General features: G+C 63.3%; 45 protein-coding genes, 2 tRNA genes and 3 pseudogenes (1 of these 50 cut by a window edge). 24 read left to right on the forward strand and 26 right to left on the reverse strand.

Features of this window, described 5'->3' with window-relative positions; genetic code table 11:
• From BVH01_RS01795 to BVH01_RS01810, 4 genes are all read left to right on the forward strand, one after another.
• Window positions 1-1,043, forward strand: partial view of a bifunctional protein-serine/threonine kinase/phosphatase gene (locus tag BVH01_RS01795; RefSeq protein ID WP_075928691.1) — the 3' portion only. The gene continues 709 nt to the left of window position 1, outside the view; the window shows 1,043 of its 1,752 coding nt (coding positions 710-1,752); the start codon falls outside the window, past its left edge; it ends in the stop codon at window positions 1,041-1,043.
• A gap of 214 nt (window positions 1,044-1,257) precedes the next feature.
• Window positions 1,258-2,016 carry a TerC family protein gene (locus BVH01_RS01800; protein ID WP_075929116.1) on the forward strand — a complete coding sequence of 253 codons (759 nt, stop codon included), beginning with the start codon at window positions 1,258-1,260 and terminating at the stop codon, window positions 2,014-2,016.
• A gap of 276 nt (window positions 2,017-2,292) precedes the next feature.
• Entirely contained in the window at window positions 2,293-4,383 is a 2,091-nt protein-coding gene (locus tag BVH01_RS01805) for a bifunctional diguanylate cyclase/phosphodiesterase (RefSeq protein WP_075928692.1), read from the forward strand.
• Between the two features lie 223 nt (window positions 4,384-4,606).
• On the forward strand, window positions 4,607-5,365 hold the full coding sequence (locus tag BVH01_RS01810) for a type IV pili methyl-accepting chemotaxis transducer N-terminal domain-containing protein (RefSeq protein WP_256562682.1): 759 nt from the start codon (window positions 4,607-4,609) through the stop codon (window positions 5,363-5,365).
• 47 nt (window positions 5,366-5,412) lie between these two features.
• On the opposite strand, the gene BVH01_RS01815 is transcribed toward BVH01_RS01810, so the two are convergent.
• Window positions 5,413-6,360, reverse strand: a complete 948-nt coding sequence (locus BVH01_RS01815; RefSeq protein ID WP_075928693.1) for an AraC family transcriptional regulator — start codon at window positions 6,358-6,360, stop codon at window positions 5,413-5,415.
• 171 nt (window positions 6,361-6,531) lie between these two features.
• Between BVH01_RS01815 and BVH01_RS01820 the strand changes: the two genes are divergently transcribed.
• The 3 genes from BVH01_RS01820 to BVH01_RS01830 all read left to right on the forward strand — a co-directional run bounded on the left by BVH01_RS01820 (window position 6,532) and on the right by BVH01_RS01830 (window position 8,389).
• Window positions 6,532-6,960, forward strand: coding sequence for a hypothetical protein (locus BVH01_RS01820; protein WP_075928694.1), 429 nt, complete (start codon window positions 6,532-6,534; stop codon window positions 6,958-6,960).
• A 126-nt stretch (window positions 6,961-7,086) separates the two neighbouring features.
• A complete protein-coding gene (locus tag BVH01_RS01825; RefSeq protein WP_075928695.1) occupies window positions 7,087-7,728 on the forward strand; it encodes a hypothetical protein in 642 nt (213 codons plus the stop codon).
• Window positions 7,721-8,389, forward strand: a complete 669-nt coding sequence (locus BVH01_RS01830; RefSeq protein WP_075928696.1) for a hypothetical protein — start codon at window positions 7,721-7,723, stop codon at window positions 8,387-8,389. The genes BVH01_RS01825 and BVH01_RS01830 overlap by 8 nt, the downstream gene beginning before the upstream one ends.
• Here the strand turns inward: BVH01_RS01830 and BVH01_RS01835 are convergent.
• Both BVH01_RS01835 and mapR read right to left on the reverse strand, forming a co-directional pair.
• Window positions 8,350-9,402 (reverse strand): DUF1176 domain-containing protein, encoded by a 1,053-nt coding sequence (locus tag BVH01_RS01835; protein ID WP_075928697.1) that lies wholly within the window; start codon window positions 9,400-9,402, stop codon window positions 8,350-8,352. The genes BVH01_RS01830 and BVH01_RS01835 overlap by 40 nt on opposite strands.
• Window positions 9,403-9,681: 279 nt before the next feature.
• On the reverse strand, window positions 9,682-11,091 hold the full coding sequence (gene mapR / locus BVH01_RS01840) for a GntR family transcriptional regulator MpaR (protein WP_075929118.1): 1,410 nt from the start codon (window positions 11,089-11,091) through the stop codon (window positions 9,682-9,684).
• 282 nt (window positions 11,092-11,373) lie between these two features.
• Between mapR and BVH01_RS01845 the strand changes: the two genes are divergently transcribed.
• From BVH01_RS01845 to cyoB, 3 genes are read left to right on the forward strand one after another with little or no spacing between them, the layout of a single operon-like run.
• Entirely contained in the window at window positions 11,374-13,044 is a 1,671-nt protein-coding gene (locus BVH01_RS01845) for a nitrite/sulfite reductase (protein ID WP_075928698.1), read from the forward strand.
• Window positions 13,041-13,541, forward strand: a complete 501-nt coding sequence (locus BVH01_RS01850) for a DUF934 domain-containing protein (protein WP_075928699.1) — start codon at window positions 13,041-13,043, stop codon at window positions 13,539-13,541. The genes BVH01_RS01845 and BVH01_RS01850 overlap by 4 nt, the downstream gene beginning before the upstream one ends.
• Window positions 13,542-13,593: 52 nt before the next feature.
• Window positions 13,594-15,549, forward strand: a complete 1,956-nt coding sequence (cyoB, locus tag BVH01_RS01855) for a cytochrome o ubiquinol oxidase subunit I (RefSeq protein ID WP_075928700.1) — start codon at window positions 13,594-13,596, stop codon at window positions 15,547-15,549.
• A 110-nt stretch (window positions 15,550-15,659) separates the two neighbouring features.
• On the opposite strand, the gene BVH01_RS01860 is transcribed toward cyoB, so the two are convergent.
• Both BVH01_RS01860 and BVH01_RS01865 read right to left on the reverse strand, forming a co-directional pair.
• Window positions 15,660-17,903, reverse strand: a complete 2,244-nt coding sequence (locus tag BVH01_RS01860; protein WP_075928701.1) for a TonB-dependent siderophore receptor — start codon at window positions 17,901-17,903, stop codon at window positions 15,660-15,662.
• A gap of 157 nt (window positions 17,904-18,060) precedes the next feature.
• Complete coding sequence (locus BVH01_RS01865; RefSeq protein WP_075928702.1) at window positions 18,061-18,939, reverse strand: alpha/beta fold hydrolase; 879 nt, start codon at window positions 18,937-18,939, stop codon at window positions 18,061-18,063.
• A gap of 109 nt (window positions 18,940-19,048) precedes the next feature.
• Here BVH01_RS01865 and BVH01_RS01870 point away from each other — a divergent pair, with 109 nt between their 5' ends.
• From BVH01_RS01870 to BVH01_RS24205, 6 genes are all read left to right on the forward strand, one after another.
• The gene (locus BVH01_RS01870) at window positions 19,049-19,963 is read left to right on the forward strand and encodes a LysR family transcriptional regulator (RefSeq protein ID WP_075928703.1); all 915 of its coding nucleotides are present in this window, start codon (window positions 19,049-19,051) and stop codon (window positions 19,961-19,963) included.
• Window positions 19,964-20,053: 90 nt separating this feature from the next.
• On the forward strand, window positions 20,054-20,812 hold the full coding sequence (locus BVH01_RS01875; protein WP_075928704.1) for an ABC transporter substrate-binding protein: 759 nt from the start codon (window positions 20,054-20,056) through the stop codon (window positions 20,810-20,812).
• A 154-nt stretch (window positions 20,813-20,966) separates the two neighbouring features.
• Window positions 20,967-23,420, forward strand: coding sequence for a PAS domain-containing protein (locus BVH01_RS01880; protein WP_075928705.1), 2,454 nt, complete (start codon window positions 20,967-20,969; stop codon window positions 23,418-23,420).
• Window positions 23,421-23,830: 410 nt separating this feature from the next.
• Window positions 23,831-24,013 (forward strand): hypothetical protein, encoded by a 183-nt coding sequence (locus BVH01_RS01885; RefSeq protein WP_075928706.1) that lies wholly within the window; start codon window positions 23,831-23,833, stop codon window positions 24,011-24,013.
• 653 nt (window positions 24,014-24,666) lie between these two features.
• Window positions 24,667-25,674 carry a hypothetical protein gene (locus BVH01_RS01890; RefSeq protein ID WP_075928707.1) on the forward strand — a complete coding sequence of 336 codons (1,008 nt, stop codon included), beginning with the start codon at window positions 24,667-24,669 and terminating at the stop codon, window positions 25,672-25,674.
• A gap of 125 nt (window positions 25,675-25,799) precedes the next feature.
• Window positions 25,800-26,333, forward strand: coding sequence for a hypothetical protein (locus BVH01_RS24205; protein WP_139317759.1), 534 nt, complete (start codon window positions 25,800-25,802; stop codon window positions 26,331-26,333).
• Window positions 26,334-26,418: 85 nt separating this feature from the next.
• Here the strand turns inward: BVH01_RS24205 and BVH01_RS01900 are convergent, their stop codons facing one another.
• The 4 genes from BVH01_RS01900 to BVH01_RS01915 all read right to left on the reverse strand — a co-directional run bounded on the left by BVH01_RS01900 (window position 26,419) and on the right by BVH01_RS01915 (window position 30,758).
• Window positions 26,419-26,904, reverse strand: a complete 486-nt coding sequence (locus BVH01_RS01900; RefSeq protein ID WP_075928708.1) for a hypothetical protein — start codon at window positions 26,902-26,904, stop codon at window positions 26,419-26,421.
• Window positions 26,905-27,025: 121 nt separating this feature from the next.
• Entirely contained in the window at window positions 27,026-28,252 is a 1,227-nt protein-coding gene (locus tag BVH01_RS01905; RefSeq protein WP_075928709.1) for a cytochrome c, read from the reverse strand.
• Window positions 28,249-30,012 carry a GMC family oxidoreductase gene (locus BVH01_RS01910; RefSeq protein ID WP_075928710.1) on the reverse strand — a complete coding sequence of 588 codons (1,764 nt, stop codon included), beginning with the start codon at window positions 30,010-30,012 and terminating at the stop codon, window positions 28,249-28,251. The genes BVH01_RS01905 and BVH01_RS01910 overlap by 4 nt, the downstream gene beginning before the upstream one ends.
• Window positions 30,013-30,017: 5 nt before the next feature.
• Entirely contained in the window at window positions 30,018-30,758 is a 741-nt protein-coding gene (locus BVH01_RS01915; RefSeq protein ID WP_075928711.1) for a gluconate 2-dehydrogenase subunit 3 family protein, read from the reverse strand.
• Window positions 30,759-31,316: 558 nt separating this feature from the next.
• Between BVH01_RS01915 and BVH01_RS25115 the strand changes: the two are divergent.
• Window positions 31,317-32,003, forward strand: a pseudogene (locus BVH01_RS25115) (PAS domain-containing protein); the annotation flags it as partial.
• Between the two features lie 186 nt (window positions 32,004-32,189).
• A pseudogene (locus BVH01_RS25120) lies at window positions 32,190-32,543 on the forward strand (methyl-accepting chemotaxis protein); the annotation flags it as partial.
• A gap of 37 nt (window positions 32,544-32,580) precedes the next feature.
• On the opposite strand, the gene BVH01_RS01925 reads toward BVH01_RS25120, so the two are convergent.
• The 3 genes from BVH01_RS01925 to BVH01_RS01935 all read right to left on the reverse strand — a co-directional run bounded on the left by BVH01_RS01925 (window position 32,581) and on the right by BVH01_RS01935 (window position 34,832).
• Window positions 32,581-32,817, reverse strand: coding sequence for a DUF1654 domain-containing protein (locus BVH01_RS01925; RefSeq protein WP_075929120.1), 237 nt, complete (start codon window positions 32,815-32,817; stop codon window positions 32,581-32,583).
• Between the two features lie 56 nt (window positions 32,818-32,873).
• Window positions 32,874-34,118: a nitrogen regulation protein NR(II) gene (locus BVH01_RS01930; protein ID WP_075928713.1), complete on the reverse strand. Its 1,245-nt coding sequence runs from the start codon at window positions 34,116-34,118 to the stop codon at window positions 32,874-32,876.
• Window positions 34,119-34,376: 258 nt separating this feature from the next.
• Window positions 34,377-34,832 carry an Lrp/AsnC family transcriptional regulator gene (locus BVH01_RS01935; protein WP_075928714.1) on the reverse strand — a complete coding sequence of 152 codons (456 nt, stop codon included), beginning with the start codon at window positions 34,830-34,832 and terminating at the stop codon, window positions 34,377-34,379.
• A 170-nt stretch (window positions 34,833-35,002) separates the two neighbouring features.
• On the opposite strand from BVH01_RS01935, the gene BVH01_RS01940 reads away from it, so the two are divergent.
• Entirely contained in the window at window positions 35,003-35,629 is a 627-nt protein-coding gene (locus tag BVH01_RS01940; RefSeq protein ID WP_075928715.1) for a LysE family translocator, read from the forward strand.
• Window positions 35,630-35,995: 366 nt separating this feature from the next.
• On the opposite strand, the gene BVH01_RS01945 is transcribed toward BVH01_RS01940, so the two are convergent.
• The 7 genes from BVH01_RS01945 to BVH01_RS01975 form a co-directional block, all read right to left on the reverse strand.
• A tRNA-Thr gene (locus BVH01_RS01945) sits at window positions 35,996-36,071 on the reverse strand.
• Between the two features lie 292 nt (window positions 36,072-36,363).
• Complete coding sequence (locus BVH01_RS01950; protein WP_075928716.1) at window positions 36,364-37,590, reverse strand: methyltransferase; 1,227 nt, start codon at window positions 37,588-37,590, stop codon at window positions 36,364-36,366.
• 36 nt (window positions 37,591-37,626) lie between these two features.
• Window positions 37,627-38,316: an ABC transporter permease gene (locus tag BVH01_RS01955; RefSeq protein WP_075928717.1), complete on the reverse strand. Its 690-nt coding sequence runs from the start codon at window positions 38,314-38,316 to the stop codon at window positions 37,627-37,629.
• A complete protein-coding gene (locus BVH01_RS01960) occupies window positions 38,313-39,008 on the reverse strand; it encodes an ABC transporter permease (RefSeq protein ID WP_075928718.1) in 696 nt (231 codons plus the stop codon). The genes BVH01_RS01955 and BVH01_RS01960 overlap by 4 nt, the downstream gene beginning before the upstream one ends.
• Before the next feature lie 45 nt (window positions 39,009-39,053).
• Window positions 39,054-39,806, reverse strand: coding sequence for an ABC transporter substrate-binding protein (locus tag BVH01_RS01965; RefSeq protein ID WP_075928719.1), 753 nt, complete (start codon window positions 39,804-39,806; stop codon window positions 39,054-39,056).
• Between the two features lie 17 nt (window positions 39,807-39,823).
• Window positions 39,824-40,597 (reverse strand): ABC transporter ATP-binding protein, encoded by a 774-nt coding sequence (locus tag BVH01_RS01970; protein ID WP_075928720.1) that lies wholly within the window; start codon window positions 40,595-40,597, stop codon window positions 39,824-39,826.
• Window positions 40,598-40,867: 270 nt separating this feature from the next.
• The gene (locus BVH01_RS01975; protein ID WP_075928721.1) at window positions 40,868-41,263 is read right to left on the reverse strand and encodes a response regulator; all 396 of its coding nucleotides are present in this window, start codon (window positions 41,261-41,263) and stop codon (window positions 40,868-40,870) included.
• A 360-nt stretch (window positions 41,264-41,623) separates the two neighbouring features.
• On the opposite strand from BVH01_RS01975, the gene BVH01_RS01980 reads away from it, so the two are divergent.
• From BVH01_RS01980 to BVH01_RS02000, 5 genes are read left to right on the forward strand one after another with little or no spacing between them, the layout of a single operon-like run.
• Entirely contained in the window at window positions 41,624-45,094 is a 3,471-nt protein-coding gene (locus BVH01_RS01980) for a response regulator (protein WP_075928722.1), read from the forward strand.
• A 1-nt stretch (window position 45,095) separates the two neighbouring features.
• Window positions 45,096-45,914 (forward strand): protein-glutamate O-methyltransferase CheR, encoded by an 819-nt coding sequence (locus BVH01_RS01985; protein ID WP_075928723.1) that lies wholly within the window; start codon window positions 45,096-45,098, stop codon window positions 45,912-45,914.
• Window positions 45,911-46,498, forward strand: a complete 588-nt coding sequence (locus BVH01_RS01990; RefSeq protein WP_075928724.1) for a chemotaxis protein CheB — start codon at window positions 45,911-45,913, stop codon at window positions 46,496-46,498. Before BVH01_RS01985 ends, BVH01_RS01990 begins: the two co-directional genes overlap by 4 nt.
• Window positions 46,492-47,694, forward strand: a complete 1,203-nt coding sequence (locus tag BVH01_RS01995) for a hybrid sensor histidine kinase/response regulator (protein ID WP_075928725.1) — start codon at window positions 46,492-46,494, stop codon at window positions 47,692-47,694. Before BVH01_RS01990 ends, BVH01_RS01995 begins: the two co-directional genes overlap by 7 nt.
• Before the next feature lie 56 nt (window positions 47,695-47,750).
• Complete coding sequence (locus tag BVH01_RS02000; RefSeq protein ID WP_075928726.1) at window positions 47,751-48,125, forward strand: response regulator; 375 nt, start codon at window positions 47,751-47,753, stop codon at window positions 48,123-48,125.
• 79 nt (window positions 48,126-48,204) lie between these two features.
• On the opposite strand, the gene BVH01_RS02005 is transcribed toward BVH01_RS02000, so the two are convergent.
• From BVH01_RS02005 to BVH01_RS24895, 7 genes and pseudogenes are all read right to left on the reverse strand, one after another.
• Window positions 48,205-48,390, reverse strand: coding sequence for a hypothetical protein (locus BVH01_RS02005; protein ID WP_075928727.1), 186 nt, complete (start codon window positions 48,388-48,390; stop codon window positions 48,205-48,207).
• Between the two features lie 109 nt (window positions 48,391-48,499).
• On the reverse strand, window positions 48,500-48,820 hold the full coding sequence (locus BVH01_RS02010; protein WP_075928728.1) for a hypothetical protein: 321 nt from the start codon (window positions 48,818-48,820) through the stop codon (window positions 48,500-48,502).
• A 115-nt stretch (window positions 48,821-48,935) separates the two neighbouring features.
• Window positions 48,936-49,011: transfer RNA gene (locus BVH01_RS02015), tRNA-Phe, on the reverse strand.
• A 90-nt stretch (window positions 49,012-49,101) separates the two neighbouring features.
• Window positions 49,102-49,374 carry an oxidative damage protection protein gene (locus BVH01_RS02020; RefSeq protein WP_074881610.1) on the reverse strand — a complete coding sequence of 91 codons (273 nt, stop codon included), beginning with the start codon at window positions 49,372-49,374 and terminating at the stop codon, window positions 49,102-49,104.
• Window positions 49,371-50,438, reverse strand: coding sequence for an A/G-specific adenine glycosylase (gene mutY, locus BVH01_RS02025; protein WP_075928729.1), 1,068 nt, complete (start codon window positions 50,436-50,438; stop codon window positions 49,371-49,373). The genes BVH01_RS02020 and mutY overlap by 4 nt, the downstream gene beginning before the upstream one ends.
• Window positions 50,435-52,666, reverse strand: a complete 2,232-nt coding sequence (locus BVH01_RS02030; RefSeq protein ID WP_075928730.1) for an AsmA family protein — start codon at window positions 52,664-52,666, stop codon at window positions 50,435-50,437. Before BVH01_RS02030 ends, mutY begins: the two co-directional genes overlap by 4 nt.
• A 66-nt stretch (window positions 52,667-52,732) precedes the next feature.
• Window positions 52,733-52,852: pseudogene (locus BVH01_RS24895) on the reverse strand (NAD(P)/FAD-dependent oxidoreductase); the annotation flags it as partial.
• Window positions 52,853-53,070 lie beyond the last annotated feature (218 nt).

Raw genomic sequence — 53,070 nt, forward strand, 5'->3', positions numbered from 1 at the left:
GCAGCGACGACAATCTGACCCTGCAGCTGGTGCGCGTCGACGGCCTGCCGCGTGCAGGGGCCGACGAGTTGCAGCACAAGCTCGGCGAGCTACCGTGCCCGCCCGTGCTGGAAGCGCGCCAGTCGTTCGATGGCTACCGCATCGTCCGCCCGCTGCACGTCAGTGCCCGCAGCCACGTGTACCTGGCCACCGATGAAGGCTGCGGCGCCACCGTGGTGCTCAAGACCCCGGCGTTGGATCTGCAGCACGCTACCGGTTACCTCGAGCGCTTTCTCATGGAGGAGTGGATCGCCCGGCGCATCGATAGCCCCCATGTGCTCAAGGCTTGTGCACCGACACGCAAGCGCAACTATCTGTACGCGGTCAGCGAGTTCATCGAGGGCCAGACCCTGGCGCAATGGATGATCGACCACCCCACACCTGAGCTGGAAACCGTGCGCGGCATCGTCGAGCAGATCGCCCGCGGCCTGCGCGCCTTCCATCGCCTGGAAATGCTGCATCAGGACCTGCGCCCGGCCAACCTGATGATCGATGGCACCGGCACGGTGAAGATCATCGACTTCGGTGCCACCCGCGTGGCCGGGCTACAGGAAGTCGCCAGCCGCCAAAGCGACGAGCCGATCCTCGGCACCGCCCAATACAGCGCGCCCGAGTACTGGCTGGGCGAACCCGGTACGGTGCGCTCGGACGTATTCTCCCTGGCGGTGATCGCCTATCAGATGCTAAGTGGCCGGCTGCCCTACGGCGCCGGCATGGCGCGGGCGCGCACCCGCAGTGCCCAGGCCCGGTTACGCTACGCGCCCACCGCTCAGGGACGGGCGCTGCCGCTGTGGTTGGACGACGTGCTGCGCAAGGCTTGCCACCCGGACCCGCTGAAGCGCTACGCCGACCCCGACGAATTCGCCCATGCGCTGCGCCACCCCGGCCAGGCGTTGCTCAGCCGTGGCCGTGTGCCGCTGCTGGAGCGCAACCCGCTGCTGTTCTGGCAGCTCGGCTGCCTGGTATTGGGCTTGATGGTGGTGGTATTGCTGGCGCGCCAGTGAGGCCATGCGGAAGGGCACGGGGCGATCGCAGTGGATCGCCTTGTCGAAGCGCCGGTTCATCCGGAATTTCACTCGCCTGATTCGCCGCCAGCTCCCGATTTCAGGGCGCTTCAGGAATGTAACAGGGGTGAAATAATTTGTCGTAAATTGTCATATTCGCCGTCATGGCAAAAGCACAGAATGCGCTTTCTGTTCAGCCATAAAGTGCGTGATCGTGGACTATATCCTGCAATTGACGAGCGACCCCGCTGCCTGGATCGCCCTGGCCACTCTGGTGGTCATGGAAGTGGTACTGGGCATCGACAACCTGATTTTCATCTCCATCCTTACCAACAAGCTGCCCGAGCATCAGCGTGCCAAGGCGCGCCGCCTGGGTATCGGCGCGGCGCTGATCCTGCGCCTGGCGCTGCTAGGCACCGTGGCGTGGATCGTCAAGCTGGTCGACCCGGTGATCGAGCTGTTTGGCCAGGCGTTCTCCTGGAAGGACATCATCCTGATCGCTGGCGGTCTGTTCCTGCTGTGGAAGGCCACCAAGGAAATCCACCACGCCGTCGACCCCGAGCCCGAGGGCGACATGTTCGTCGGTCGCGCCGCCACTGTCGGTTTCGGCGCGGTGATCGTGCAGATCCTGCTGCTCGACCTGGTGTTTTCGGTGGACAGCATCATCACCGCGGTGGGCATGACGCCCCACGTACCGATCATGGTCGTCGCCGTGGTCGCTGCCGTGACCGTGATGCTGCTGGCGGCCGACCCACTGGCGCGCTTCATCAACAACAACCCGACCGTGGTGATGCTGGCGCTGGGCTTTTTGATCATGATCGGCATGACGCTGATCGCCGAAGGCTTCGGTGCCCATGTGCCGAAGGGTTACCTGTACGCGGCGATGGCGTTCTCGGCGGTCATCGAGGGCCTGAACATGCTGTCCCGTCGGGCCAAGCGCAAGGCCAGCGCTCAGGCCAACAAAGCCTCCTGAGCCGCTTGTACGCCCACCTGCCATGCAGGTGGGCGCATCGTTTCCCCGTCTCGATCGGTAAATGCTGACCGCTTGGTCATAAATTGCTGGCACCGTGCTATGTGGCGCGGCACACTCTCCTGTACGACGTTGCGAGTGGCAGGCTCAAGCCCGCCCGCTCGCAGTTGCCCAAGGCATTCAGCGCGCGCTTCGCCAAACAGACCGAATGCCCCGCCAGCGCATGACCCTCCGAGCCGGGACGCTCGCGAGCTGCGCGTGCACAGGACTCAGACTGCCATGCTGCCCACTCAGCCCAATGCCGACACCCTGTACCGCTTGCTGGTACAGAGCGTGGTCGACTACGCCATCTACCTGCTCAGCCCCGAAGGCATCGTCACCAACTGGAACGCCGGCGCCGAGCGTGCCAAGGGTTATCTGGCCGCGGAAATCGTCGGCCAGCATTTCTCTGTGTTCTACACCGCCGAGGACCGTGCCGCCGGCCTGCCTGGCAGAGGCCTGGAGACCGCTCGCAGCGAGGGCCGTTTCGAGGCCGAGGGCATGCGCGTGCGAAAGGACGGCACGCTGTTCTGGACCAGCGTGGTGATCGATGCCATCCACGATGACGACGGGCAACTGATTGGTTTCGCCAAGATCACCCGCGACATCACCGAGCGCCGCAAGAACGAGCTGGAGGTGCTCAAGGCCAAGGAACTGGCAGAGAACTACAGTGAGGAAATGGCCACGCTGTCGCGCTTTCTCGACTCGGTGATCGCCAACATCCCGGCCAGCGTGATCGTGCAGGACACCCAGAGTCGGCAGATCCTGCTGGCCAACCCGCAGGCCGAAAAACTGTTCGGCTGCCTGTCCCACGACATGCTCGGCCGCCGTGCCGACCAATGCCTGACGCCGGCCATCGCCCAGTTCATCGCGCAGCAGGCCGACCAGTGCATTCGCAGCGACGCCCTGCATCTGTCCGAGAGCTGCCTGGACACGCCCCTGGGCCCGCGCATGCTGCGCACCCGCGTGATGCAGAGCAGCGGCTCCGAGGCCCAGGCCAGCTACCTGTTGCTGATCGCCGAGGACGTGACCGACGAACTCGCCGCCCATGCGCAAATCCAGCACATGGCGCACCACGATGCACTGACTGGGTTGCCCAATCGCACGCTGTTCGCCGAGCGCCTCGACGAAGCGCTGCAGGAAGGCGCCGACAATTGCCGGCTGACCGCCGTGCTGTGCCTGGACCTGGACAACTTCAAGAACATCAACGATGCCCTCGGCCACGCCTTTGGCGACCGCCTGCTGCGCGCACTGGGCCTGCGTCTGAAGGCCGTGCTGCGCGAGCGCGATACCCTGGCCCGGCTCGGCGGCGATGAGTTCGCCGTGGTGCTCAATGGCCTGGACAGCGCCGAGGATGCCAGGCGTACCGCCCAGCGGCTGATTTCTGCGGTGGCGCCAGTGTTTCTGATCGAGGGGCACAGTTTCTCGGTTGGCGTCAGCATCGGCATCGCCATCTGCCCGGACGATCACCAGCAGGCCGACCAGCTGATGCGCTATGCCGACATGGCGCTCTACGAAGCCAAGCGCAATGGTCGCAACCGCTACGACTACTTTCACCCCGAGCTGGACGCCGCGGCGCGCCGGCGCCGCACCATGGAAACGGACCTGCGCACGGCACTGCACATGGGCCAGCTGCAGCTCTACTACCAGCCGATCATCGAGCCGAGCAGCACGCGGGTGTCCGGCTACGAGGCACTGATGCGCTGGCAGCACCCCAGCAACGGCCTGATCATGCCGCTGGATTTCATCCCCATCGCCGAGGAAACCGGGCTGATCCACGAAGTCGGCGCCCGTGCCCTGAACCTCGCCTGCCAGGAAGCGGCGACCTGGCCCGGCAAGCAGACGGTGGCCGTCAACCTGTCGCCGGTGCAGTTCAAGAGCGGCGACCTGGTCAAGGTCGTCAGCCTGGCGCTGGCGGATTCGGGGCTCGAGCCCGAGCGCCTGGAGCTGGAGATCACCGAATCGGTACTGCTGGAAGACTGCGAGAGCAACATCCACACCCTCAAGGCGCTCAAGGCCCTTGGCCTGAACATCGCGCTGGACGATTTCGGCACCGGTTACTCATCCCTGGGCTACCTGCGCTCGTTCTCCTTCGATCGCATCAAGATCGACAAGTCCTTCGTCCAGGACATGGGCAAGAGCCGCGAGGCGCTGTCGATCGTGCGGGCCATCACAGGCATGAGCGGCAGCTTGCTGATCAAGACTACTGCCGAGGGTGTGGAAACCGACGAGCAATTCGAGCAGCTCAAGGCCGAAGGCTGTTCGCACTTCCAGGGCTACCTGTTCGGGCGGCCGCAGCCGGCCAGCGAGCGAGTCGAGAGGCTCGACTAGGCCGATGGCGCAGATGGCAATGTGACACGCTTCACCAATCTTCATATCCGTCGACTGCCGGCGCCGCTAAAGATGGGCGACGGCAGGTCAAGGGCGGGTGTTTGGATTAGACTGGAGCGAATCGCTGGCGTCGGAATCCAGGCAGCACCTTCTGCCCTGGCACGCCGGCTTCACTTGCCCCGCTATCCGCATGGATGAGGACACCGAGTTGATCAAACGTTGCATGCAAACCCTTCTGCTGGGCCTCACGCTCGTCAGCGCTGCCAGCTGGGCGGAAATGGCGCCCCTGGAGGCCATGAACATGGCCGGCCTGCAGCGCAGCCTGGGGCAGATCATGGCCAAGGACTACATGATGATCGGCTCCGACGTGAAGGTCGATGAAGCCACCAAGCAGCTCAACACCAGCGTCGCGCTGTTCGAGGATCATCACGCCAAGCTCAAGGCTCACCCGACCAACAGCGAAGTGCAGGCCGGCCTGGCCCAGGTCGAGGTGATCTGGACGGCCTACCGCGCCATGGTCACCGCCAAGCCGGACAAGGCCCAGGCGCCGGCGGTGCTGGCCAAGGCCGAGGAGCTGGTCAAGCAAACCCAGCACGTCACCGATCTGTTCGAGAAGCACAACGGCGACGCCGCTTCCCATTCGATCAACCGCAGCGGCTGGAACCGCGTGCTCACCCAGCGCACCGCGATGTTCTACATGGCTCGCGCCTGGGGCGTGCAGGCGCCGAATCTGGATGCCAACTTCGAGGCATCGGTGAAGGAATTCGATGCCATCATGAAAGAGCTGCAGGCCGCCGGCGCGCCCAACGAGGAAATCGCCGCCGCCCTGCGCAAGACCGACGCGCGCTGGCAGTTCGCGACCAAGGCCTTCGCCTCCAAGGACTTCGTACCGACCATCGTGGCGGTGAACGCCGAATCGATGTTCCGCCAGCTCAACGAAATGACCCGCCTGTACGCCGGCCTCAAGGGCGACCAGCTCTGATCGCCTGGCTCGCCCCGCCGCTGCGGGGCGAGCCATCTCTCTTCTCTCTAGCGCTCCGCCCCCGGCGGATGGCCGAAATGCGCCCGATACGCATGGCTGAAGTTCGCCGGGCTGGTGTAGCCCAGGCGATAGGCGATCTGCGCCACCTGCCATTTGCGCTGGCGCAGTAGCGTGCGGGCCAGCTCCATGCGCTGCTGGCGTACGTACTGCAGCATCGATTGTCCAAACACCTGGCCGAAGGCGCGGCGCAGGGTGGTCTCGCCGACGCCCAGTTGCTGCGCCAGCGCCTGGCTGCCAGGCGGCTGCTCCAGGCTGGCATCGAGCAGGCGGCGCGCCTCGAAGGCCAGGTCGCGCTGGCCGCGCACCGGTTGTGGTGCCGAGCTCGCCCGGCCCTTGAAGTGCGCCGCCAGCTCCACCAGCACGGCCAGGCTCAGGCTTTCCTGGTGCAGGCGCTCCAGCGTGCCGTGATACGGCGACTGGTAGAGCCGCTGCAGCAGCCCGCCCAGGGCCTTGCAGCGCTGCAGCTCGGTAAAAAGGATGCCGTCGTCGAGCAGGCCGAGCAGCGGTTGCAGATCGGGATCTTCTTCGGCCAGTTCGTGCAGGTAGTCACCGGCGATGCGCAGGCCGGCCATGCGAGCGTGGCTGCCGGCCGGCAGCTGGTCGACGGCTTCCATGCATTCGCTCACCCCCAGCAGATGCGGTGTGCCGGGTGTGTAGCGATGCAGATGGCCATCGACGCGGTGCTCCCACCTGCCGTCGAGTACCTGCACGATGCACAGGCTGCCGGGTAGCACCTTGTGGATGCGCAGGGGTTCGGGAAACTGCAGGTCGCAATCGAAGTATTGCAGATGCGGGCGCACGGTGCGGGCACGGTAATGCCCGATGGCGCTGCCCATCACCCGCGGGGTGCTGGCGTCGAACACGCCCGCCTTGGCAAGGGCGGCCGGCTGCTCGAAGCAGAATTGCGTATCCAGGTAGGGGGTCCAGCGTTGCATCGGGAAGGGTGCATCCTCGGATGGTGGTGAAACACTTTGACATCATACTGGGATCGATCTTCGACCGGCAGTCGTTGTGGTCGAGCGCTTTATTGTTGTGCGCCGCGGCAGCGCGCCTAGGCACACCGCATCACGTTGATTTCAATGACCGATTTCAACGGGAGCAGGTGCATGAAGATTTTCGCGAGAACTACGGCGTTGCTGGCCATGGTATTGGCGCTGGCCAGCGGCCTGGTGCAGGCCGATCAACGCCCGGAAGTGGCGTCCAGGGTGGTGGCGTTTTCCGGCGAGCAGGGCGTGAAGGTATGGACGCTGCGCATCGGCGCACGGGGTGACAACCAGGCGCTGGTGCAGGTCGAGGGCGTGGACCATGACTGGGACATGCGCATCGAGCGCATGGCTGTGGAAAAGAACGCCGGGGACACCCGCTACAGCACCCAGGTCGATGGCAAGAAGTTCGTGGTGTTGCTGGTACGTAATGGCTGGGGTGAGCTGTACCTGCCCGGTGAAGCCAAGCCCCTGATGGTCGGCTACGACAACGGCCTGTCGGAGCAGGGCAATGCCCAGGCCTTTCTCACCGACTACCTGCAGGCGCGATAAGGTGCTGGCGCAGACGGCAGAGTGTTGAGCGGGCGGCTGATTGTTGTGAGTGCCAGCCGCTGCGCTGCCCAGGCTGTCTTACGGACCGGATAATCCGCGCATCATGTCTATGCGAGGATTTTTCCGATGAACCAGCCCCTGTCAACGCGCTTCTCCGACGACGGCGTGATGTACCCGCGTGGTGCCCAGCGTGACGCCGTGATCGCCGAGCTGACCCAGGTCATCGAGCGGGTTCCCGAGCAGATGGAGTTCACCAACACCAGGCGCTACTGGGTGCTCGGCCCGGTGCTGACCCTGGGCGCGCTGGGCATCCTGTGGAGCGGCTTCAGTTTCGGCAAGACCGGCCTGGTGATTTGCGGTGGCTTCATGACGCTGTTTTTCATGTTGCTCACTTGGCAGCACCGCAACGCCGGCCGCGAGGTGTTCATGCGCCTGACCCGCCGCGAGCTGCATCACACCGCGCTCAGTGGCCCCGTGGACCTGACCAAGGTGGTCGACGTATTCGTCAAGGACGAAGGCTTGCTGACCCTGCAGAAACTGACCCTGAGCGACACCGCCTCGCTGCCGACCCACCGCCCGGTGTCGGTGCTGTTCGGCAACCAGGCGATGGCGCTGAAAAAGCCTCAGCCCCATGTGCGCATCAATTCCGCCGGCGTGGCCACTGGCGGCAGCAAGCTCGATATCGATGACCTGCACGCCCTGCTGACCGCCTACGTGCAGGCCGCCCTGGCCCAGCAACAGCTCGATGCCCTGAAACAGCATGGATGATGCCAGCCGCGCGGCGCTGCTCAGCGAGCTGCAGGCCCAGGCCGACGGCCCGCAGCAGCGTCACGAAATCCACGAGCGTGCCTCCGGGCAGGCACTGTGCAGCGCCCTGGGGGCCGCGCTACTGCTGTTCATCGGCGGCTGGCTGGTCAGCCTGCCGAGCATCATCCACATGCGTTCGGCGCAATGGCTATGCTGGGTGCCCGGCGCCTTGCTGCTGGCGGCTGGCCTGGCGCTGCTGGCCTGCGCCGAGGCGTTCAGCCGCCGTAATGGCCGCCGAGCCATGCTGCTGACCGCCGACGGCGTGCAATTTGCCAACGCCCGTGAGGCAACGCCCTGGGACTGCTTCGATGCCTTCGAGATCGAGCAGCATCACCTGAGCACGGCGTTGGTGTTCTCGGTGATGGCCGGTCAGCGCGTGCAGGGGCTCACGGCGCCAGGCTTCAAATCGCTGGCCGCGCCGGATGCACGCTCGGTCGCCGCGGGCATGCGCCTGCGGCTGTGGCTGTTCAACCCGATGCTCGGCGACCGCCGTCTGGATATCGAGGCGCTGACCGACCTGCTCTATGCGTACCTGCAAGCCGCCCAGGCGCGGCGTACCCTGGGCAAGCTGTTCCCAGAGATTCAGCGCTTCTCGGCGGTGCGCCACAGCACTGGCCAGTAGGTCGAATCCAGGCCGAGGCAGGTGCCCAGTATGCTGGCGTGGAGCGGCACGAAGCCCTGGCCGTCGTAGCGCCAGCGCTGGGTAAAGCCGCAGCCACCCATGCCCATGGCCAGCGTGAAGCTGCTCAGCTCACCGCTGGCCGGGTCGAATTCGACGCTGCCATTGGGTGGTAGGTCCTCGAAGACGGGTATCTCGGCGATGCGCGCTTTGCGCGCATGCTGCGGCTGATCGAGCGGTGCCTGATACAGGCTGTAGGCGCAGTTGTAGGCGCCGCAGCCGGTCTTGAGGATGACCAGCGCCTCGCGGTCACTGAGCGCGAAGGCCTGGCCCTCGGGCAGTTCATCCTCATACATCTCCGGCTGCCAGTCATTGCGCATCGCCTCGCGCACCGTGTCCAGCAGGCGCTTGCTCTCTGCCTCGCTCAGCGCTTCGGGCGCTTGCCAGGTTGGTGCAAGGGGCGCGGCCGGGGCGGGCGGTACGCTGTTTGCCGGGTTGCTGCCTTTGCGTAGCAGCGCCGTGGTGGTGGCCAGGCGACCCTGGACCGAATCCATCAACAGCAAGGCGGCGCTCATGCCGCTGAGCGAGGTCACCGCCTCGCCTTGCTCGGTCGGTAATACCAGGCGCTGGCCATTGCGCAGCTCGGCGATCAGCGCCTGTGCGTCGCTGCCCTCGACGCTGTAAACCTCCGGCACCGAACCCTCGGTCAGTTTGCCCGGCTGCAGCTTCACCTTCAGCGGCTTGCCATCGAGCAGCGGCTGGCCGCTGGCCTTGTTGTAGCTGAACAGGCCGACATGCAGCGCACCTTCGGGGCCGGCTTCACGGTTCACGCTCAGGCTCCAGGTGGGCAGCGTCTGTACGTCTTCTTCGGTGGCGTTGGACAGCGCCGTGCACTGGCGTGTGTTGTCACAGGCCACCAGCCAGTCCTTGAGGTTGCTGTAGAGCGGCACCTGCTCGGCGGCGCCGGCGCTACCGGCAGCCAGGGCGACGAGCAGGGCGAGGGGGCGACGAATCATGGGCGAACCTGCGCAGGGAAAAGTGCCATTAGGGCAGGTTTGGTGGGCGGCGCCTAGCGGCTGGCTGCCGCGCACAACAGACGGGACGTGCCGCACATTTTCGGGCTCAGAACCTGTTCAAAGTCTGCTGCGCGTCGGCACTGCGGCGTTAAAAACAGGCTGGATTGCCAGCCCAGTCGGACTGCTCATTTACAGCTCGTAAACTCCGCGTCCTCGCCTGTTTTTGCGGGGCCGCCCAGGCCTTGCATTGCTCTAGCTCGCGAGACTTTGAACAGGTTCTCAGAACGAGGCGATGATTCGCCCCAGGGTCTGCATTGCCTGTTCGCTCTGGGCGGTCCACGGGTGGCCGTGATTGAGCCGCGCGCAATGGCCGAAACCGCGAGTGGCCGAGAAGATCGGCCCTGGCGCGAGGCTGATGCCCTGGGCCAGCGCCAGGCGAAACAACTGCAGGGCGTCGACCCGCTCGGCGAACTCGAACCACAGGAAGTAGCCGCCGCTTGGCCTCGTTACTCGCGTGTCTGCCGGGAAGTGCCGGGCGGCCGAGGCGAGCATCGAGCCCTGCTGGCTTTCCAGCTGGTGGCGCAGCTTGCGCAGGTGGCGGTCGTAGCCGCCGTGCTGCAGGTAATCGGCCAGCGCCGCTTGGGCGGGCACCGACGGTGAAATGGTGGTCATCAGCTTGAGCCGGGCGATGCGCTGGGCATGGCGCCCGCCCGCCACCCAGCCGACCCGGTACCCCGGCGCCAGGCATTTGGAAAACGAGCCGCAGTGCATCACCAGGCCCTCGCGGTCGAAGCTCTTCACCGGTTTCGGCGGCTGTGCGCCGTAGTGCAGTTCGGCGTACACGTCGTCTTCGATCAACGGCACCTGATGGCGCTGCAGCAGTTCGTAGAGCGCGGCCTTCTTGGTGTCGCTCATACTTGCGCCGAGCGGGTTCTGCAGGCTGCTCATGAACCAGCAGGCCTTGATCGGCAAGCGCTGCAGGCTGTCGGCCAGGCTGTCCAGGTCGATGCCTTCACGCGGATGCACGGGAATTTCTACCGCCTTGAGCTTGAGCCGCTCCAGCACCTGCAGGGTGGCGTAGAACGCCGGGCTTTCGATGGCCACCAGGTCGCCCGGTTCGGTTACCGACTGCAGGCAAAGGTTGAGCGCTTCCATGGCGCCGTTGGTGATCACCAGCTCTTCGAGCGGCAGGCGTACGCCGCTGAGCATATAGCGCAGGGCGATCTGCCGGCGCAGGTCCGGGTTGCCCTCGGTCATGTCGGCGATCACCGCGTGGTTCGGCATGTCGCGCACGCTCTGCGCCATGGAACGGGCCAGGCGCGGCAGTGGAAACAACTCCGGGCTGGGGAACGCCGAGCCGAACGGCACGGTGTGTGGATCCTTCAGCGAGCCGAGTACCGAGAACACCAGTTCACTGACGTCCACCTCGGTGGCCTGGGCGGCGCCCGCGCGCAACTGCGGCTCGTGCAGCGGCCGTTTGGCATGCTCGCGCACGAAGTAACCGGAGCGTGCACGGGCCTGGATCAGCCCGCGGTCTTCGAGCAGGTAATAGGCCTGGAAAACGGTCGAGGCACTGACGCCATAGGTGCGGCTGGCGTGGCGCACCGAAGGCACCTTTTCACCAGGCGCCAACAGACCCGAACGGATCAGGGTGGCGATTTCGTCGGCGAGTTTCTCGTAGCGTTTCATGGCGTACCCGATGCGCAGGAATGCAGGCATGCCACGACAGCGCGGCACCCAAGGATGTTACAGAAGATATCAGATTTAAGAATTGGTGAATTTTGCATATCAGATAGAGCGCCGCTTGCCGCTTGACCTGCCGCTGATTTATTGAGCGAGAGGCGCTAAACAGAATTCTGAAATACCCATCTGATATGGTTTTTTGCGAGTTATCTGAGGCTGTTTTGCTTTTGCCTGCTTGCCCATAGTGGCGGCCCTGTCTGCCGCGTTCCATGGCGCAAGGGGCCTGTCATGTATCACTACGACGAGTACGACCACGCACTGGTGCGCGAGCGGGTCGCGCAGTTTCGCGACCAGGTGCAGCGACGCCTGAGCGGCGAGCTGAGCGAGGAGGAGTTCCTGCCGCTGCGTTTGCAGAACGGCCTGTACCTGCAGAAGCATGCCTACATGCTGCGTGTGGCGATTCCCTACGGCACCCTATCGGCCCGCCAGCTGCGCACCCTGGCGTCCATCGCCCGTGACTACGACCGCGATTACGGCCACTTCACCACGCGCCAGAACATCCAGTTCAACTGGATCGAGCTGGAGCAGGTGCCGGATATTCTCGAGCGCCTGGCCGAGGTCGAGATGCACGCCATCCAGACCTCGGGCAACTGCGTGCGCAACATCACCACCGAAGCCTTCGCGGGCGTGGCGGCCGATGAGTTGCTCGACCCGCGGCCGCTGGCCGAGATCCTCCGGCAGTGGTCGACGGTAAATCCGGAATTCCTGTTTCTGCCGCGCAAATTCAAGATCGCCCTGTGCGCCGCCAGAGAGGATCGCGCCGCGGTACCGATGCACGACGTCGGCCTGTATCTGTACCGCGATGCCGCCGGTGAGCTGCTGGCGCGGGTGATGGTCGGCGGCGGCCTGGGACGTACACCGATCCTCAGCCAGGTGATTCGCGATGGCCTGCCGTGGCGCCATTTGCTGTCTTACGTCGAAGCGATTCTGCGGGTCTATAACCGCCATGGCCGGCGTGACAACAAGTACAAGGCGCGCATCAAGATTCTGGTCAAGGCACTGGGCATCGAGGCCTTCGCCAGGGAAGTCGAGGCCGAGTGGCAGCACATCAAGGACGGCCCCGCCGAGCTCACCGACGCCGAATACCAGCGCGTCGCCGCCACCTTCGCGCCGCCGGTTTACGCGGCGCTGTCGGACACCGATCTGGATCTCGGCACCGCCCTTGCCGGCGATGCCGCCTTCGCCCGCTGGGTGTCGCGCAACGTGCAGCCTCACAAGATGCCGGGCTACGCCAGCGTGGTGCTGTCGACCAAATCAGGTGCCAGCCTGCCGCCGGGCGACGTGACCTCGGCACAGATGGACGCCGTCGCCGAGCTGGCCGAGCGTTACGGCTTCGGTGAAATCCGCGTGGCCCATGAACAGAACCTGGTGCTGCCCGACGTACGCAAGGCCGACCTGCACGGGCTCTGGCAGCGGGCGCTGGAGATCGGTCTGGGCAGCGCCAATATCGGCCTGCTCACCGACGTGATCGCCTGCCCCGGCGGCGATTACTGCGCCCTGGCCAACGCCAAGTCGATCCCCATCGCCCAGGCCATCCAGCAACGTTTCGAGGATGCCGAGGCGCTGCACGCCTTGGGCGACATCAGCCTGAATATCTCCGGCTGCATGAATGCCTGCGGCCACCACCACATTGGCAACATCGGCATTCTCGGCGTCGACAAGAACGGCAGCGAGTGGTACCAGGTGACCATCGGCGGCGCCCAGGGCAAGGCCAGCGCACTGGGCAAGGTGATCGGCCCCTCGTTCAGCGCCGCCGAGGTGCCGGACGTCATCGAGCGCCTGGTCGAGACCTTCGACGAGCAGCGCCAGGGTAACGAACGGTTCATCGACACCGTGCAGCGCGTTGGCATCGAGCCCTTCAAGGCGCAGGTGTATCGCCAGGCGGAGGCGCCGGCATGAACAACCTGATCAGCCTGCGCGACGGCGCGCCACGCATCGTCACCGACGACCCTTGGGTGCTATCCCGTGATGGCGAGATCACGGAGCAGCAGCCCTTGATTCTGCCGTTGGCGCGCTGGCGCGAGCGGCAGGAGGCTGGCGCGCAAACCCGCTGCGACGGCCTGCTGCTGAGCCCCGACGACGAGCCCCTGGATTTGCAGCCCTGGCTCGCCGTGTTGCCCCTGATCGCCATCGACTTCCCCAGCTTTCGCGACGGCCGCGGCTACAGCCAGGCCTACCTGCTGCGCACTCGCCTGGGCTGGCGCGGGGAACTGCGCGCGGTCGGCGACGTGCTGCGCGACCAGCTCGCCCACATGCGCCAGTGCGGCTTCGACAGCTTCGCGGTGCGCGAGGACAAGCCCGTGCACGATGCCCTCAAGGGCCTGGCCGGCATGAGCGTGCAGTACGGCCGTTCGGTCATCGAGCCGCGGCCGCTGTTCCGTCGCCGATCCCTCTGATTCTCACTGACCCAAGGAGCCCGCGCGCCGCCAGCCGGCGCCGTATCGACACATGCTCGGAAAACTCACTCTCGACGCCATACCCCTGCACGAGCCCATCCTCGTCGTCACCATGATCCTGGTGGCGCTCGGCGGCCTGGGCCTGTTCGCCGCGCTGACCTACTTCAGGAAGTGGGGCTGGCTGTGGCGCGAATGGCTGACCTCGGTCGACCACAAGAAAATCGGCGTGATGTACGTGATCGTCGCCCTGATCATGCTGCTGCGCGGCTTCGCCGACGCCATCATGATGCGCACCCAGCTGGCCGTGGCCACCGGCGGCGCCGAGGGTTACCTGCCGCCCCATCACTACGACCAGATCTTCACCGCCCACGGCGTGATCATGATCTTCTTCGTCGCCACGCCCTTGGTGGTTGGGCTGATGAACATCGTCACGCCGCTGCAGATCGGCGCCCGCGACGTGGCCTTTCCGCTGCTCAACTCGCTGAGCTTCTGGCTGTTCGTCGGCGGCGTGCTGCTGACCAACATCTCGCTGTTCGTCGGCGAGTTCGCCATGACCGGTTGGGTCGCCTATCCGCCGCTTTCGGGCATCGAGTACAGCCCGGGCGTCGGCGTCGACTACTTCATCTGGAGCCTGCAGCTCTCGGGGCTCGGCACGCTGCTCACCGGGGTCAACTTCCTGGTCACCATCCTCAAGATGCGCGCGCCGGGCATGGGCCTGTTCCAGATGCCGATCTTCACCTGGACCATCCTGTGCACCAGCGTGATCATCTGCGCGGCGTTCCCGATCCTCACCGTGGCCCTGGCGATGCTGACGCTGGACCGCTACCTGGATTTCCACCTGTTCACCAACACCGCCGGCGGCAGCCCGATGATGTACGTGAACCTGGTGTGGGCCTGGGGCCACCCCGAGGTTTACCTGTTGATACTGCCGGCCTTTGGGGTGTTCTCCGAAGTCACCGCGACCTTCGCCCGCAAGCGTCTGTTCGGCTATCACTCGATGGTCTGGGCCACCGTGGCGATCACCCTGTTGTCGTTCGTGGTGTGGCTGCACCACTTCTTCACCATGGGCTCGGGGGCGAGCGTCAACGCCTTCTTCGGCATCATGACCATGATCATCGCGGTACCCACCGGGGTGAAGATCTTCACCTGGCTGTTCACCATGTACCGTGGCCGCCTGGAGTTCACCACGCCGGTGCTGTGGACCCTGGGCTTCATCATCACCTTTTCCATCGGCGGCATGACCGGCGTGCTGCTGGCGGTGCCCGGTGCGGATTTCCTGCTGCACAACAGCCTGTTCCTGGTCGCCCACTTCCATAACGTGATCATCGGCGGCGCAGTGTTCGGCTACATGGCGGGCATCACCTACTGGTTCCCGAAAGTGTTCGGTTTCCGGCTGCACGAAGGCTGGGGCAAGGCATCGTTCTGGTTCTGGATCGTCGGTTTCTACCTGGCCTTCATGCCGCTCTACATCCTGGGCTTCATGGGCATGACCCGGCGCCTGAACACCACCACCAATCCCGAGTGGGAGCCGTACCTGTACGTGGCCGTGGTCGGCGCCGTGCTGATCGGTTTGGGCATTCTGTGCACGTTGATCCAGATCGCCGTGTCGATCATCAAGCGCAAGGAACTGGCCGACCACACCGGCGATCCGTGGGATGCTCGCACCCTGGAATGGTCGACCTCGTCGCCACCGCCGTTCTACAACTTTGCGATCACGCCGCGTGGCGACCGCGTCGACGAATTCCACGAGCAGAAGCGCGACGGTCGCCCACCCGCACCGAGCAAATTCCGCCCCATCCATATGCCGCGCAACACCGGCATAGGCCTGATCGCCTCGGCGTTCATGACCCTGATGTGCTTCGCGCTGATCTGGCACATCTGGTGGCTGGTGGGCGTGACCTTCATCGCCAGCATCGCCTGCTTCATCGTGCGCAGCTACGACGAGGACACCGACTACTACGTGCAGCCGGAGGAGATTGCGCGGATCGAGGCGGCGGGAAAGGGCTGAGTGACTAATGCCGGTGTTCCAACTGCACCCGAGCTGCACTTTGGCTGATGCAAAAAAAGAGCGGGACCTTCAGTCCCGCTCTTTGTTCGGCAGTCAGCGAATTTCGCGGTTCAGAAATCTACCGTCGCGCTGACCGAGAGCGTGCGTGGTGCCCCGAGGACCATGTAGTTGGAATTAGGGAAACCGCCAGCGGACGCCCAATAGTCACGGCCTGTGGCGTTATCCAGTCGGGCACGCAAGGTAACGTCGCGCTCGTCCAGCTTGAGCTTATAGCGTGCCCCCAGATCCAGACGGGTCCAGGACGGCAGCCTCAGGTCATTGTCGGCGCTGGCGTACTGCTTGCCGGTGTGCACGACAAGGCTTGTGAGCGTCAGGCCGGCTACGCCCGGGACGTCCCACTCGCCACCTAGGTTAGCCTGCACCTTGGGTACACCGATGGCGTCATTGCCATCGTTGACGCCGTTGAGGGTCTTCGTCTGTTCGGCATTGAGCAGCGTCACACCACCCAGCACACGGATACCGAGGACAGGCTCGCCGAACGCCGACAGCTCGATGCCACGGTTACGCTGTTCACCACCTTCACGGAAAACTTGGTTTTCGACGAGGCCGAATGGCCGCTCTGTTTGGAACACGGCGATGCTACCGCCCAGCGCGCCGCCGTCATACTTCAGGCCGACCTCGGTCTGCTTGGCGACGTACGGAGCCAACGAGGTTCCAGCATTGAGCACCGGTAGCCCGCCGGATGTCGCTGGCGCGGCATCTCCCTTGGTCAGCCCTTCGATGTAGTTGGCATAGGCTGACAGTTCATCCGTCAGCTTATACACCACCCCTGCGACCGGCGTGATCTCATGGTCATCAAACTGGCCGCTGCGGTCGCCTGTCTGCGACGAGTAGCTCTTTGTCTCGATGCCCTGCCAGCGCGCACCTAGCGTGACTAGCAGGCGGTCGTCGAGAAAGCCCAGGGTATCAGCGAGCGCCAAGCTCTTGGTATGCGTGCGTTCCGTGACATGAGGATCGGAAAGATCGCCACCATCGTAAGTGATGGTCGTGGGCTGGGGCACATCGATCGGATCGTAAAGATTGCCGCTGAAGGTGGAATAGAACTTGTTGGCGTTCTTTTCTTGCGAGTCGAAAACCGCAACGGACGTCACTAGTTCATGCGACACGGTCCCCGTTTGCAAATTGGCTCGCAGGCCCGCTTCGCCAGTAAAGACGCTGTCTTCGCGATAGTTCTCAAAGGGTGTGATGCTTGTCGCCCCGTCGGGGGTAGCGTTCGGATTGGCCAGCCGGTTCTTCTCCTCTCCGTCACGTACACCGGCGGCCAGCCAGCCGGTGAGCGAATCCGCGAAATCGTACTCGGCGCGGAAGGTGCCGAAGGTCTGCTTTTCCTTGGAGTAGGTCCATGGTTGGGCAAAATTATCTTTGGCGTCCGGTGCGCTTGGGATGCCTCCATTGGGAGTCACGCTGGGGCGTGGGTTATCGAGAAAGTGATATTGATGGCCGATATCCGCCGAGAGGCGCAGCCTGTCACCCTGGTAATCCACCCCCAGAGCGAACATATCCAGGGTCTGGTCTTCGTCCTTGACGCCTGTCTCACCATCCCGCTTGGAAGCGTTGAGGCGCACGCCGAAACGGTTCTCAGGGCCGAAGCGCCGAGCGATATCGGCGCCCACCGTACCCTGGCCACCGCTGTCTGCACCTACGGTCAATCTGGTCAGCGGTTCGTTGGGTGCACGCTTGGGCAGGATGTTGACGGTACCGCCGATGCCGGTGCCACCTGGTGCGGCGCCATTGAGGAAGGCGCTTGCGCCGCGGAATACTTCGACCCGTTCGATGAATTCGGAGGCCACATATTGGCGCGGCAGCAGGCCGTATAGGCCGTTATAGGAGATATCGTCCGAGTAAAGTGGGAAACCACGCACCACGTACAGTTCTTGGAAGTTGCCAAAGCCGCGGGCAATCCGTACAGAAGGGTCGTTCTGCAGAACGTCGGCGACACTGCGGGCCTGCTGATCCTCGATCAACTGCGATGTGTAGTTGGTGGAGGTGAACGGCGTATCCATGTAGTCCTTGTTGCCAAGAATCCCCACGCGCCCGCCGCGTGCTACCTGCCCACCCTCGAATTCAGGCACCAGGCCTTCGCGTGAGGCATCGGCACTGGCGGAGATCGCTGTTTCCTCCAGTTCGAGCGATGCACCCGCCGCATCGTCCACTTCGGCTGACTGCGCTTCCTGTGGCGAGGTGTCCAGCGAGGTTTGCGCATAGACAGCCGCAGAGGAAAAGCTGGCTGCAAGGCACACGGGCAGCCACAGGGAGGTCAGCGTGGTCTTGTTTGGCGTACGAGGAATAGACATGAGCAATCCTGCTGATCGCATGATCGAAGGTAGTAGGGAGGGTAAAGATAGAGGTGTGACGAATAATAATCTATATCATTCGTTGACTTTGTAGATATAGGGCTTGGGCGTTCTCAACCACCACCGCTGCGCAGCCTCTTGCAATCCAACAGCTCCTTCACTTCAGAAATTCAAGAAGATGCCCGACCACGAAGTCGGGCGCCTCTTCGGGGATATAGTGCCCGCACGGGGCGATCACGCCTGTCACGTTATCGGCCACCTGCCTCATCATGCTTTCCATCATGCTGCCCAGTGCCGCCTCGCCGCCCATGGCCAGTACCGGCATCTCTAGGCGCTTGCGCGCATGCACATGGTTCTGCGCCATGCTGTCGAACAGCGCCCGGTAATAGTTGGCTGCCGCTCGCCAGGCGCCTGGCGCGGAGTAACAGCGGACGTATTCGGCCAGCGCCCGCGGTTCGAGCCAGCCGCTGTTGGCGCTCTTGGCATGGAAGAGCCAACTGAGAAAAGCGTGTTCGCGGCCGCTGATCAGTGCCTCGGGCAGGTCCGCCTGGGCGAGAAAAAAGAAGTGCCAGTTCTTGCTGATGCGTTCTGGCTCGAAGGCGTACATCTGCGCTGGCGCGAGGCCGGGCACGGTGGCGTCCAGCAGGGCCATCCGGCGAACCTGCTGTGGGAACAGGCTGGTGTAGGCATAGCCGATCCATACCCCCACATCGTGGCCCACGAAATCGAAGCGCTTCCAGCCCAGGGCTTGGGTCAATTCATGCAGGCGCCTAGCCACGCTGTCGGTGTCATAGCCGCCGTAGGGTTTGTCCGAGTCGCCGAGGCCGGGCGGGTCCATGGCAACCACCGTGTAATGCTCGGCGAGCGCCAGCATGGTCTTGCGCCAGGCGTACCAGGTCTGCGGCCAGCCGGGTACCAGCAGCATCGGTGTGCCTTGGCCGCCGATCACGTAATGCAGGCGCTCGCCCGCAGCGCCTTGCATGCGGTGTTCGAAGATCGAAGCGAAGGCGGCTTCGTCATGAGTCGTGTCGTTCATCGCCAATTCCTCGTGGTGTTGTGTACCTATCCTAGGGCGCGGCGATCAACAGAAAATCGGCAGTGGCGTAACATCACTCATAACGGTGAGTGATGAGTGGGCGATAGTGATGGATCTGGATCTCAAGACGCTGGGTATCTTCGTCGAGGTGGCCGAGCGCAAGAGCTTCGTACGGGCGGCCGAGGCGCTGGGTATTACCCAGGCCGGGGTGAGCAATGCCATCAAACGCCTGGAAGCCCAGGTGGACACGGCCTTGTTGGTGCGCACTACGCGCAGCGTCAACCTGACAGTCGATGGCGAGGCGTTCTTCCATCGTTGCCGGCAGGTGCTCGCCGATCTCAACGACGCCAGGTTGGTGCTTTGCCGTGCCGGACGGCAGCCGACGGGTACTCTGCGACTCAGCCTGCCGGTGTCCTTCGGACGCAACCGGGTGGTGCCGCTGCTGGGCGAGTTTCAGGCGCGTTATTCACAAGTCGATCTGGCTGTCTCGATCACCGATCGCTACGTCAATCTGGTGGACGAGGGCATGGATGTGGCCATTCGCTTCGGCCCTCTGGAAGACTCCAGCCTGATCGCACGGCCGCTGCTTCAGGTGCGCCGCCGCGTGGTGGGCGCACCCGCCTATTTCGCCAGGCACGGTGTGCCCGAGTCGCCTGACGACCTGACACGGCACAACTGCCTGGCGCTGACCTATCACGAAACCGGGCGCTCACGTGCCTGGGCTTTTAAGGCGGCGGATGAGCCGCGCGCTTCTCAGCCCAGAGGCTCGTTGACCTTCAACGATGGCCTGGCCCTGCATACCGCGGTGCTGGCAGGCTTCGGCCTGGGGCAGATTCACGATTATCACGTGAAGCGGGAAATAGACGCCGGCCAGTTGGTGCCGGTTCTCGATGCCTGGGAGCCAGCCGCGGATGTGATTTACATCGTCTATCCGCAGTCTCGGCACCTGTCGCCGAGGGTTCGCGCTTTCGTCGATTTCATGGTCGAGGCGCTGGCCAGTGAAGGTAAGTTGTCGGGCGACTGACTTGCCAGCCAGCCCGAGTGCAGTCGCGGCAGCTATGCTTGTGGCACTATTCTCTGCCGTCCCGGTGCCGCCGCGAAACCAGACCCCCACGTGAAATCTTTCCGCCCTGTCCTCGCGCTGTTTTGCCTGCTGCTCGGCGCCTTCGCCCGAGCCGAGCCCTATCAGATCGTCACCGAGGAGTGGGCGCCCTACAACTATCAGCAGGGCGACCAGCTGACCGGCATGGCCACGGATATCGTGCGGGCGATCATGACCCTGACCGGCGACGGCTTCGAGATCGTGGTGGTGCCGAGCATGCGGGCCACCCATGTGCTGATGAATCGCCCCAAGACCATCATGTATTCGATGTTCCGCACGCCCGAGCGTGAGGCGCTGTACAAGTGGGTGGGGCCCATCGCCGAGGAGTCGATCTACCCCTACCAGCTGGCCGGCACGCCGCCGTTGGGCTCCCTCGAACAGTTGCGCCAGGCGCCGCAGATCACTACCCGGCATGCCGGGATCATCCCGCAGACGCTCGAAGCCCAGGGTTTCGCTAACCTGGACAAGAATGCGAACAGCAGCGAACAGCTCTACCGCATGCTGCTGGCCGGGCGCACGGGAATCATCGTCGGTGACACCGATGCGGGCGTGGCCTATTACAGCGCCCAGCTGGATATCGCCCCCGGCACGCTGCGCCGGGTGCCCGTCGCGCTGTATCGCTCGGCGTTGTACATCGCCTTCAGCAAGGACAGCGACGATGCCCTGGTCGCTGCCTGGGCCGATGCGCTCGAGCAACTGCGCCTGAGCGGTGAGCTGGCGCGTATTCAGCAGCGTTACTGGCGGCCGATGACGTATGATCCTGCCCACTGAAGCGTGCCAGGCAGGGGGCGCTGTATCGATATAACCGGAACTGCACGCCATCCGGCGCACTCTGTATCCGCGCTGCCCGGTTGCTGGCCAAATGGCAGCGGTTTCCATCCCTGAGCGTCGTCGTTCAACTGCACTGGATATGAATGCGGATCCCATGGAACAACGAGCGTTTCTGATCGGCGGCGGCGAGACCGGTGCCCTGATCCGTGATCACGATTGGACGACATCTGCGCTGGGCTCTCCTGCGACATGGCCGCGTTCCCTGTGCAGCGCGCTGGAGCTGATGCTCGACTCCCCGGAAAGCATGTATCTGGTCTGGGGGCCGGAGCTGATCTTTTTCTACAACGATGCTTATCGGCCGATTTTGGGGCCGCGCTTGCCAGGTGCTCTCGGGCAGCCGTTGGCGGTGCTGTGGGCCGATGCCTGGGAGGCGGTGCGCGCACCCCTCGAGCAAGCCCTGCAGGGGCAAGCCGTACGCTTCGTCGATATGCCCATCGAGATGGCGCGACGTGGCGAACCCGAGCAGACCTGGTGGAGTTATTCGTTCTCGCCCTTGCGTGATGATGCCGGGCAGATCGCCGGCGTGCTGTGCTTTACCCGGGAAACCACCGAGCATGTCAAAGCCTCCCAGGCACTGCGCGACAGCGAACAGCGCCTGGATGCGCTGATCCGCTCGTCCTCCGAGGTGCGCTTTCATATCAGCGCCGACTGGAGCCAGCTGCACGAGCTCAATGGTGGCAACTTCATCCCCGATACCCAGACCACCAACAGCAGCTGGCTGGACGACTACATTCCGGCCGAAGCCCGGGACATGGTACGTGCGGAAATCGCCCGGGCCATTGAAACGGGCACCTACCACATCGAGCATCCGGTCAATCGTGTGGATGGCACCATCGGCTGGGCCCACGTGCGTGCGGTGCCGTTGTTCGCTGCCGATGGCACCGTCAGCAGCTGGCTGGGCGCGGCCTCCGATATCAGCGCCCGCAAGGAGGCCGAGGCGGCGCTCAAGGCGCGGGAGGCGCAGCTGCGCGAGCTCAACGCTACCCTGGAGCAACAGGTGGTCGAACGCACCACCAAGCTGCGCCTGTTCCGCGACGTGATCGAGGCCAACGCAGCACCCATTTGCATCTTCGACACCGAGTGCCGGCAGATCGCCTTCAACCAGGCCCACGCCCGCGCCATGCAGGAACTCTACGGTGTCGCCGTGCAGGGCGGCGAAGTACTGCCCGACCTGGTCACCTCTGAGCAGGGCCAGGATCTGCGCGCCTACATGCAGCGCGCCTTGCGCGGGGAAACCTTTCGCGTGGCGGCCGAATATGGCCAGCCCAACGGCGAGCGGCGCAGCTACGAGCTCGCCTACACGCCGCTGCACGATGCCGACGGGCAGGTGATCGGCGCCTTCCACTTCGCCCACGACATCACCGAGCAGCTCCGCTCGCAGCTGGAGCTGGAGCGCACCCAGTCGGCCCTGCGCCAGGCCCAGAAGCTCGAGGCGGTCGGCCAGCTTACCGGCGGGGTCGCCCATGATTTCAATAACCTGCTTACGGTGATCAAGTCGTCCAGCGACCTGCTCAAGCGCCCTGGCCTGCCAGAGCAGAAGCGGTTGCGCTACATCGAGGCGATTTCCGATACGGTCGACCGCGCCTCAAGGCTGACCGGGCAACTGCTGTCCTTCGCCAGGCGCCAGACCCTGCGCCCGGAAGTGTTCGCGGTGGGCGACAGCCTGCGAGCGCTGACCGACATGCTGGAAACCCTCAACGGCACGCGCATCGAGCTCGCCCTCCAGTTGCCCAGCCAGCCGTGCCACGTTTACGCCGATGCCAACCAGTTCGACACGGCCATCGTCAACATGGCGCTCAACGCCCGCGACTCGCTCAACGGCGTCGGGCGCATCCAGATTCGCGCCAAGCCCTGCACGCAGATTCCGGCAGGCCGCATGGGCGCTGCGGTGAATGGCGATTTCATCGCCGTGTCCATTACCGACAACGGTACGGGCATCGAGCCGGAGCACCTGGAGGCGATCTTCGAGCCGTTCTTCACCACCAAGGAACTGGGCAAGGGCACCGGCCTGGGCCTGTCCCAGGTGTTCGGCTTCGCCAAGCAGTCGGGTGGCGAGATCATGGTCGACAGCGTGGTGGGCGAGGGCACCACGTTCACGCTATATCTGCCGCGGGTCGCGGCGCGGCCGTCGTCTCGTGCCAAGCATGCCGAGCCGCAACCGCTGGACGGCGCCCATGACACCCGCGTGCTGGTCGTCGAGGACAATCCCGACGTCGGCAGCTTCTGCGTCAGCGCGCTGATCGAACTCGGCTACCAGCCCACGTTGACCTGCAGCGCCGAGCAGGCGCTGGCGTGCCTTGGCGATGCGGCGCAGCGCTTCGACGTGGTGTTCTCCGATGTGGTGATGCCCGGCATGAACGGCATCGACCTGGCCAAGGCGATCCACCGCAATCACCCCTTGCTGCCGGTGGTGCTCACCTCCGGCTATAGCGAGGTGCTGGCGCAGCAGGGCAGCCACGGCTTCGAGTTGCTGCACAAACCGTACTCGGTGGAGCAGCTGTCGCGCATCCTGGCCGGCGCGATCCAGCGCGCCGAGGCGTGCGACTGAGAACCTGGCCCGTTTCTGTGGGAGCTGCGACCTCGCGGCGATTCGCTCAGGCGCCGCCGATAGATAGCCAAGCTGCAATCGTTTCGCCCGAGGTCGGGGCTCCTACAGATTGGTTCGAACGGTCGCTTTGCCTTGCAGCGGCCTCTTTGATGTCGCCTAGAAAATCGTGAACAGGCTCTGAGCGAATGCGTCAGGTCTCTTCAGGTGCTGGTGCATTCTCGCCTGCGGCCAGGGGCGAAATCATCGTGCCAGGCGCTGGGCCTTGGTGCGTGCCCAATCATCGACAGCGAATACGTATTGGCCCGTCCGATGTCCGCCTCAGACGCGGTGAACAACCCGAAATTTACCCAGCACTTCGCCAGATGCCGGTCGGTCATAGCTGGAGGGTTACCAATCAGGAGTGCGCCGCAATGGCCGTGAGATTGAAAAAACTGCAGGGCAGCGACATACCCGAAGAACACAGGCACCTGGGCGATGAAGAGATCTTCCAGGTGGTCACCGCCGATGATCAGCAGCACTTCTTTGCCAGCGAAGTGGAAGCGGCAGCCAAGGTGGCCGAGTTGATCGAGCGAGAGCGCGACGGCGATTCCTGATCGCCGTTGGGTTTACTGGCGGGTCAGCACCAGCGGTTTGTCCGGCCCGGGGATATGCACTCCTGTGTCTCTGATCGCTATCGACGCATTAGCTTATTGAAGGAGCAGGGTTTGGGTCGGCATCGAAGGGGTACGGCTCATCAAGGTCAGAGCGACAGCTACCCTTCGCATGGCTAAGGTACATTTCGGCGCAATGGACAGATGGTTGGAATTTGGCAGACCGTCACATTCTGAGTATTTGGGAGCCTGATAGGATGATGGCTATGTGATTTCTTTGGCGCGTAACTCTGTTATCCAAGTCGTGTAGATGAGTTGTCGTTATCCAAGTTGGATTCGCTCTAGTTAGTCGCGATTTGCACGGGAGAATGGAAATGGATTTTACTGTTAGAATACTGAGTGGTGTTTCTCAAAAAGCGTACTGCTGAGTGGTCTGGTAATTTCTGCTTTTATAAAAAACACGATTTCCGGCAGGTCGACTCAGTGCCATCTAATATTACTTTTGCAGATTTGCCTCGCTTCTAATGTGATGGGTTCAATACCGGATGGCTGGCGAGGTTATGCATGATCCATAGAACCTTTGGTCAGTGTCCTCCGGAGAGGCAGATAGTTCCGATTAATCCCTAAAACACTGTAATTGTTAAAAGGATGTAATAATGCAGGAATCTTATAAGATGGCAGGGCGTGTGGCTGCACACGCTGTTCTCAGCGTCTGCGATGGAGAACTTTTAATACCGATCTACGGCTATCTTGGAAGAGATGGCAAGACGAATATGGTGCGCGTCGTGTCACCTACTGCGGAACAGGCAATGGCTGAGGGCGAGCGAATGTATGACCAAAACCCGAACCAGGCAACTGCAGGTGTATGGGTCGTCGATGGTTTCATCACCTTGCCAGAGGTAGGTAAAGTTGATGCGCTGCTTCTCAATATTTGCACCTATGGCCTTGAGAAAAGCGAGTTACAGTTGGCTATTCCTTACCGGCATGCATTGAGTAGTGAAGGGTTTTCAGTCTTCAACCCAAAATTGTTGAATCTTCAGAATCTGCAATCAGAGCAAATACCCTCGATAATGGATGCCTTTTTTGAGGGGCGTGATGAGCACACTGATGCAGCAAAGATTTGGAAGGCGAGTCAGCAGGGGCAGCCAACGAGTGTATCTGGATTTTCCGGGTTTTCTACGGGCGAGTGGGCGAGTTTGCGAAATGCGCCGCTCGCCATATTTTTCATGGTTGCCAGCGCAGATGGTGATATCGACGAAAAAGAAATCAAGGCGTTTGGTGACTTGTTCAAAGAGTCTGGCAAGTATCCAAGCGTCCTGATGCAGCGTGTCATGCTGGAGCTGAGTCCGCACGTGCGTCAGGGTAGAGAACTGATGATGGAGTTCCTGGTTCACTTCTCCAGCGGGCAGTTCAGCGTGGCACAGTATTTCGCAGGCCTCAGTAGGCTGCTTGCCGACAACGCCGAGGATGAAGCTGCGGCAGCGTTCAAGAGAGATTTGCTGGCATTTGCCAGCGCGGTTGCTGCCTCCTCGGGCGGTGGATTTTTAGGATTCGGCAGCAAAATCAGCAAGCAGGAGAAAGCCGTAATTTCTGTAATTGAAACCTTGCTTATGTCACCACCAGAAGTCGGCGAGTTCATGGCAACTTTGGCGAGTCCTACCTGATTCATGTAGCAAAAAATCAAGGAACAGGTGACGTTGATCTAATGACTATTGTTGCCTGTATCCTGTCTATGTATTGATCTCTTGAAGAAACGATCGATTTTATATTGTCTGTTTGGGGTGAATTGATGCGTTTGGATAAAAGTAGTATCCGTTTGATGACTGCTCTGGCTGTCGGGGTCTTGCTAGGTGGTTGTAGTTTCTTTGTGCCGAAGGAAAGTTACGTTTTTCCCGTGTCAGGCGACCCGTCCGCAATGTTGCGGATGTATGATTCCGATTGGGTCAATCTCAGTGTTATAAATTTGAGTAAGGATGGATGTTATGCTGGATCAACATTATTAACTAAGTCGGTTGGCCTCACCGAGGCTAGGGTTTGGGCGGGTAAAAGTCTGCTGATTGGCTATGGTAAGTCGCTAGGGCATAAAAGTTATTGTGAGATAAGTTTCTCCTTTACTCCCCAGGTTGGTGCGAATTATGATTTGAGATCGGGTTCTTGGAGTGAAAATAAAGCAGGTCTGTTACCTGGGTTCACCAGAGAGCAAGAGTATTGTGGGGTGGTTTTAGTTAAGGCTGTGGAGGGTGTAGAGAGCGTTGAACCGATACAGATGATGCGTGTTAAGCCAGGGCTCTCCTGTCACTCGTTTGTTAGAGCAAGAAGATAGTATTTGCATCTGCACCTTTACGGTTGTGTCTTGATTATAAATACGGAGCTTATTGCCTGGCTTGGTTGGTTATTGCATGGAAGCGTTATTTCTTCTCTAAGATAAGGGGTTTATCCGGCCCGGGAATATGCACCTCGGTGTCGCTGATCACCTCCAGCGGCTCGCCCGGCTGCGGGAATAGCACAGCGTCGCCCTTGATTTCGCTGAAGGTCATCACCGCGCCGTCTAAGGCATAACGGGCGGTGCCGGTGAATTCGTAGGTCTTGATATGCGCTTTCTTGGTGATGACCTGGCCGTCGCCGAAGGCGAAGCTGATGGTCATCGGGTAGCCGTCCTGCTCGACCTGGCCGGTATACAGCCCGTGGGGCAGTTGGGTCGGTGTCGGCCTGGCCTTGTAGGTATCGATCACCGCCATTTTCGCCGGGCTTACCGCAGGCGGGTTGCTGCGAAAGGCGTCCATCGATTTGCGGTGCTCGTAGGGCACGTAAACGGTGACGTAAGCGCCCCAGACAATGAGCCCGAGAACCATCAGGCTGAACAGGTGGCCCGAGCCACGCTGTGAGTACTTCATCGTGTCATTCCTGCGTCGCCGGCCCTTGAAAGACGCCGATTATCGCATCAGTTTCGCCGCGCTGCAGTGGGCCTCGCCGAGGGCCTGATCGAGCAGGCCCTCGGCGATTGTCCCGGCGGCCTTATTCGCTCTGCAGGGCCTCGCGCTGTTTGCGTACCTCGTCGGCACTGATCGGTGCGGCGGCGTTGCCCCAGCTGTTGCGGATGTAGGTCAGCACATCGGCGACGTTCTCGTCCGACAGGTTCCAGGCGAAGGCCGGCATCGCCGGGCCGGTGGGCGCTGCTTCGGTGCTCACGGCGCGGTTACCGGCCAGCACCACGCGAATCATCGAGGCGGCATCCTGAGCGTTGACCAGCGGTGCGTTGGCCAGTTTCGGGAACAGCGTGGCGATGCCTTCGCCGTTCGGCGTGTGGCAACCCGAACAGCGGTCGGCGTAGATCGCGCTGCCGGCTTTCATCACAGCGTCAGCGGCGGCCAGCGGCTCGGGCTTGTCGTGCTCGTGGTCGAGATCCTTGAGGTACACGGCCACGGCCATCAGGTCATCGTCACGCCAGTGCTGGGTGGAGTGCTCGACCGCTTCGGCCATCGGCCCGGAGGCGATGTCGTAGCGGTTGGCACCGGTCTTCAGGTACTGGACGATGTCCGCCTCGCTCCAGTCGCCCAGGCCGATATGAGCGGCACCGGTGATGTTGGGCGCCATCCAGCCCTGCAGGTTGCCGCCCTGCAGGAACTCGGCGTTCTTGTCGCCGCCGATCAGGTTTTTTGGCGTGTGGCAGCTGCCACAGTGTCCCAGGCCTTGCACCAGGTAGGCGCCGCGGTTCCACTGTTCACTCTTGTCGGCCGCGGGCGTGAATTCGCCTTCGGTGAAGTTCATCCAGTTCCACACCTTCATGTTCATTCGCACGCTGAAGGGGAAGGGCAACTGGTTGGTTTCCACTTCGTTGTGCACCGGTTCGATGGTGCGCAGATAGGCCCACAGGGCCTGGTTATCTTCGCGAGTGACCTTGGTGTACGCCGCGTAGGGCATCGCCGGGTAGAGCTGCTTGCCGTCGCGGCGGTGTCCGCGGGCCATGCTGGCTTCGAACTCCTCGAAGTTCCAGCGGCCGATACCGGTTTGCTGATCCGGGGTGATGTTGGCGCCCAGCAGCTTGCCGAACGGCGTGTCGATGGCCACGCCGCCAGAGAACAGCGGCTTGCCGGGAATGGTGTGGCAGGCGGTGCAATCGCCAAGGGTGGCGATGTAGCGGCCTTTCTGTACCAGTTCGTAGGCGTCCTGGCCGCCGACCGCATGGGCCCCGGCGCTGGCAGTGGCCAGCAGGGCGAAGCTGACGCTGAGGAGAGTCTTCATACGTTGATCATCTCCCCGGGGCGCTTGAGGTACTGAGTGCGGATCGCGTGGGCGGCCTTGAAGGCCAGCGCGCCGACGGTGCCGGTGGGGTTGTAGCCAGGGTTCTGCGGGAAGGCCGAAGCGCCAACCACGAACAGGTTGGGCACGCCCCACACCTGAAGGTGCTTGTTCACCGAACTGGTCGCCGGGTCAGCGCCCATCACGAAGCCGCCGACCACATGGGACGACTGATAGGAGGTGTTCGACCACGGCCCTTTGCGCGGGCTGGCGAACATCATCTTGGGGTTCAGCGCCTTGGCGATCTCGGCGGTCTTGTCGGTCACGTACTGGGCCATGCGCAGGTCGTTCTCGGTGAAGTCGAAGGTGATGCGCAGCAGAGGCCGGCCGTGGGGATCCTTGTAGGTCGGGTCGAGCGACAGGTAGTTGGTGCGCGCGCTGTAGTTGCTCGCCTCGCAACCGATGGACATGCTCGCGGCGTAGTACTGCGCCGTGGCCTTCTTCCATTCCTTGCCCCATTTGGGCGTGCCGGGTGGCACCGGGCGCGAGTTGATCGGCGCGGCGCCGATGGGCGTCACCCGGGTGCTGCCGCCGCCGACGAAGCCCAGGCCGGAATGGTCGAAGTTGTCATTGTTGAATTCGTCGATGCCCATGCCGATGGCGCCGCCACCGATGAAGGGGTTGAAGTTCTTGTCATCGAAGAACAGCTGCACATTGTTGGCCGTCTGGTAGGCGTAGTTGCGGCCGGTGGTGCCGGTATTGCTGATCGGGTCGTACGGCTCACCGATGCCGGAGAGCAGCATCAGGCGCACGTTCTCGAAGGTGAAGGCGGCCACCACGACGATGTCGGCGGGCTGCTCCCACTTCTCGCCGTTGGCGTCGACGTAGATGATGCCGGTGGCGCGCTTGCCGGTGCTGTCCTTGGTCACTTCCAGCACTTCGCAATGGGTGTTGGCGGTGAAGTTGGGCATACGCACCAGCGCCGGCAGCACGTTGACGATGGCGCTGGCCTTGGAATAGTTGGCGCAGCCGTAGTTGGTGCAGAAGCCGCAGAAGGTGCACGGCCCCATGGTCACGCCGTACTGGTTGGTATAGCCCTGGGAGGCCAGTGCAGAGGGGACCGGGAACGGTTTGTAGCCCATGTTGCGCGCCGCTTCGGCGAACAGCGTGGGGGCGTAGGTCTGCTTGGTCGGCGGATTGGGGTATTCCCGCGAGCGAGCGCCCTCGAACGGGTTGCCGCCCTCGATGATTTTCCCGCCGATATTGCCGGCCTTGCCGGAGATGCCCGCTACGCGGTCGAATGCGTCGTAGTGCGGCTCCATCTCTTCCCAGGTCGTGCCCCAGTCCTGCAGGGTCAGGCCTTCGATGGCCTGGCTGCCGTAACGCTCGGTGAGGTGGCTCTTGAGGCGGAATTCCTCGGGCTGAAAGCGAAAGGTGATGCCGGCCCAGTGGTTGCCGGCGCCGCCGGTGCCGTTACCGGGGTGGAACGAGCCCCAGGTGCGCATCGGCAACGCGGTTTCGCTGGGCTTGTTGCGCAGCGTGCAGGTGTTCTGCCGGGTGCGCAGCATCAGCTCCTGGCGTGATACGTAGCGCAGCTCGTCGGCCACCGAAGCGATATTGAAGTCGCTCGCCGTGTCGCGCCAGGCGCCACGCTCGAAGCCCACTACGCGCAGGCCTTCGTCGGCCAGTTCCTTGGCGATGATCGAACCGGCCCAGCCGAGCCCCACCACCACGACGTCGGTTGCAGGAAGTTTCTTGGCCATGCCGCTCATCCTTTGCGATTCCACGCGGAGCTGCCGATGATCGACAGCGGTACCAGATCCAGCTTTTCGTTGTGCCGGTCGATGTAGGGGCGGTAGTCGTAACGCGCACCGGGAAAGCCGAGCATCTTCCAGCTCACCATGTCGCGGTTGCCGCCGTAGATCGGGTCGGCGAAGAAGCCTTCCATGGTGTTCTGCAGCACCTGGGCGAAGAACACCTTGGATTCGATGTTCTCGAAGGCGATCTCACCCGACTCCAGGCCTGTGAGCACCTTGTCGCGCTGCTCACCGCCCAGTTCGCTGAAGCGTTTGCCGAACGCCTGCTGGCAGTGTTTGCCGAGCTGCTCCAGGCCCAGGCGATAGCGCTCGCGGGGTAGCTGCTCGGAGCCCGGTTCGATGTCGGGCACGAAGGGGCCCTGCTGGTAGAGGCGTTCATAGGTGCCGTAGTGGCCGGCCAGCTGGCGGTCGATGAACGCCGCGCAACCGGCGTCCTTGCCGCTGGGCGACAGCTCGTCCGCCGGGATCAGTTGTTCGACGATGGCCTCGACTTCGCGGGCCTCCTCGACGGTCAGGAACTGCCAGCCCTTGGCGTCGTAATGCAGCGGGCCGTTATGATCGAACGGCAGCCACTGCGGCACGCCGCTGATGGTGGCGGCCTGGGCGCTGGCGGCGACGCCGGCTGCCACGGTGGTGGCCGAGGCCTTGAGCAGCGAGCGGCGGCTCAAACCCCGCGGGGCTTCTTTGGACATGGGAACTCCTCGAGCGCCGGGCATCCACTGCCCGGCTCAGGCTGTCTGGTACGGAACCACCCGAGGGCGGCATGCGGATGCACGGGCATCCACGACGGGCGTCGAGGTGTTCTGGCCGGTTACGAATAATGGTTTTGCGGCCCTGCGACGCGGCGTCGGAAGCGGCTCCCAGGTGCTCGAAATGTTTTCTGCAATGCATTGCAACAAACTATTGGACGGCGCCAGGGAACTTCTTCAAAAAGTCCGACAGCGAAGCGGCGCGCGGCGTTCAGAGATTTTTGGCCAGGTGGTCAGAAAGTTTCCTGATCGTCGGCGCCCAGTTCGTACAGGGCAGGGTATTTGGGAATGTTTCTGCCTCCGCATCCAGGGGCGATGCGACTCGCTTCGCGCTATCGTTATCCACTCTCGCGCCTTTCAAGTTTCCTCTGGCCAAGCCGATGAAACGGTACCCATCCTGGAGTTCTTGCCGTGTTCAACTCTCACCTCAAACAGATCAACAAGCAGCTGGAAGCGCGCTTGGCCATGCAGGAGGAGGTAAGGGAGAACCTCGACAAGGAAATGATCATCATCCAGCTCGGCAGCGATGGCCGCATCGAGCGGGTCAACGAGCTGTTTCACACCGAGCTCGGCTATCGGCCCGGCGATGTCGAGGGCCAGGCCCTGACCCAGCTGTCGCCGCCGGAGCTGACCCGCGACCCGCATCAGTCCCGCGCGCTGTCGGCGATCAAGGAACGCCGGCATTTCAGCGGTGCGCTGCGTCTGCTCGGCAAGGATGGGCGCCACGTGTGGCTGCGTTCGGTGGTGGTGCCGATGAGCGACATGCAGACCGGCAAGCAGCAACTGGTGATTCACTCCAGCAACCTGACGCGCACCATCGAGGCCTCCCTGGAAAACGAAAGCCTGGTCAAGGCGCTGCTGCGCTCGACGGCGGTGATCGAGTTCAACCTCGACGGTACGGTGATCACCGCCAACGACCTGTTCTTGCGCGGCATGGGCTACAACCTGGCGCAGGTGGTCGGCAAGCACCACCGCATGTTCTGCACCAGCGAGGAGAGCGCGTCGGAGGCCTACCGCCAGTTCTGGGAGCGGCTGCGCCGTGGCGAATTCGTGGTCGACCGTTTCCAGCGTGTCGACAGCGCCGGTCGCGACGTCTGGCTGGAGGCGTCCTACAACCCTATCGTCGATCTGCACGGCAAGCTCTACAAAGTGGTCAAGTTCGCCACCGTGATCACCGAGCAGGTGCACCTCGAGCAAGCCGTCGCCAAGGCCGCCAACCTCGCCTACAGCACCTCGCTGCAAACCGATGCCAGTGCCAGCAAGGGGCGTGAGGTGATTCGCGATACCGTCGAGGTACTGCATCGCTTGGCCAGCGCGATGGAAAGCGCCACCCAGAGCATTCAGGCGCTGGATGAGCAGGGCAAGGCGGTCGAGACCATCGTCGCGGCGATCAGCGGGATCGCCGATCAGACCAATCTGCTGGCCCTCAACGCCGCCATCGAGGCCGCCCGTGCCGGCGAGCAGGGCCGTGGCTTCGCCGTGGTGGCCGATGAGGTGCGCCAGCTCGCCTCGCGCACCTCCAAGGCTACTCAGGAGATCGTCGCCGTGGTGCAACAGAACCAGGCGCTGGCTTCCGGCGCGGTCGACGTGATCACCCGTAGCCGCGAGCTGGCCGACGAGGCGCTCACCCTGGCCAACGACTCCGATGCGGTGATCCAGAACATCCAGAACGATGCCGAGTGCGTGGTCGCGGCAGTGAGCCAGTTCTCCAGCCAGGTGGCCACCTGACCTGACGAGTAGCCATTGGCCGCTCGTCAGGTTGCACTCAATCCTCGGCCGGTACCGTCCAGAACAGCTGCACGCCATCGTCGCGCCAGGCGATGGTGACGTTGTCGTTCTCGGCTATCTCGTCGAGGATGCGCGACCAGTCTTCAGGGCTGTCGCCCTCGGCGCGCAGCAGCACCGCCGAGCGGGAGCGCTGGGCGGCGGGGGCGTTGATGGCGCGGGAAACCCGTGCGCCCAGCTGTTCGTAGGAGGTGGCGGGGCTGGCATCTTGAGTCATGAGCGGATTCTCGGGTTGCTGTATGTGCATACAGTAATCCGGCCAGTAGCCAGCTGTCACTCCCCGTTCGAGGTTCCGTCGCTGCCGGTAATCGCCAGCGAATGCTCCGTGCCATAACAAGGAAAATACAGGCTGACGCTGGTGCCTTCGCCCACCCGGCTGGTGATCGTCAGCTGGCCGTTCATGTCGGTAACGAAACCCTTGACCATGGTCAGGCCCAGGCCTGTGCTCTTGTCCACTGCCCGGGTGGTATAGAAGGGCGCGAAGATGTGCTCCAGCGCTTCCGGCGCGATGCCGGTGCCGGTATCCGTGATGCAGACCGCCACGTAACGACCGGGCTTGAAGTTGGCGTTGTGGTGGGGGAAGTTGCTGCGATCCAGATGGGTATTGAAGGTGCTCAGGGTCAGCTGGCCGCCCTTGGCCATGGCGTCCCGGGCATTGGCCACCAGATTGATGATGGCGCTTTCCAGGTGCTGCTTGTTGGCCCTGAGGAAGCTGCTGTCGGTGGCCAGGTTGAGCTGGCAGTCGATCGCCTGGCCAGCCTCGTTGCTGATCAGCGTGCTCATGCCCAGCAGCAACTGGTTGGGGTCGATGCGCTCCAGCGCCCGCGGGCGAGTGCGCGCGAACAGCAGCAGGCCCTCGGCCAGCTGGGTGACCTGATCGGTCGCCTCGCGGCACAGCGCGTAGCGCGCCTGCAACTGCTCCGAGCCGGCGTCCATGATCTCCTTTTCCATCAGCGACAGGCTCATCGACAGGCTGGTCAGCTGGTTGGTGAACTCATGGACGACGCCACCGCCGACCTTACCGATCTGCTCCATCTTCTGTGCCTGGATCAGGGCATTCTGCAGGCTGTTCTGTGCCTGTTCCTGGGCGGCGTGCTGGCGCAGATCCTGGATGCTGTTCATGAAGCCGATCATGGCGCCATTTTTACCGAACAGCGGCACGATATTGGCGAGAATCGGCACCTGGCTGCCGTCACGCCGCTCGACGATCATTCGCAGGTTGGTGATCGGCTTCTTGCTGAGCAGCACCGCCGCCAGCGGTGACTGCTCCAGCGGCATATGCGCGCCATTCTCGCTACGCAGGCGATAGGCGCCGGTGTACTTGATCGGCTCCTTGCCCAGCTCCGGCGCCTCCCCCCAGATTTCCGCCGCCTTGGGGTTGTAAGTGGTCAAGTGCCCCGCAGCGTTGCACAGGTACACACCCACCGGCAGAAACTCGATGAGCTCATGGCCAATCTTGCGCACCAGAGGTGCGTCTTCAGGCAGCCGCAAACCGGCGCTGGGCGGGATGTCTGCCATGGTGGCTCCGTCAGGTGGTAGGCGTAGATTAGTCGCTTCACGGGGCGGGCGCGACAGCAGGCGTGGGGCGTGAGGATAAATGGCAAGACGGCCGCCAGACACGAGTTTCGCTCGCTGCGCGAGCGCTATATTGCCAGGAGCTGCCTGCATCAGCAGCATGCGGCGACGCGAGTGTGCCGAGTGCCGAGGTCAGTCTCCGTCGTGAAGAGGCTCGCTTGTCACGCAGGCCTAGAACGACGAGGCGTGGGCAACATGCTTTCAGATTGGGAGTTGGTTCGTTTGCTTGATGGTTCTCAACGGGATCTCCGTCACCACATTGCCCAGACCCTCGATCTTGGTGAGCGTCTCCATCTGAAAGCGCTGATAATCCTCCAGATCCCTGGCGATCACCCGCAAGAGATAGTCATAGGTTCCGGCCATGAGATGGCATTCGAGAACCTCGGGTGCCTGCTGCATCGCGTTGGCAAATCGCTCCAGTGACGCTTTGTCGTGCCGCGTCAGGGTGATGCGCACGAATGTCGAGAACCTTAGGTCGACGGCGCAGGGCTTTACCTGGGCGATGTAGCCGGTAATCACTCCCTGCTTCTCCAGCAGATTTACCCGTCTGGAGCAGGGTGTGGCAGACAGCCCGACGTGTTCGGCGAGTTGTGCGTTGGTCTGCGTCGAGTCGCGCTGCAGGGCGCGGAGGATTCGTTTATCTATAGAGTCGATCATCTGGAGTCAGAAAAACCCTTATTCATTGGATAGGTAGTTATAACCGCCAATTGGCATCATGGCTCTACCTTTTTTTGCATCCAATCTCCATCCCGTGGCTGTCACAATTTGTGTGTGGGTCATGGCGTGTCATCCAGCGCCTCCCCGATTTCTACGTATTGGAGACGTTCATGCACGAGCTCTTATGGCTTCCCTTCATCGCCACTTCCCTTTTGGTCATCCTCACACCTGGCCAGGACATGGTGCTAGTTCTATCGCGGGCCCTATCCTCCGGGACGCGATCGGGCGTGACGACGGCAGCAGGAGTCAGCGTTGGTCTGCTGCTGCATACGGTGCTGGCGACGCTTGGCGTGGGAGCACTGCTTCAGGCATCGGGCTGGTTGTTCACTGTGCTCAAGTTGCTCGGTGCGCTTTACCTGCTGTATCTGGGCGCAATGCTGCTTCGTTCATCTGGCGAGTTGCCCATAGCGGCCGGGCAGGATGCGCCGGTTTCCACGATCCGCTTATTCACCCAGGGCGCTCTGTCCAATATTTCCAACCCGAAGGTGCTGCTGTTCTACCTGGCCTTCCTGCCGCAGTTCGTGCCTGCCCATGTCGCGCATCCAATGCTCTCGCTGTTCATTCTGGGCAGCACATTTGCTGGGCTGACCTTTCTGGTCAAAGGCCCGGTCGCGTTATTCGCGGGGCTGCTCACCACCGCTGTGCGCCGTAATCCACGGATCCTGACGCGCATCCACCGGGTAAGCGGCGCCATTCTAGTGATTCTGGGCATCAAGCTGGCTTTGGAGCAGCGATAAGCATTTTTGGAAATGCAGGCAAGACGCAGGGCGACTGGCCAGTGGCGTCCATCTGCCATATCGCCATGGCCGGTGGCGCTTCGCAAGACACGCGGGCGGTCATGTGGCGAGTCAGGTATCAGGCAGAAAAACCAAAACCTGAACCGCTGCAGGCTTTGTTCGGTGGGATGCAGCAGACATTGGCCGACAGCCGCGTAGTGGTGCGGGCCATCAGGATACGCCTCACTATCGAGTGGTATCCCGCACCTATCCTTTCGAGCGCTGGCTGCCAGCGGAAACCGACGCAACGGCAAAACCAAAAAACCCGCCAGAGGGCGGGTTTTCAAGGGTTTCAGCGATGTTGATGGGCTTCGCTGGAACCTCAAATGGTGCCGGCACCAGGAGTCGAACCCGGGACCTACTGATTACAAGTCAGTTGCTCTACCAGCTGAGCTATACCGGCTTTTGAGGGCCGCCATTATATCCATTCGTTTGCATGAGTAAAGCGGCGCGAGGCAGCTTTTTTGCGGCTATTCCAGCTGCTCTGGCTGGGGCTTATGCACAAATGGGCAGCGGCTAGAGGCTTTTTAGAGAATTTCTACGCAGCCTTTCACAGTTTTGGCAAGTGACTGTTCTGTATGGCTTTTTATTGGTGGTTAAAAAGTGATCAGCTTTTGCCGCGCGTTATGGGTGGTGGGCTGGCGTGGTTTGCCCAGCTTCTATGAACAGAGTTATCCACAGATAGTGTGTGCAACTCAGGCGCGCTCGGCGAGCAGCAGCAGGTTGCGCGGGGTCAGGTGCGGGGCGCAGAACTGGCCGAGGCGTACCTCAAAGCCCTGTTCCTGCAGGTAGAGCGCGCGGTCGAGCACTAGCCAGAGTTCCAGAGGGCGGCGGAACAGGCCGCGCAGCAATTCCAGGTTGCGCACCTCGGCCAGGCGTTGCCAGCCGGTTGCTTCCAGGCGCTGCCAATCCTGCGTACCAGGGGCGGGCAGGTCTTTGAGTCCTGCGAGGTCGTGGCAATAGTCGGAGAAAGGCTTCTTCAGCCAGGCGGGCGGCAGCGAGGGCGTGGGCAGGTAGGCGTCCACGCCGCGCAGCTCGCGCTGCAGCAGGTCGAACGCCAGGCGCCAGGCCATGGATTGGTCGCGCTGCTGGCGCACGCGGTTGCCGGCCGTCACGGTTTCGCTCATCGGCAGGGCCAGGTCGTCCAGCGAGAGGCGCAGCGGCGAGCCCTTTGCGGCGGTGGATAACGGCTGGTAGTCGGCTGCTGCCACGCGGTTGTAGCAACAGGGGGCGATGGCCAACTGGCGGCAGCCTGCGGCACTGGCCAGGTGCATCAGGCGTACGTGCAGGTCGCCGCAGGCGTGCAGGGCCACGGGGCTGTGTTCGGCGTGCAATTGGGTGGCAGCGCCTTCGGCGAGCACGTCCTGCTCGATATGCTGGGCTTTTATCCCCAGGCGGCTGCTCAGCTCGGCGCCGCTGGCTACGAGAGCTGGGTCGTATTCCAGACAGGTCAGCTGCTGGCCGCCGTGGGCGAGTACGCGGCCGAGGTGGCCCTTGCCGGCGCACCAGTCCAGCCAGTGCTGCGGAGCTTGGGTGAAGCCCAGGCTGTCGCCGAACGCGCGTATCTGCTGCCATTTGCGACCGGGAACGTCTACCGAGAAGCGAGGCGGCAGGTCAGCCAAAGGCTGCTGGGGCAGGTCGCCGATCTGGCTCAAACGGTCAGCCTGCAAGGCCAGTTCGGGGAAGGGCGTTGGTGCGCTGTCCAGCTCCGTTGGCTGGTTGTGGCTGGCTTCGGCCTGCTCCAGGGTGCGGCTGCGCAGCCAGGCGGCCAGCTCGGCATGCTGGCTTTCCCAGGGCAGTGTCTGGTGGGTGAATGGCCGGGGTTTCCACAGCGCTTGGTGGGCGACGAGAAACTTGTCCAGCGCCTGGAAGCGCTGGAGCAGTTCGGCGCCACTGAGGGGCGCGAGAGGTTCGGCTGTCATAAGCGACTGCGACGGGGCTTGCACCCCGTCGTCATCCTAGCGGCCCTGGCAGGCGTCGACGCGCAGCCAGCGCTCCAGGAGCTTGAAGGCGTTGATCAGCACGAAGGTGATCAGCAGGTAGAACACCCCGGCGGCGAAGAAGCCCTCGACCGGCAGGTAGGTGCGCGCGTTCATGGTGCGCGCCATACCGGTCAGCTCCAACAGGGTCACGGTGCTGGCCAGGGCGCTGGCCTTGAGCATCAGGATCACTTCGTTGCTGTAGGCCGGCAGGCCGATGCGCGCCGCCCGGGGCAGCACGATGTGCAGCATCGCCTGGGGCCGCGACATGCCCAGCGCGCGCGCCGCTTCGATTTCACCCGGCGGTACGGCCTGGATGGCGCCCCGCAGGATCTCGGCGATATAGGCGGTGGTGTGCAGGGTCATGGTGATCACCGCGCACCAGTACGGGTCGCGCAGGTACGGCCATAGCGGGCCCTGGCGCACGGCGTCGAACTGCGCCAGGCCGTAGTAGACCAGGAACAGCTGCACCAGGAGCGGTGTGCCGCGGAAGAAGAAGATGTAGCCGTAGGGCACGGCGCGCACGTACCAGTGCCGCGAGGCGCGGGCGATGCCGGTGGGGATGGCCAGAATCAGGCCAGTGACGACCGCCACGGCGACCAGCTCGATGGTCAGCAGGGCGCCTTGGGCCAGGCGCGGCAGCCAGGTGATGATGACGTCCCAGTTCATGCCGCACTCCGCTTGAAGCCGCGGTTGGCGCGCTTCTCGAGGAAGTGCAGGCCAATCATGGCAATGATGGTCAGGCCCAGGTAGATGAACGCGGCGACCATGTAGAACGTGAAGGGCTCCTTGCTGGCGGTCACGGCGATCTGCGAACGGCGCATCAGCTCATTGAGGCCAATCACCGATACCAGCGCGGTGTCCTTCATCAGGATCATGAACAGGTTGCCCAGGCCGGGCAGGGCGATGCGCCACATCTGCGGCATCACCAGGCGCCACAGGATGCGGCCCTTGGACAGGCCCAGGGCCTGGCCGGCTTCACGGTGGCCCTTGGGGATGGCCAGGATCGCGCCGCGAAACACTTCGGTGGCGTAGGCGCCGAAGCACAGGCCCAGGGCGATCACACCGGCGGCGAAGGGTGAGAGCTCGAGGCTCTCGACGCCGAGCAGCTCGGCGAGGCCGCGCATCAGGCCCACGGTGCCGAAATAGATCAGCAGTACCCAGAGCAGTTCGGGCACGCCGCGAACCAGGGTGGAATAGGTGCCGCCAAGCCACTGCAACGGCTTGTAGGGCGAAGTCTTGGCGAAGGCGCCGAGCAGGCCGAGCACCAGACCGACGCACAGGGCGCTGAGCGCCAGCTGCACGGTCATCAGGGTGCCGGCGGCCAGGGCCGGGCCGAATCCGGAAAGATCGAAATTCATGGAAACTCGAGCGCCCGCGCCGCCAGGGCGACGCGGGCAGGCTGCTTAGTAGATGCTGAAGGGGAAGTACTTGTCGTTGATCTTCTTGTAGGTGCCGTCGGCAACGATTTCCTCGAGAGCCTTGTTCAGGCGCTCACGCAGGGCGTCGCCCTTGCGCACGGCGATGCCGATCTTGTCGTTGTCGAATACCGGGTCGCCCTTGAATTCGAAGTCCTTGCCGGCGTCGCTCTTGAGCCACTCCCAGTTCACGAAGGTATCGGCCAGCACACCGTCGACGCGGCCGGAGGCCAGGTCCAGGTAGGCGTTTTCCTGGGTGTCGTAGAGCTTCACGTCAACCACGCCGCCCATGTTGTCTTCCAGCCAGGTGCCGGCGATGGTCGCGCGCTGGGCGCCGATGACCTTGCCTTTGAGGCTGTCCTTGTCGGTCTTGAAGTCACTGCTCTTGGGGGCGATGAACTGCAGCTTGTTGGTGTAGTACGGGTTGGTGAAGTCCACGGCCTGCTGGCGCTCTTCGGTGATCGACATGGAGGCGATCAGGAAGTCGAACTTCTTGGCGTTCAGGGCGGGGATGATGCCGTCCCAGTCAGAGGTGACCACTTCGCACTCGGCCTTCATCTTGGCGCACAGGGCCTGGCCGATTTCCACGTCGAAGCCGCCGACCTGGCCGCTGGCGTCGATGAGGTTGAAGGGTGGGTAGGCGCCTTCGGTGCCGATCTTCAGTTTGTCAGCAGCGACGGCACTGGTGCCGAAAGCCAGGGTGGCGGCAGCTGCCAGCAGAATCTTCTTATAGCTATGCATGCGTGATTGCTCCGTGTTTAACGATTGCTGGACATGAATTGTTTGCAGCGCGCCGACGTCGGGTTGTCGAACACCTGGTCGGGCGTCCCCTGTTCCTCCACCACACCCTGATGCAGGAACACCACCTGGCTGGAGACCTGGCGAGCGAAGCTCATTTCGTGGGTCACCAGCAGCATGGTGCGGCCTTCGTCAGCGAGCGCGCGGATCACAGTAAGCACTTCTTGTACCATTTCCGGGTCGAGCGCCGAAGTCGGTTCGTCGAACAGGATCACCTTGGGTTGCATCGCCAGGGTGCGGGCGATGGCGGCGCGTTGCTGCTGGCCACCGGAGAGCTGGTTCGGATAGGCGTGACGCTTGTCGGCGATACCGACCTTGGCCAGCAGCGCCTCGGCGATCTCGCGGGCTTCGGCCTTGCTCTTGCCGAGCACGCGGCGCGGCGCTTCGGTGATGTTGTCCAGCACGGTCATGTGCGGCCAGAGGTTGAAGTTCTGGAACACGAAGCCGATTTCGCTGCGCAGGCGGTTGATCTGGCGGTTGTCGGCCGCTATCAGTTCGCCGTTCTTCTGCGCCTTGAGCTTGAGTTCTTCACCGGCCACGATGATCTGGCCCTGATGGGGATTTTCCAGCAGGTTGACGCAGCGCAGGAAGGTCGACTTGCCCGAGCCGGACGAGCCGAGAATGGAGATCACGTCACCGTCGCGTGCCGTGAGGGAAATGCCCTTGAGCACTTCGAGGTCGCCATAGCGTTTGTGCAGATTGCGGATTTCCAGCGCGGGCGTGGCCTCGGCCATCGAGCAGTCCTCTTGATTCTTATGCGGATGAATCCGGGTTCGGCGGGGCTGTGGGCAGCAAACCTAGCATAGGCACCAGGGGGCGCCAAGGTCGCTGCTGGCCCGTTGCCGTCACGGTCGCAGGGGTGTCGCATCATCGCAGTCTCTTGTCGCCACGCCGCAAAAACGCGGGCAAGCAGGCTGCAGGGTGAAAAAGACGCGCACCCTACTCATATCCGCTTCGCAATTCCAGTGCCAGTCGGCCATTTGGCCGATCCGGGGCCGCTCGTGTCAGTTGCCGAGCATGCTCTGCACCTTGTCACGCAGTGCATCGAGTGAAAACGGCTTGCCGATGATCGAGGTGCGGCTGGCTGGCTCGCTCTTGTCGATCTCGACGCTCTCGGCATAACCGCTGGCGTACAGCACCTTGAGATCGGGGCGCAGCTGGCGTGCGGCAACGGCCAGCTCCTGGCCGCTCATGCCCGGCAGGCCGATGTCGGTCATCAGCAGGTCGATGTGCTCATCGCTGCGCAGAACCTGTAGCGCCTGCTGCGCCTCGCCCGCTTCGATCACGCGATAGTCGAGCTCTTCGAGCACTTCCACGGTAAGCATGCGCACCACGTCGGAGTCTTCCACGAGAAGGATGCGCTGGCCGGCGGTCGATGCGCCTGGAGCTAGTTCTGACAACGGCGTTACCTCGATAAAGGATGGTGAAATGGCTGATCGTCTCGGCAGGCGGTTGGCCAGCCGGCGCGAAGCATTTCAGGGCCGCGTTAACGGCAGGCCGTCTAGCATGGCACGAATCTGGTGCGCGGGCTGCATCGCGAGCGTGCCGCCCGGCTGAAAAATGCCCATTGCAGGGTTGCCGTGGGAATTTGCCTGCAAGCCGAAAAAATAACTCGAACCCTGTGCAGCCTGTCGCGATCCAAGCGCGCGGACGACTGAGTGCTGATCGTTGGATTAACCCCGGGCGGCGCATTACCATCCGCCGTCCGCCACGATAACCATACCTATAACCATCTGCTGCAACACAGCCAGGGATCTGCGATGACCAACAGTTCGATCGACGAGAACAGCTTCAAGCGTATTCTCAGGCGCAACGTCGCCTTGCCGCTTGGCGTGGGGGTCATCAGCGCAATCTTCTTCGTGACGCTGATCGCTTACCTGCTCAACGTGCTCGGTTGGGTGCAGCACACCGACCGGGTGCTGAACAACGCCAGCGAAGCGCTGAAGCTGTCTATCGACCAGGAAACCGGTTTCCGTGGTTACCTGCTGTCCGGCGACGTGCGTTTCCTGCAGCCCTATGAAGTCGCCAAGCCGCGCATTCGCGCCGAGATGGAGATTCTCGGCGAACTGGTGGGCGACAACCCCACGCAGGTCGATCGCCTGCGCACCATCGCAGCGCTGCAGGACGAGTGGACCGCCTTCGCGCAGAGCGCCATTGCCGCCAAGCGCGACGGTGGCAATTTCCTGGACCCGGTGCGCGACGGCCGGGGCAAGCAACTGACCGATGCCATCCGCGCCGAGTTCGCGGACTTCATTGCCCAGGAACAGCGGCTGCGCAAGGAGCGCAACGACGCGGCCAGCAACACCGCCACGCTCACCATCGCTCTGTTCCTGCTGTTCACCCTGGTGTTCAGTGCCGGCCTGGCGATTTTCGGGCGGCGTGAGCTGATGCGCCTGACGGATACCTACGGCGCCATCCTCAGGAAGCAGGACGAGCACAACGAGCGCCTGCAGGCCCAGGCCTGGCTGCGCAACGGCCAGACCCAGATGGCCGAGCGGCTGATTGGCCAGCAGGCCCTGCCGGTGCTGGGGCGCAACAGCCTGGAGTTTCTTGCCAGCCATCTCGGTGCGGCGGTCGGCGCGCTGTACGTGCGTGAGGAGCACGGCAACCTCCGCCGCGTCGCCACCTACGGCTTCTCCCGTGAGCTGGAAAACACCGAACAGTCGTTCTACAGCTCCGAAGGCCTGGTCGGCCAGGTAGCCCATGATCGCCGCCTGCTGATCCTCGACGAGCTGCCGGTCGATTACCTCAAGGTCAGCTCCGGCCTGGGCCATGGCGACCCGCTGACGGTGGCCCTGCTGCCGATCAGTAACGACGGCGACGTCAATGGCGTGGTTGAGCTGGGCTTCCTGCGCCCGTTGAGCGAGCGTGACGGCGAGTTTCTCCAGCAGGTGGCGTCGAATATCGGCGCCTCGGTCGAGGCGGCTCGCTACCGTCATCGCCTGCAGGAAATTCTTGCCGAGACCCAGCAGCTCAACGAAGAGCTGCAGGTTCAGCAGGAGGAGCTGAAGACCGCCAACGAGGAGCTCGAGGAGCAGTCGCGGGCGCTCAAGGAATCCCAGGCGCATCTGGAAACCCAGCAGGCCGAGCTGGAACAGAGCAACGAGCAGCTGTCGATGCAGCGCGATGCCCTGGACGACCGCAACAACGCCCTGCGCGATGCCCAGCAGCAGCTCGAGGAACGCGCCGAGGAGCTGCAGCGTGCCAGCCGCTACAAGTCGGAATTCCTCGCCAACATGTCTCACGAGCTGCGCACGCCGCTCAACAGTTCGCTGATCCTCGCCAAGCTGCTGGCCGACAACCCCAAGGGCAACCTGGATGCCGAGCAGGTGAAGTTCGCCGATTCCATCTATTCGGCCGGCAATGACCTGCTCAACCTGATCAACGACATCCTCGACATTTCCAAGGTCGAGGCCGGCAAGCTCGACCTGCGCCCGGAGAACGCCAACGTGGTGCGCCTTGCCCAGAGCCTGGATAGCACTTTCCAGCCGGTGGCCGGCGAGAAGCAGCTGGGCTTCAGCGTCGAGGTCGCCGACGACGTGCCGCGTTCGCTGTACACCGACCGCCTGCGCGTCGAGCAGATCCTCAAGAACCTGCTGTCCAACGCCATCAAGTTCACCGAGCAGGGCCAGGTCAGCCTGAGCGTCAGTCGGGTCGACGACGGCGTGGCCTTCGCCGTGCGCGACAGCGGCATCGGCATCGCCAAGGAACAGCAGGACTATATCTTCGAGGCGTTCCGCCAGGCCGACGGCACCACCAACCGGCGCTTCGGCGGCACCGGCCTGGGCCTGTCGATTTCCCGCGACCTGGCGGCGCTGCTCGGCGGCTCGATCAGCGTCACCAGCACGCCGGGCGAGGGCAGCGTGTTCACCCTGGTGCTGCCGCTGACCTACTCGCCGAGCGAGGAAGAGAGCCTGCTGTCCGTCGTCGAAACCGCCGGAGTGGTGCGCAGCGTGGCGCCGCCCATCGTCAAGGCACCGGTGCCGCAAGAAGCCGCGCCCGTGGTGCCGACCTTCCCGGACGACCGCGGCATGTCGGTGCTCGGTGGCCGCAGCGTGCTGGTGATCGAGGACGAGCCGCAGTTCGCCCACATTCTCTATGACCTCGCCCACGAGCTGGACTACCGCTGCCTGGTGGCCCATAGCGCTCAGGACGGCCTGGACCTGGCGACCACCCATCACCCCGATGCGATCCTGCTGGACATGCGCCTTCCCGACGTTTCCGGGCTGTCGGTGCTGCAGCGCCTCAAGGAGAACCCCGGCACCCGGCACATTCCGGTGCACGTGATTTCCGTCGAGGACATGGCCGAGGCCGCCCTGCACATGGGCGCCGTGGGTTATGCCCATAAGCCGGCGACCCGTGATCAGCTCAAGGGCGTGTTCAGCAAGCTCGAAGCGCGCCTGACCCAGAAGATGCGCCGCGTGCTGGTGGTCGAGGACGACAAGCTGCAGCGCGACAGCATCGCCCGGCTGATCGGCGACGACGACATCGAGATCGTCGCCGTCGAGTTCGGCGAACAGGCGCTGGAGCAGCTGCGCCACCACATCTTCGACTGCATGATCATCGACCTGAAACTACCGGACATGCAGGGCGACGAACTGCTGGCGCGCATGGGCAGCGAGGAGATCCGTTCCTTCCCGCCGGTGATCGTCTACACCGGCCGCAACCTGACCCGCGCCGAGGAAGCGGAGCTGCTCAAGTACTCGCGCTCGATCATCATCAAGGGCGCGCGCTCGCCGGAGCGTTTGCTCGATGAGGTGACGCTGTTCCTGCACATGGTCGAGTCGGAGTTGTCCAGCGAGCGGCAGAGCATGCTCAAGACCGCGCGCAGCCGCGACCGCGTGTTCGAAGGAAGGCGCCTGCTGCTGGTCGATGACGACGTGCGCAACATCTTCGCCCTCACCAGCGCCCTTGAGCACAAGGGCGCTCAGGTCGAGGTCGCGCGCAACGGCCGTGAAGCCATCGAGAAGCTCGAGGCGGTGGGCGACATCGACCTGGTGCTGATGGACGTGATGATGCCCGAGATGGACGGCTACGAAGCCACCCGGCGCATCCGCGAGAACCCGCGCTGGCGCAAGCTGCCGATCATCGCGGTGACCGCCAAGGCCATGAAGGACGACCAGGACCTGTGCATGAAGGCCGGCGCCAACGATTACCTGGCCAAGCCCATCGACCTGGATCGGCTGTTCTCGCTGATCCGCGTGTGGCTGCCGAAGCTGGAGCGCATCTGACATGTCCGACCGTACGCAGGATATCGAGCTGCGTCTGCTGATCGAGGCGATCTACCTGCAGTACAGCTACGATTTTCGCGACTACTCCGGTTCTTCTCTGAAGCGCCGGATCGTGCACGCCATGGGCCAGTTCGACTGTGCGAGCATCTCCGAGCTGCAGGCGCGGATCATCCACGACTCCACGGCGTTCATGAAGCTGCTGCAGTTCCTCACCATTCCGGTCAGCGAGATGTTCCGCGACCCCAGCTACTTCCTGGCGCTGCGCCAGGAGGTGGTGCCGTTCCTGCGCACCTACCCGTCGCTCAAGCTCTGGGTGGCCGGCTGCAGCACGGGCGAGGAGGTCTATTCCCTGGCCATCCTGCTGCACGAAGAGGGCTTGCTGGAGCGCTCGATCATCTACGCGACGGACATCAATCCGCACTCGCTGGACAAGGCCAAACGCGGCATCTTTCCCATCGACAACATGCGCCTGTACAGCGAGAACTATCAGCGCGCCGGCGGCAAGGGCTCGCTGTCCGATTACTACACGGCAGCCTATGACGGGGCGCTGTTCGAGCGCTTCCTGTGCGCCAACGTGACCTTCGCCGACCACAGCCTGGCCACCGACAGCGTATTCTCGGAGACCCAGTTCATTTCCTGCCGCAATGTGCTGATCTACTTCAACAAGACCCTGCAGGATCGCGCCTTCGGGCTGTTCCACGAATCCCTCGGACACCGCGCCTTCCTGGGGCTGGGCAGCAAGGAAAGCCTGGATTTCTCGGCCTACGCCGGGCGTTTCGAGGCGGTGAACCGGCAGGAACGGGTGTTTCGCAAGTTATGAACGCGCCACTTCGCAAGCTCGATGCGGTGGTGGTCGGCGCTTCGGCCGGTGGCGTGGAGGCCCTGCTGAGCCTGTTCGAAGGCTTGCCAGCCGACTATGGTTTACCGCTGGTGGTGGTGTTGCATTTGCCGGAAGGGCGCCCGAGCCTGTTGGCGGACCTGTTCGCCCGCCGCCTGAAACTGCGCGTCAAGGAAGCGCAGGACAAGGAAGCGCTGCAGGCCGGCACGCTGTACTTCGCGGCGCCGGGCTATCACCTGTGCATCGAGGCCGATCGCAGCTTTTCCTATAGCCGCGAAGAGCCTCTGCATTTTTCTCGGCCGTCGATCGATTATCTGTTCGAGTCGGCTGCCGATGCCTACGGCAAGCAGTTGATGGGCATATTGCTGACCGGTGCCAACCAGGATGGCGCCGCCGGGCTGTACACAATAAAACAGCGGGGCGGAGTGACCGTGGTGCAGGATCCGCAAGAGGCGCAGGTTCCGACCATGCCCGAAGCGGCTCTGGCGCTGCACCAACCCGATTACATTCTTCCTTTGCGAGGCGTTCTCGCATTGCTAGCCGAACTGGACTCACGCCCATGTTGAGTAGCACCGGATGCAAACTGTTGATCGTCGATGACCTGCCGGAGAACCTGCTGGCGCTGGAGGCATTGATCCGCCGCGATGATCGCGAGGTGTTCAAGGCGCAATGCGCCGATGATGCACTGGTGCTGTTGCTCGAGCACGAGTTCGCCCTGGCCATTCTCGATGTGCAGATGCCCGGCATGAACGGCTTCGAGCTGGCCGAGCTGATGCGTGGCACGGAAAAGACCAAGCACATCCCCATCGTCTTCGTCAGCGCCGCCGGGCGCGAGATGAACTACGCGTTCAAGGGCTACGAGAGCGGCGCCGTGGACTTTCTCTACAAGCCGCTGGATATCCAGGCGGTGCAGAGCAAGGTGGCGGTGTTCGTCGATCTGTACCGCCAGCGCAAGGTCATGGCCCAGCAGCTCGAAGCACTCGAGCGTTCGCGCCAGGAGCAGGATGCGCTGCTCGCCGAGCTGCGTTCGACCCAGGGCGAGCTGCAGCATGCTGTGCGCATGCGCGACGACTTCATGTCCATCGTCTCCCACGAGCTGCGCACGCCGCTCAACGGGCTGATCCTCGACACCCAGCTGCGCAAGATGCACCTGGCCAAGGGCAACCTCACCGCGTTCAGCGAAGACAAGCTCGGCGCCATGTTCGACCGCGACGAACGACAGATCCACAGCCTGATCCGCCTCATCGAGGACATGCTCGACGTGTCGCGCATTCGCACCGGCAAGCTGTCGATCCGCCCGGTGGAGTTCGACCTGGCGCAGACGGTGCGCAACGTCGCCGAGAACTTCGCCCAGCAGATGGCCGTGGCCGGCTGCGACCTGCAGCTCAACAGCACCGAAGTGCTGCACGGCAGCTGGGACCAGTTCCGCATCGAGCAGGTGATCAGCAACCTGCTCAGCAACGCCCTGCGTTATGGCGCCGGGCGGCCTATCGAAGTGCGTGCCCGCGCTGACGAGGGCGGTGTGCGCGTCGAGGTGCGTGATCACGGCATCGGTATTTCCCTGGAAAACCAGCACCGCATCTTCCAGCAGTTCGAGCGCGCGGTTGGTAGCGAATCGGTGGCTGGGCTGGGCCTGGGGCTGTTCATCTCCGACCAGATCGTCAAGGCTCATGGCGGGCGTATCGAGGTGCAGAGCAGCCTGGGGCAGGGCTCGCTGTTCAGCGTCTGGCTGCCGCGCGGCAAGCGCGTAGAGATAGGTTGAACTCGGGGCATGGCAAGGGTCGAAGCGAAGGTGCAGAAACAGGCAGGAGCAAGGCAATGAGCGATGTGAAACGAACCGTACTGATCGTCGAGGACGATCCGCTGCTGCTCATGCTGCTGGCCGAATACCTGCAGGGCGAGGGCTACCACGTGCTACAGGCCGACTGCGCCGCCGATGCCTTCGCCATCCTCGCCACCAAGCCGCACCTGGATCTGCTGATCACCGACTTCCGTCTGCCCGGCGGCGTTTCCGGCGTGCGCATCGCCGAGCCGGCATTGCTGCTGCGCCCGGATCTCAAGGTAATCTTCATCAGCGGCCACCCAGCCGAAGTGCGCGAGACCGGCAGCGCGCTGCTCGACTCCGCGCCGCTGCTGAGCAAGCCTTTCACGCTGGAAACCCTGAGCACGCAGATCGACCATTTGCTCGATTGAGGCGAGGGAGACAGCCGGTCGCGCTTACCTGATGAGGGGCGAGCCGGAACGTCTGGTTCATGCCCGCGAACTCGCCAATTCAGCGCTTCTCTGGCGCAGGCTTTCCCGGTTCTTCGATAGGCCGCTGCGGGCTGAAAGGGCTATCCGGGTCATCGACGATGGAGCCAGGATCTTCATTACCCGGATCGTTGATCGGCGTCTCGTGTGGCTCTGTCGGCGGCTGTTTCGGGTCGTTGGCGGCGTTCAGGGCGATATCGACGTGCATGGCTGGCTCCCGCTGCATGAGGCCCGCTGTAGTCGGTGCGGGCGATATCATGTGGATCGCCGGGCAGGGGCGTGCGTTCAGCGTATCCGCCAGGCGGAGGTGGGCTCGTCTATTTGCGTTTGTAGCTCTTGGTGCCACTGCTGGTCATGCAGTACTGCCCGCCGCGCGGGCCGGTGCAGAGCGTTCCGCTGCCGCAAGGGCAGTCGCTGGCGACGTTGCCGATGGCTCGCAGTGTCGTGCTGCCTGCGCCGCGGTGCTCGGCGCTGCAATTGCGCTTGCTGCCGCTGATCGACCCGTCGTTACAGAGAAACAGCGGGCCATCGCAGCGGGCGATACCGCCCTTGCTGCCCGAGCAGGGCGTGTTGGCGGCGTTGCCGAGCATTGGCAGCGTCAGCAGGAGCACCAACAATCCGATCAGACGAATGCTCATGCGCGCGGCTCCAGCCTTGAAGCGCCAGGGAGGGGGTAAATCTCAGGCATTAAAAAACCGGCGCTAGGCCGGTTCTTTAATTCTCGGATGGTGCATGCACCACCTGAGTAGAAGGTGGTGCCCAGGGACGGAATCGAACCGCCGACACGGGGATTTTCAATCCCCTGCTCTACCGACTGAGCTACCTGGGCAACGGCGCGTATTAAACGGTTTTAGCCTTGGGGTGTCAAACCTTTTTTGGAAAATATTTAAATATTCCGGGCGCTTACGTCTCAGGCCGCTTATTCGCTGGGCGGCACGTAGCCTTCGGCCTGGGCGTAATCCTCGCCGGAGAGGAACTTGTCCATCTCGGCCTGGAGGAATTTGCGGTCTTCGGCGTTCATCATGTTCAGGCGACGCTCGTTGATCAGCAGGGTCTGGTGCTTCTGCCATTCGTCCCAGGCTTGCTTGGAGACGTTCTGGAAGATGTCTTCACCCTTGGCGCCAGGGTAGGGCGCGCGGTCGAGGCCGGGGAGTTGCTGTTTGTGCTTGCGGCACATCACGGTGCGGGTCATGCCATTTCTCCTGTATGCAGTGCGTCGGCCGCGCGTTTGAGCAGCTTCTTGACCGGGGCGGCGAGGCCCAGGCGCGGCGGGGTGGCGAGGTTATACCAGAGCCAGTCGGCCTCGGCCACGTAGCCGGGTACGCCGTCGACCTCGATCAGCCAGGGGTCGATGGCCAGCTGGAAGTGGCTGAAGGTATGGGTGATTTCATCGAGCTGGCGGCGCTCGCCCAGACGTAGCTGGTGCTGTGCGGCAAGCACGTGCAGGGCTTCGAGATCGTCGAGTTCCGGCAGGCTCCACAAGCCGCCCCAGAGACCGGTGGAAGGCCGCCTGTAAAGCAGCACGGCGCCGTCACGGCTGACCAGCATCGGCATCAGGGTGCGCTTCTGCGGCAGTTCCTTGCGCGGCTTGGCCACCGGGTAGCGGATCTCCAGGCCGAGCAGGTGCGCTTCGCAGCCACTCTGCACCGGGCAGAGTAGGCAGGTGGGTTTGCTGCGCGTGCAGAGCGTGGCGCCCAGGTCCATCATCGCCTGGGTGTAATGGTTGACGCGTTCCTCGGGCAGAAAACGCTCGGCCACGGCCCACAACTGCTTGGCTACCTTGGGCTCGCCGGGATAGCCTTCCTGGGCAACGAAGCGCGCCAGCACGCGTTTGACGTTGCCGTCGAGAATCGGCGCGCGCAGGCCCATGCTCAGGCTGGCGATGGCGCCTGCCGTCGAGCGGCCGATGCCGGGCAGTTCGGTAAGGGCTTCTACGCTGCGCGGGAATTCGCCGCCGTGCTCGGCCATGATGATCTGCGCGGTCTTCTGCAGGTTGCGGGCGCGGGTGTAATACCCCAGGCCAGTCCACAGGTGCAGCACTTCGTCTTCCGGCGCTTCGGCCAGGTCGCGTACGGTCGGCAACGCCGTCATGAAGCGGTCGAAGTAGCCGAGCACGGTGCTGACCTGAGTCTGCTGCAGCATGATCTCCGAGACCCACACGCGGTAGGGCGTGATGCCCTGCTGCCAGGGCAGATCCTTGCGGCCATGCACGTCGTACCAGCGCAACACGGCGCTGGAGAATTGCTCGGGGGTCATCGGTTGAACAGGCCCTTGAGTGCGTCTTTCAGTTCCGGGCTGACCTTGTCGCCGAGCTTTTCTTCGAGCTTTTCGTTGATGCGATCGCCGGCCAGCTTGGCGGCCACCTTGCCCATGCCTTCCTGATCCAGGCGGCAGGCCTTGGCGCCCAGCTCCAGCGGGCCGCGGCAGTGCAGTGGCCAGGCGATGCCGACGTAGCGACGGTTGACCTCGCAGGCTGGATCCGGCATCTCGCGCTGGTCGCCTTCGATGGTGATGCCGACGCGGTAGTCCAGGCCCAGCACGCGCAGGTCGACGTCACCATTGCCGGCCACGCTCAGGCCGGGAATGCGGGCCTGCAGGTCGGGGTTGCTGGCTACGCCGTTGCGGATGCTCAGGCTGCCTTGCAGGCGCTCGAAGGGCGTGTCCTTGCTGCGCGGCTCGCCGCTCAACTGCTTGCGGTTGAGTGTGGAGATGCCGCGGCACAGTTGCTGCTCCAGATTGGCGTCGACCAGCACGCCGTCCTTGAGCATGAAGCTGGCGGTGCCGTTGAGGGCGTCGACCCAGGCTTTCTGGCTGTTGCCGCTGGTGGTCAGGTCGCTGTTCAGGTCGAGCAGGCCTTTGAGCGGCGAGGGGCGCTGTTCGTCCTTGAGGAACGGCCCCACCGGAATGCCGCTCAGTTGAGTGTGCAGGCTGAGTACCGGCACGGCGGGGCGCACGTCGGCGTCGGCCTTGATGGCGAAACTGCCGTTGCCGAGGTTGCCGCGCAACTCTTCCAGGTTCAGTGCGCCGCCCTGGGTGCGAGCTTTGAAGCTGACATTGCTGAGCGCCTGCTTTTGCAGGGTCATCTGCTCAAGGGTCAGGTTGGTCTGCAGGTCGAGCTTGCGCAGGGCCAGGATCGGCAGCACTTCGCTGGAACTCCAGGCCTGCTGGGTCGGTGCATTGGGCACGGGGGTGGTGCCGGCCTGGCCGGCATTGGCGACGGTTTCACGCACCTCGGCCTTGCGCGCTGAGTCGGCGTCTTTCTTGTCCTTGACGGCGGGCGGCAGGTAGCGGTCGAGGTCGAGCTTGTCGCCTTTGAGCTGCACGCGCAGTGCCTGCTTGGCGAAGTCGGCCACGGCGAGCTTACCGGTGAAGGTGCTGTCGTCGAGCTTGAGGGTCAGCTCGTCCAGCGAAAGGCTGTTGGCTGTACCCCCCAGTTGGGTGACCAGCTCGAATTGCGACAGGGTTTTTTCGTCGCTCATCGGCGGCAGCTTCTGGCCAAGGCTGGCGAGGAATTCACGCAGGTTGACCGGCGCCACGGACAGGCCACCGGACAGCTTTGGCTCGCTCTGCAGGTCACGCACTTTCACTTCGCCGAGGGCGCGCAGTTGGTTGGCCGACAATTTCAGGCCGTTCCATTCGGCGACCTGCGCCGCCAGGTCGACCAGCAGCTGGCCCTGGGCCGCATAGGTGAGCGTCTGGCCATTGAACGGCTCGCCGGACGCCTCGCCGGACAGGCGTGCATCCTCGAGCTGGTAGCGCTTCAGGACGCGGTCGAAGCGCAGCTCGCCCTGCAGCTCGGTGCGCGCGCGCATCACCGGCTTGTTGCTGCCGAAGAAGGCGCTGAGCTTGATCGGCACGCCGGCGCCTTCGCGGATCGCGCCGGTGGTGAGCTGAATGCTCTCGGCGCTGAATTGCTGGCCCTTCTGAGCGTCGCGGTAGTCCACCCGGGCGCCATTGACGATCAGGCTGTCGATATCCAGTTTGATCGGCTGGCCTGGGCTTTCCTGGGCGGGCTCGCCTGGCGACTGCGGTGCATCATTGCCGGCAGTCTGCTCGGCCGGCGTTTCGCCTGGTTTGGCGGCCGGGCGGCCGACGTCTTCCCAGTTGCCGTGGCCGTTTTCGTCGCGCTGCAGGTCGAGGTTCAGGCCGTCGACGCGGATGTCGCTCATCTGCACTTCCTTGCGCAGCAGCGGCAACACGCGCACCGACAGGCCGAGCAGGCGCAGGTTGGCGAACGGCTTGTCCGGCGTGCTGGCGCTGGCCAGGGTGGCGTCGGTCAGTTCCAGGCCCAGCCAGGGGAACAGGCTCCAGCCGATATCGCCGTTGAGCGTCAGCTCGAGGTTGGCCTTGTCCCGCGCCAGTTGGCGGATTTCATCCTTGTAATTGTTGGGGTCGAACAGGTGAGTCAGGGCAAAGCCCAACGCCACGATGATCAGCAGTAGTCCGAGGAAGAACAGACCCAGGATTTTGCCGAGCGCTTTCATGGACGAGTCCTATGCAGTGACGAGAAGTTGGAATCCGCGAGTATAACGCCCACGGCGCACCCACGGTTAAAGGCTTCGGGCAACGCGTTCGACGATGGCCGGGCTGGCTGTCAGCCTTGGTGATTCGACGCCGAACGGATTCACCAGTCCTGGTAGACCATGATCGGCGGCGGTTTGCAGCACAAATTCTTGCGCGCCTTGGCGGTAGGCCCCGTTGCGGCGGCACCGATGATCAGGGTGTCGAGGCTGCCCATGGTGTTTCTGTGCCCTGGCTGTTCAGCCCAGCGCAACGCAATCGTCATGGCCAGTCGCTAGGGTCTGTTCCTGTTTCAGCGCGAGCCGCGTTGCCGCGAGAAATGGCCTCCGGTTAGGCGCAGGACGCAGGGAATGGACTAGCCGTCCGC

Source organism: Pseudomonas sp. PA1(2017), from assembly GCF_001945375.1.
Classification (GTDB): domain Bacteria; phylum Pseudomonadota; class Gammaproteobacteria; order Pseudomonadales; family Pseudomonadaceae; genus Aquipseudomonas.

What these genes read in the sequence shown, in the direction of transcription:
- BVH01_RS01820 (WP_075928694.1), top strand. Translation starts at nt 6,532, where the DNA reads ATGAAGATTTTCGCGAGAACTACGGCGTTGCTGGCCATGGTATTGGCG.
- BVH01_RS01935 (WP_075928714.1), bottom strand. Translation starts at nt 34,832, where the DNA reads ATGATCGACTCTATAGATAAACGAATCCTCCGCGCCCTGCAGCGCGAC.
- BVH01_RS01835 (WP_075928697.1), bottom strand. Translation starts at nt 9,402, where the DNA reads ATGATTCGTCGCCCCCTCGCCCTGCTCGTCGCCCTGGCTGCCGGTAGC.
- BVH01_RS01990 (WP_075928724.1), top strand. Translation starts at nt 45,911, where the DNA reads ATGAACGCGCCACTTCGCAAGCTCGATGCGGTGGTGGTCGGCGCTTCG.
- BVH01_RS02020 (WP_074881610.1), bottom strand. Translation starts at nt 49,374, where the DNA reads ATGACCCGCACCGTGATGTGCCGCAAGCACAAACAGCAACTCCCCGGC.
- BVH01_RS01915 (WP_075928711.1), bottom strand. Translation starts at nt 30,758, where the DNA reads ATGTCCAAAGAAGCCCCGCGGGGTTTGAGCCGCCGCTCGCTGCTCAAG.
- BVH01_RS01910 (WP_075928710.1), bottom strand. Translation starts at nt 30,012, where the DNA reads ATGGCCAAGAAACTTCCTGCAACCGACGTCGTGGTGGTGGGGCTCGGC.
- BVH01_RS01970 (WP_075928720.1), bottom strand. Translation starts at nt 40,597, where the DNA reads ATGGCCGAGGCCACGCCCGCGCTGGAAATCCGCAATCTGCACAAACGC.
- BVH01_RS01830 (WP_075928696.1), top strand. Translation starts at nt 7,721, where the DNA reads ATGGATGATGCCAGCCGCGCGGCGCTGCTCAGCGAGCTGCAGGCCCAG.
- BVH01_RS01860 (WP_075928701.1), bottom strand. Translation starts at nt 17,903, where the DNA reads ATGTCTATTCCTCGTACGCCAAACAAGACCACGCTGACCTCCCTGTGG.
- BVH01_RS02030 (WP_075928730.1), bottom strand. Translation starts at nt 52,666, where the DNA reads ATGAAAGCGCTCGGCAAAATCCTGGGTCTGTTCTTCCTCGGACTACTG.
- BVH01_RS01900 (WP_075928708.1), bottom strand. Translation starts at nt 26,904, where the DNA reads ATGAAGTACTCACAGCGTGGCTCGGGCCACCTGTTCAGCCTGATGGTT.
- mutY (WP_075928729.1), bottom strand. Translation starts at nt 50,438, where the DNA reads ATGACCCCCGAGCAATTCTCCAGCGCCGTGTTGCGCTGGTACGACGTG.
- BVH01_RS01980 (WP_075928722.1), top strand. Translation starts at nt 41,624, where the DNA reads ATGACCAACAGTTCGATCGACGAGAACAGCTTCAAGCGTATTCTCAGG.
- BVH01_RS02000 (WP_075928726.1), top strand. Translation starts at nt 47,751, where the DNA reads ATGAGCGATGTGAAACGAACCGTACTGATCGTCGAGGACGATCCGCTG.
- BVH01_RS01940 (WP_075928715.1), top strand. Translation starts at nt 35,003, where the DNA reads ATGCACGAGCTCTTATGGCTTCCCTTCATCGCCACTTCCCTTTTGGTC.
- BVH01_RS01955 (WP_075928717.1), bottom strand. Translation starts at nt 38,316, where the DNA reads ATGAACTGGGACGTCATCATCACCTGGCTGCCGCGCCTGGCCCAAGGC.
- BVH01_RS02005 (WP_075928727.1), bottom strand. Translation starts at nt 48,390, where the DNA reads ATGCACGTCGATATCGCCCTGAACGCCGCCAACGACCCGAAACAGCCG.
- BVH01_RS01885 (WP_075928706.1), top strand. Translation starts at nt 23,831, where the DNA reads ATGGCCGTGAGATTGAAAAAACTGCAGGGCAGCGACATACCCGAAGAA.
- BVH01_RS02010 (WP_075928728.1), bottom strand. Translation starts at nt 48,820, where the DNA reads ATGAGCATTCGTCTGATCGGATTGTTGGTGCTCCTGCTGACGCTGCCA.
- BVH01_RS01825 (WP_075928695.1), top strand. Translation starts at nt 7,087, where the DNA reads ATGAACCAGCCCCTGTCAACGCGCTTCTCCGACGACGGCGTGATGTAC.
- mapR (WP_075929118.1), bottom strand. Translation starts at nt 11,091, where the DNA reads ATGAAACGCTACGAGAAACTCGCCGACGAAATCGCCACCCTGATCCGT.
- BVH01_RS01815 (WP_075928693.1), bottom strand. Translation starts at nt 6,360, where the DNA reads ATGCAACGCTGGACCCCCTACCTGGATACGCAATTCTGCTTCGAGCAG.
- BVH01_RS01960 (WP_075928718.1), bottom strand. Translation starts at nt 39,008, where the DNA reads ATGAATTTCGATCTTTCCGGATTCGGCCCGGCCCTGGCCGCCGGCACC.
- cyoB (WP_075928700.1), top strand. Translation starts at nt 13,594, where the DNA reads ATGCTCGGAAAACTCACTCTCGACGCCATACCCCTGCACGAGCCCATC.
- BVH01_RS01870 (WP_075928703.1), top strand. Translation starts at nt 19,049, where the DNA reads ATGGATCTGGATCTCAAGACGCTGGGTATCTTCGTCGAGGTGGCCGAG.
- BVH01_RS01810 (WP_256562682.1), top strand. Translation starts at nt 4,607, where the DNA reads ATGCAAACCCTTCTGCTGGGCCTCACGCTCGTCAGCGCTGCCAGCTGG.
- BVH01_RS01880 (WP_075928705.1), top strand. Translation starts at nt 20,967, where the DNA reads ATGGAACAACGAGCGTTTCTGATCGGCGGCGGCGAGACCGGTGCCCTG.
- BVH01_RS01930 (WP_075928713.1), bottom strand. Translation starts at nt 34,118, where the DNA reads ATGGCAGACATCCCGCCCAGCGCCGGTTTGCGGCTGCCTGAAGACGCA.
- BVH01_RS01950 (WP_075928716.1), bottom strand. Translation starts at nt 37,590, where the DNA reads ATGACAGCCGAACCTCTCGCGCCCCTCAGTGGCGCCGAACTGCTCCAG.
- BVH01_RS01905 (WP_075928709.1), bottom strand. Translation starts at nt 28,252, where the DNA reads ATGAAGACTCTCCTCAGCGTCAGCTTCGCCCTGCTGGCCACTGCCAGC.
- BVH01_RS01865 (WP_075928702.1), bottom strand. Translation starts at nt 18,939, where the DNA reads ATGAACGACACGACTCATGACGAAGCCGCCTTCGCTTCGATCTTCGAA.
- BVH01_RS01805 (WP_075928692.1), top strand. Translation starts at nt 2,293, where the DNA reads ATGCTGCCCACTCAGCCCAATGCCGACACCCTGTACCGCTTGCTGGTA.
- BVH01_RS01965 (WP_075928719.1), bottom strand. Translation starts at nt 39,806, where the DNA reads ATGCATAGCTATAAGAAGATTCTGCTGGCAGCTGCCGCCACCCTGGCT.
- BVH01_RS24205 (WP_139317759.1), top strand. Translation starts at nt 25,800, where the DNA reads ATGCGTTTGGATAAAAGTAGTATCCGTTTGATGACTGCTCTGGCTGTC.
- BVH01_RS01850 (WP_075928699.1), top strand. Translation starts at nt 13,041, where the DNA reads ATGAACAACCTGATCAGCCTGCGCGACGGCGCGCCACGCATCGTCACC.
- BVH01_RS01890 (WP_075928707.1), top strand. Translation starts at nt 24,667, where the DNA reads ATGCAGGAATCTTATAAGATGGCAGGGCGTGTGGCTGCACACGCTGTT.
- BVH01_RS01845 (WP_075928698.1), top strand. Translation starts at nt 11,374, where the DNA reads ATGTATCACTACGACGAGTACGACCACGCACTGGTGCGCGAGCGGGTC.
- BVH01_RS01985 (WP_075928723.1), top strand. Translation starts at nt 45,096, where the DNA reads ATGTCCGACCGTACGCAGGATATCGAGCTGCGTCTGCTGATCGAGGCG.
- BVH01_RS01995 (WP_075928725.1), top strand. Translation starts at nt 46,492, where the DNA reads ATGTTGAGTAGCACCGGATGCAAACTGTTGATCGTCGATGACCTGCCG.
- BVH01_RS01925 (WP_075929120.1), bottom strand. Translation starts at nt 32,817, where the DNA reads ATGACTCAAGATGCCAGCCCCGCCACCTCCTACGAACAGCTGGGCGCA.